The organism is Nocardioides sp. NPDC087217 (assembly GCF_044744805.1).
Taxonomy (GTDB): domain Bacteria; phylum Actinomycetota; class Actinomycetes; order Propionibacteriales; family Nocardioidaceae; genus Nocardioides.
This window is the reverse complement of sequence record NZ_JBIUZB010000013.1, coordinates 1-57671: the sequence shown is the minus strand read 5'-3', so window position 1 is coordinate 57671 and position 57671 is coordinate 1. Positions and strand designations below refer to the sequence as shown.

45 protein-coding genes and 1 tRNA gene (1 of these 46 running past the window's edge) are annotated in these 57671 nt (G+C 69.4%); 31 read left to right on the top strand and 15 right to left on the bottom strand.

The annotated features are described in order from the left end of the window. The 8 genes from ACIO3S_RS29110 to ACIO3S_RS29075 all read right to left on the bottom strand — a co-directional run. Positions 1 to 1103, bottom strand: partial view of a LamG-like jellyroll fold domain-containing protein gene (locus ACIO3S_RS29110; protein ID WP_400470304.1) — the beginning only. It extends 2533 nt beyond the left edge of the window; the window shows 1103 of its 3636 coding nt (coding positions 1–1103); it begins with the start codon at positions 1101 to 1103; its stop codon lies off the left edge, out of view. A 23-nt stretch (positions 1104 to 1126) separates the two neighbouring features. After that, positions 1127 to 2845 carry an amylo-alpha-1,6-glucosidase gene (locus ACIO3S_RS29105; protein ID WP_400470300.1) on the bottom strand — a complete coding sequence of 573 codons (1719 nt, stop codon included), beginning with the start codon at positions 2843 to 2845 and terminating at the stop codon, positions 1127 to 1129. Between the two features lie 14 nt (positions 2846 to 2859). Further along, positions 2860 to 3714, bottom strand: coding sequence for a carbohydrate ABC transporter permease (locus ACIO3S_RS29100; RefSeq protein ID WP_400470297.1), 855 nt, complete (start codon positions 3712 to 3714; stop codon positions 2860 to 2862). A 1-nt stretch (position 3715) separates the two neighbouring features. Then, complete coding sequence (locus ACIO3S_RS29095; protein ID WP_400470294.1) at positions 3716 to 4681, bottom strand: carbohydrate ABC transporter permease; 966 nt, start codon at positions 4679 to 4681, stop codon at positions 3716 to 3718. Between the two features lie 35 nt (positions 4682 to 4716). Next, positions 4717 to 5973, bottom strand: a complete 1257-nt coding sequence (locus ACIO3S_RS29090) for an ABC transporter substrate-binding protein (protein WP_400470291.1) — start codon at positions 5971 to 5973, stop codon at positions 4717 to 4719. Between the two features lie 89 nt (positions 5974 to 6062). Beyond that, positions 6063 to 7067: a LacI family DNA-binding transcriptional regulator gene (locus tag ACIO3S_RS29085; protein ID WP_400470288.1), complete on the bottom strand. Its 1005-nt coding sequence runs from the start codon at positions 7065 to 7067 to the stop codon at positions 6063 to 6065. A 101-nt stretch (positions 7068 to 7168) separates the two neighbouring features. After that, positions 7169 to 8362 carry a glycosyl hydrolase gene (locus tag ACIO3S_RS29080; RefSeq protein ID WP_400470285.1) on the bottom strand — a complete coding sequence of 398 codons (1194 nt, stop codon included), beginning with the start codon at positions 8360 to 8362 and terminating at the stop codon, positions 7169 to 7171. A 36-nt stretch (positions 8363 to 8398) separates the two neighbouring features. After that, positions 8399 to 9421 (bottom strand): LacI family DNA-binding transcriptional regulator, encoded by a 1023-nt coding sequence (locus ACIO3S_RS29075; RefSeq protein WP_400470282.1) that lies wholly within the window; start codon positions 9419 to 9421, stop codon positions 8399 to 8401. Between the two features lie 138 nt (positions 9422 to 9559). On the opposite strand from ACIO3S_RS29075, the gene ACIO3S_RS29070 reads away from it, so the two are divergent. The 14 genes from ACIO3S_RS29070 (at position 9560) to ACIO3S_RS29005 (ending at position 27977) form a co-directional block, all read left to right on the top strand. After that, positions 9560 to 10831 carry an ABC transporter substrate-binding protein gene (locus tag ACIO3S_RS29070; RefSeq protein WP_400470279.1) on the top strand — a complete coding sequence of 424 codons (1272 nt, stop codon included), beginning with the start codon at positions 9560 to 9562 and terminating at the stop codon, positions 10829 to 10831. Next, positions 10828 to 11745 (top strand): carbohydrate ABC transporter permease, encoded by a 918-nt coding sequence (locus ACIO3S_RS29065; RefSeq protein ID WP_400470276.1) that lies wholly within the window; start codon positions 10828 to 10830, stop codon positions 11743 to 11745. Before ACIO3S_RS29070 ends, ACIO3S_RS29065 begins: the two co-directional genes overlap by 4 nt. Positions 11746 to 11749: 4 nt before the next feature. Continuing rightward, on the top strand, positions 11750 to 12607 hold the full coding sequence (locus ACIO3S_RS29060; protein WP_400470273.1) for a carbohydrate ABC transporter permease: 858 nt from the start codon (positions 11750 to 11752) through the stop codon (positions 12605 to 12607). Continuing rightward, a complete protein-coding gene (locus tag ACIO3S_RS29055; protein WP_400470270.1) occupies positions 12604 to 13962 on the top strand; it encodes an AGE family epimerase/isomerase in 1359 nt (452 codons plus the stop codon). Before ACIO3S_RS29060 ends, ACIO3S_RS29055 begins: the two co-directional genes overlap by 4 nt. After that, the gene (locus ACIO3S_RS29050; protein WP_400470267.1) at positions 13959 to 17096 is read left to right on the top strand and encodes a GH92 family glycosyl hydrolase; all 3138 of its coding nucleotides are present in this window, start codon (positions 13959 to 13961) and stop codon (positions 17094 to 17096) included. Before ACIO3S_RS29055 ends, ACIO3S_RS29050 begins: the two co-directional genes overlap by 4 nt. Then, the gene (locus tag ACIO3S_RS29045; RefSeq protein ID WP_400470264.1) at positions 17096 to 20056 is read left to right on the top strand and encodes an alpha-mannosidase; all 2961 of its coding nucleotides are present in this window, start codon (positions 17096 to 17098) and stop codon (positions 20054 to 20056) included. Before ACIO3S_RS29050 ends, ACIO3S_RS29045 begins: the two co-directional genes overlap by 1 nt. Before the next feature lie 14 nt (positions 20057 to 20070). Then, on the top strand, positions 20071 to 20982 hold the full coding sequence (locus tag ACIO3S_RS29040) for an endo-beta-N-acetylglucosaminidase H (protein WP_400470261.1): 912 nt from the start codon (positions 20071 to 20073) through the stop codon (positions 20980 to 20982). Positions 20983 to 21998: 1016 nt separating this feature from the next. Beyond that, complete coding sequence (locus ACIO3S_RS29035; protein ID WP_400470258.1) at positions 21999 to 22718, top strand: HNH endonuclease signature motif containing protein; 720 nt, start codon at positions 21999 to 22001, stop codon at positions 22716 to 22718. A gap of 97 nt (positions 22719 to 22815) precedes the next feature. After that, the gene (locus ACIO3S_RS29030) at positions 22816 to 23286 is read left to right on the top strand and encodes a GNAT family N-acetyltransferase (RefSeq protein ID WP_400470255.1); all 471 of its coding nucleotides are present in this window, start codon (positions 22816 to 22818) and stop codon (positions 23284 to 23286) included. 101 nt (positions 23287 to 23387) lie between these two features. Continuing rightward, positions 23388 to 24947, top strand: coding sequence for a TIGR03767 family metallophosphoesterase (locus ACIO3S_RS29025; RefSeq protein WP_400470251.1), 1560 nt, complete (start codon positions 23388 to 23390; stop codon positions 24945 to 24947). 132 nt (positions 24948 to 25079) lie between these two features. Next, positions 25080 to 25493, top strand: coding sequence for a DUF3052 domain-containing protein (locus ACIO3S_RS29020; RefSeq protein WP_008358178.1), 414 nt, complete (start codon positions 25080 to 25082; stop codon positions 25491 to 25493). Between the two features lie 84 nt (positions 25494 to 25577). Further along, positions 25578 to 27242 carry an AMP-binding protein gene (locus tag ACIO3S_RS29015; RefSeq protein ID WP_400470247.1) on the top strand — a complete coding sequence of 555 codons (1665 nt, stop codon included), beginning with the start codon at positions 25578 to 25580 and terminating at the stop codon, positions 27240 to 27242. Continuing rightward, positions 27239 to 27703: a peroxiredoxin gene (locus ACIO3S_RS29010; protein ID WP_400470244.1), complete on the top strand. Its 465-nt coding sequence runs from the start codon at positions 27239 to 27241 to the stop codon at positions 27701 to 27703. The genes ACIO3S_RS29015 and ACIO3S_RS29010 overlap by 4 nt, the downstream gene beginning before the upstream one ends. Before the next feature lie 198 nt (positions 27704 to 27901). Continuing rightward, positions 27902 to 27977: transfer RNA gene (locus ACIO3S_RS29005), tRNA-Val, on the top strand. A gap of 15 nt (positions 27978 to 27992) precedes the next feature. Here ACIO3S_RS29005 and ACIO3S_RS29000 read toward each other — a convergent pair. Next, on the bottom strand, positions 27993 to 29135 hold the full coding sequence (locus ACIO3S_RS29000; RefSeq protein ID WP_400470241.1) for a tyrosine-type recombinase/integrase: 1143 nt from the start codon (positions 29133 to 29135) through the stop codon (positions 27993 to 27995). Between the two features lie 88 nt (positions 29136 to 29223). Here ACIO3S_RS29000 and ACIO3S_RS28995 point away from each other — a divergent pair, with 88 nt between their 5' ends. Continuing rightward, a complete protein-coding gene (locus tag ACIO3S_RS28995; protein ID WP_400470336.1) occupies positions 29224 to 29610 on the top strand; it encodes an NUDIX hydrolase in 387 nt (128 codons plus the stop codon). Here the strand turns inward: ACIO3S_RS28995 and ACIO3S_RS28990 are convergent, their stop codons facing one another. Next, the gene (locus ACIO3S_RS28990; RefSeq protein ID WP_400470238.1) at positions 29611 to 30165 is read right to left on the bottom strand and encodes an HD domain-containing protein; all 555 of its coding nucleotides are present in this window, start codon (positions 30163 to 30165) and stop codon (positions 29611 to 29613) included. 249 nt (positions 30166 to 30414) lie between these two features. Between ACIO3S_RS28990 and ACIO3S_RS28985 the strand changes: the two genes are divergently transcribed. Together ACIO3S_RS28985 and ACIO3S_RS28980 are read left to right on the top strand one after the other, a co-directional pair. Continuing rightward, a complete protein-coding gene (locus tag ACIO3S_RS28985; protein WP_400470235.1) occupies positions 30415 to 32559 on the top strand; it encodes a P-loop NTPase fold protein in 2145 nt (714 codons plus the stop codon). 212 nt (positions 32560 to 32771) lie between these two features. Next, positions 32772 to 33023 (top strand): hypothetical protein, encoded by a 252-nt coding sequence (locus tag ACIO3S_RS28980; protein ID WP_400470232.1) that lies wholly within the window; start codon positions 32772 to 32774, stop codon positions 33021 to 33023. A gap of 322 nt (positions 33024 to 33345) precedes the next feature. On the opposite strand, the gene ACIO3S_RS28975 is transcribed toward ACIO3S_RS28980, so the two are convergent. Continuing rightward, complete coding sequence (locus tag ACIO3S_RS28975) at positions 33346 to 34593, bottom strand: MFS transporter (RefSeq protein ID WP_400470229.1); 1248 nt, start codon at positions 34591 to 34593, stop codon at positions 33346 to 33348. 75 nt (positions 34594 to 34668) lie between these two features. On the opposite strand from ACIO3S_RS28975, the gene ACIO3S_RS28970 reads away from it, so the two are divergent. Continuing rightward, positions 34669 to 35601 (top strand): LysR family transcriptional regulator, encoded by a 933-nt coding sequence (locus tag ACIO3S_RS28970; RefSeq protein ID WP_400470226.1) that lies wholly within the window; start codon positions 34669 to 34671, stop codon positions 35599 to 35601. On the opposite strand, the gene ACIO3S_RS28965 is transcribed toward ACIO3S_RS28970, so the two are convergent. Next, positions 35602 to 36519: a LysR family transcriptional regulator gene (locus ACIO3S_RS28965; RefSeq protein ID WP_350842179.1), complete on the bottom strand. Its 918-nt coding sequence runs from the start codon at positions 36517 to 36519 to the stop codon at positions 35602 to 35604. A 207-nt stretch (positions 36520 to 36726) separates the two neighbouring features. Between ACIO3S_RS28965 and ACIO3S_RS28960 the strand changes: the two genes are divergently transcribed. The 7 genes from ACIO3S_RS28960 to ACIO3S_RS28930 all read left to right on the top strand — a co-directional run bounded on the left by ACIO3S_RS28960 (position 36727) and on the right by ACIO3S_RS28930 (position 45632). Then, the gene (locus ACIO3S_RS28960) at positions 36727 to 37836 is read left to right on the top strand and encodes a PrpF domain-containing protein (protein ID WP_400470223.1); all 1110 of its coding nucleotides are present in this window, start codon (positions 36727 to 36729) and stop codon (positions 37834 to 37836) included. 58 nt (positions 37837 to 37894) lie between these two features. Next, positions 37895 to 39094, top strand: coding sequence for a Bug family tripartite tricarboxylate transporter substrate binding protein (locus ACIO3S_RS28955; RefSeq protein WP_400470220.1), 1200 nt, complete (start codon positions 37895 to 37897; stop codon positions 39092 to 39094). Between the two features lie 10 nt (positions 39095 to 39104). After that, positions 39105 to 41168 carry a tripartite tricarboxylate transporter permease gene (locus ACIO3S_RS28950; RefSeq protein ID WP_400470217.1) on the top strand — a complete coding sequence of 688 codons (2064 nt, stop codon included), beginning with the start codon at positions 39105 to 39107 and terminating at the stop codon, positions 41166 to 41168. Between the two features lie 46 nt (positions 41169 to 41214). Continuing rightward, on the top strand, positions 41215 to 41589 hold the full coding sequence (locus tag ACIO3S_RS28945) for a universal stress protein (RefSeq protein WP_400470214.1): 375 nt from the start codon (positions 41215 to 41217) through the stop codon (positions 41587 to 41589). Positions 41590 to 41764: 175 nt separating this feature from the next. Further along, entirely contained in the window at positions 41765 to 43771 is a 2007-nt protein-coding gene (locus tag ACIO3S_RS28940; RefSeq protein WP_400470211.1) for an MMPL family transporter, read from the top strand. Then, positions 43768 to 45018, top strand: coding sequence for a sensor histidine kinase (locus ACIO3S_RS28935; RefSeq protein ID WP_400470208.1), 1251 nt, complete (start codon positions 43768 to 43770; stop codon positions 45016 to 45018). Before ACIO3S_RS28940 ends, ACIO3S_RS28935 begins: the two co-directional genes overlap by 4 nt. Next, a complete protein-coding gene (locus tag ACIO3S_RS28930; RefSeq protein ID WP_400470205.1) occupies positions 45015 to 45632 on the top strand; it encodes a response regulator in 618 nt (205 codons plus the stop codon). The genes ACIO3S_RS28935 and ACIO3S_RS28930 overlap by 4 nt, the downstream gene beginning before the upstream one ends. 1 nt (position 45633) lies before the next feature. Here the strand turns inward: ACIO3S_RS28930 and ACIO3S_RS28925 are convergent, their stop codons facing one another. After that, positions 45634 to 46293, bottom strand: coding sequence for a response regulator transcription factor (locus ACIO3S_RS28925; RefSeq protein ID WP_160021884.1), 660 nt, complete (start codon positions 46291 to 46293; stop codon positions 45634 to 45636). Next, positions 46290 to 47537, bottom strand: a complete 1248-nt coding sequence (locus ACIO3S_RS28920) for a sensor histidine kinase (protein ID WP_400470201.1) — start codon at positions 47535 to 47537, stop codon at positions 46290 to 46292. The genes ACIO3S_RS28925 and ACIO3S_RS28920 overlap by 4 nt, the downstream gene beginning before the upstream one ends. 145 nt (positions 47538 to 47682) lie before the next feature. Between ACIO3S_RS28920 and ACIO3S_RS28915 the strand changes: the two genes are divergently transcribed. Further along, on the top strand, positions 47683 to 48585 hold the full coding sequence (locus tag ACIO3S_RS28915; RefSeq protein ID WP_400470198.1) for a type II CAAX prenyl endopeptidase Rce1 family protein: 903 nt from the start codon (positions 47683 to 47685) through the stop codon (positions 48583 to 48585). Here the strand turns inward: ACIO3S_RS28915 and ACIO3S_RS28910 are convergent. Further along, complete coding sequence (locus ACIO3S_RS28910) at positions 48582 to 49841, bottom strand: MFS transporter (RefSeq protein ID WP_400470195.1); 1260 nt, start codon at positions 49839 to 49841, stop codon at positions 48582 to 48584. The genes ACIO3S_RS28915 and ACIO3S_RS28910 overlap by 4 nt on opposite strands. Before the next feature lie 104 nt (positions 49842 to 49945). Here ACIO3S_RS28910 and ACIO3S_RS28905 point away from each other — a divergent pair, with 104 nt between their 5' ends. From ACIO3S_RS28905 to ACIO3S_RS28885, 5 genes are all read left to right on the top strand, one after another. Further along, entirely contained in the window at positions 49946 to 51397 is a 1452-nt protein-coding gene (locus ACIO3S_RS28905) for a pyridoxal phosphate-dependent decarboxylase family protein (RefSeq protein ID WP_400470192.1), read from the top strand. Next, the gene (locus ACIO3S_RS28900; protein ID WP_400470189.1) at positions 51394 to 52755 is read left to right on the top strand and encodes a lysine N(6)-hydroxylase/L-ornithine N(5)-oxygenase family protein; all 1362 of its coding nucleotides are present in this window, start codon (positions 51394 to 51396) and stop codon (positions 52753 to 52755) included. The genes ACIO3S_RS28905 and ACIO3S_RS28900 overlap by 4 nt, the downstream gene beginning before the upstream one ends. Then, the gene (locus ACIO3S_RS28895) at positions 52752 to 55004 is read left to right on the top strand and encodes a GNAT family N-acetyltransferase (protein ID WP_400470186.1); all 2253 of its coding nucleotides are present in this window, start codon (positions 52752 to 52754) and stop codon (positions 55002 to 55004) included. The genes ACIO3S_RS28900 and ACIO3S_RS28895 overlap by 4 nt, the downstream gene beginning before the upstream one ends. A gap of 79 nt (positions 55005 to 55083) precedes the next feature. Continuing rightward, complete coding sequence (locus tag ACIO3S_RS28890; RefSeq protein WP_400470183.1) at positions 55084 to 57072, top strand: penicillin acylase family protein; 1989 nt, start codon at positions 55084 to 55086, stop codon at positions 57070 to 57072. After that, positions 57063 to 57560, top strand: a complete 498-nt coding sequence (locus ACIO3S_RS28885; RefSeq protein WP_400470180.1) for a GNAT family N-acetyltransferase — start codon at positions 57063 to 57065, stop codon at positions 57558 to 57560. Before ACIO3S_RS28890 ends, ACIO3S_RS28885 begins: the two co-directional genes overlap by 10 nt. Positions 57561 to 57671 lie beyond the last annotated feature (111 nt).

The window sequence follows — 57671 nt, the reverse complement described above, 5'->3', positions numbered from 1 at the left end:
CCGTAGACCCCGTAGAGCGTGCCGGACGCGCCACCCATGACATCGCCGGTGGGCTCGGCCAGGTCGATGTCGACCTGGTTCTCGTAGCGGACGGTCACCTCGGCCGAGACCGCCCGCCCGGCGGCGGTGCCGGCCAGCGTGAAGGTGCCGCGGTCCGCGTACTTCGCCGGATCCACCTCGTCCCAGGCGATCGGTACGTCGCGGTCGTAGCCGTCGCTGAACGTGGCCCGTACCGAGGCCGGCAGGTCCGGCTCCTTTCCGACGTCGGTGTAGACGTCGAAGGACGTCTCGGTCGGCTCGACGATCGTCGGAGGGGTGACTCCGGTGGCCTGGCCGAGCTGCTCCGGGGTGAGTGCCGCACCGTAGACCGTCACGTCGTCGATCGAGCCGCCGAACAGATTGTCGGCGGGGAACATCGACCTGCCGAGGAACCCGCTCGTCGACGCGCCGACGACGAGATCGGAGGCGGTGATCTTCGTGCTGGTGGCCGCGACGGCTGCGCCGTCGAGGTAGGTGGTGAGCCGGTCCGACTCGGTGTCCAGGGTGACGGCGACGGTATGCCAGGACTTCTCCGGGAGCGGGGCGTAACCCGAGTTGGTCGCCTCGGCGCCGGTTCCCGCCACGGCCGCTGTACGCAGCACCGACCCGTTCGAGGGAGTGAGGAACAGATAGCGACTGGTGTCCTTGCCCAGGTCGAGGATCCGCTGCCAGGAGCCGCCGCCTCCGTCCCAGCTCACCCGCGCGGTGACCGTGAGGTCGGTCCGTCCCTCGAGGACGCCCTTGGGGAGGGTGACGTAGGCGCCGTCCGACGAGGACGGCCCGCCAGGCAGGTGCAGCGCCTGGCCGCCGCCGTCTCCGGGGACGGTGTCGGCGGTGCCGCCGTTCACCAAGGTGCCGTCGAGCCCGTTGCCGGAGTCGTCGGCGACCGTCCCGCTGGCCGGGTCGTCGTCGAAGGCGTAGTGGACGACCGGGTCGGGCACGGTGACCTCGGCGGCACCGGCGCGTGGGACCACGCCGGGTGCGGCCAGCGCGACGGCGGCGACCGCGGCGGCCGCGGCCGCGGTGGCCGTCCTGGGTGGTGTGGACGTGAAGGGTGATCTCATCGGTAGCTCCTTCTGTTGTGGGGTCACGACCGCCGAACGTGATCGGCGGCGAAGAGGAGGTAGACCGCGGCGGTCCAGGTGTAGGCGCGGTCACGCAGCCCCGCGCCGGTGCGAGCGTCGAAGTTCTCGGCGAAGCCGGACTTCTCGCACAGTGCCCTGAACCGCTCGCTGACGACGTCGGCGACGGCCGGGAACCCGCTGCGACGCAGGCCGTCCTCGATGAGCGCGGTCGACGGCGCCCAGATCGGGCCTCGCCAGTAGCCGTCGTCCTGGTAGCTGGGCGAGGAGACCGGCTCGGTGGCAGGTCCGTAGTCGGTCAGGTGATCGCCGAGCCGGTCCGCCATCGTCGTACGGATGTCGGACGGGAGCCGGTCCCCGAGCACCAGCGGCAGCAGGTTCAGCAGGCTGGACCCTGTGCTCCGGCGGCCCGAGAGCGCGCCCACGGCGACGAACTCGGCGCCCGTCCAGAGCTGGTCGACCAGCGTACGGACGAGCTCGTCGCCGACCTTGCGCCAGCTGGCCGAGGGATGCCCGAGCTCGTCGGCGAGGTCGGCGAGGACCTCGAGCTGGACCGCGAGGAACGCGGCGAGGTCGGGTGACTCGACGACCCGGTCGAGGTCGAACGTCGTGGAGTTGTCCCACCCGCTGTCGTTGCCGTGCTGGTAGTAGGGCAGGTCGTGGCCGGGCCGTCGCCTGGAGTCGAGCCAGAACCTGCTCCAGCGGACCAGGCCGTCGTGGATGCGCTCGAGCTCGTCGGTGGCGAGGGCCCGTGCCGCGGTCGCGCGCAGCCGGCTCAGCGCCCAGCCGTGGATCGGGGGCTTCACGTAGTTGTAGAGGACCTCGGTGTGCGTCACCGAGTCGGGCAGCGCGCCGTGGTCGTCCTGGTGGTCGAACGGCGCGAGGAACTGGTCGAGAGCGGCGTCCGGACGGCCTGGAGCGAGCGCCATCGCGTTGAAGCAGTGGTCCCAGCTCCACAGCTTGTCCATCCAGTGCTTGGACATCAGCACCGACTCCCGACCCAGCAGACCGCTGGGGGCGACCGTCGCCGACCACAGGACGTACGCCGCCAGTGCGGCCGCCGGGGTGCGCGCGTCACGCCACGGGGCGAGGTCGTCGAGGTAGCCGGCGAAATCTGCTGTCGAGTCCGCGACGACCTCCTCGAAGGTCGCTGCCTCCGCGGGCGCTGTCTGCTGCGAGGTCGCCTCGCGTACCTCGGCCTCCCAGTCGCCGCCGTCGCTTCCGAGCAGGATCGACCTCGTCGCCTCGCCCAGTGCCTCGGAGCCCTCGACCGAGTGCTCCCCGCGCAGCACGGTGACGCGGTAGCGGTGGCCGGTCTCGTAGCTGGTGAAGACGACCGCGCCGTCGCTCGGGTCGGTGAACAGGTACGTTCCGGTGAACGGGGTGAGCCCGGCAGCGGCATCGCCGAGCCGCAGCGCGAGGCCGGAGCCGCGGAGGCGTACGGCGTCCGGGCCGGCGAAGGCCGCCTCGACTCGGCCGTCCTCCCGCGCCCAGGTCAGGACAGCGGGGCTCGCGGACCAGGTCGTCTCGACCGGCAGGCCGCTGCGCTCCGGCCGCAGCGCGAGCACGCCGTGGAACCCGTTGCGGTGGGAGACGAGGTGGATCGTGTCGGTGCGGGTGTGCAGGGCGACCACGGGGGAGAGGTCGAGCCAGGAGCCGCGCCGGGAGAACGGGATCTCCCGGACGTCGAAGGCGGCCTCGGTCGAGGTGTCGTGCAGCGGCATGCGTGGGGTGTCCTTCAGTCCTTGACGGCGCCCGCCGTCACGCCGGCGGCGACGTACCGCTGGGCGACGACGAGCAGGATGGCGGTGGGGATCGAGGCGACGACGGCGGTCGCCATCAGCGGGCCCCACTCCTGGTTCTGGGAGCCGATGTAGTCGTAGAGCCCCATCGTGATCGGGCGCAGCGAGCCGCCCTCGCGGTTGAGGGTGGAGGCGAAGATGAAGTCCGACCACGCCCACAGGAAGGCGAACAGCGAGACGGTCACCGCCGAGTTGCGCGAGATCGGCAGGACGACCTGGGTGAAGGTCTTCCAGGGGCTCGCGCCGTCGATGGCCGCGGCGTGGAGGAGGTCTCGCGGGATGCCGGCCATGAACGCGGAGAACAGCATGACGCCGAACGGGATCGCGATCGTGGAGTCGGCGACGATCAGGCCGGGGACGGTGTCGAGGATCCCGAGGTCGGTGTAGACGGTGTAGAAGCCCAGCGCCATCACGACGCCGGGGACCATCTGCGCCACGATGAGGCAGAAGTTGAGCACCCGCCGGCCCGGGACGAACAGCGACGACATCGCATAGCCGGCCGGAGCTGAGACGAGCAGCGTGAGCGCGACCGTCCCGATGCCGATGATCAGGCTCGTCCCGAGATACGGCAGCTGATCCTGAAGCACCACCCGGTAGTGGTCGAGGGTGAACGACGTCGGGAACAGGCCGCCGCTGCGGATGGCGTCGCGCTGGATCAGCGAGACGTTGACCATCCAGTAGAGCGGGAACAGCATCAGCGCGGTGAGGACGAGGCCGATGCCGGTCTTCACCCAGGCCGAGGCGGTCCGTGCTGTCGGTGTGATCGGTGTGGTCGGTGTCGAGGTGTGCATCTCAGGCCTCCTCCTTGCGCTGCACGGCGAGATAGACGAGACCCATGAGCAGAGCGACGAGCAGCAGGATCGTGCCGACGACGGACGCCTGGGAGTACTCGATGACTGCCGAGGTGCCCTTGCCGAACGCCATCCCGTACGCCCAGGTCGCCAGCGTCTGTGACGACCCGGCGCCGGCGGTCATGATCCAGATGATGTCGACGACCTTGAGCGTGTAGACGAAGCCGAGAAGCAACGTGATCGCGCTGACCGGCCGCAGCAGCGGGAACGTGATCGACCAGAACCGGCGCCACGGGCCGGCGCCGTCGAGAGCTGCCGCCTCGTAGAGCTCGGCTGAGATGTTCTGCAGCCCGGAGTAGAGGATGACCAGGTTGAACGGGATCCCGAGCCAGATGTTCGCGATCATCACGGCCCACAGCGAGTTGTCGGCGCTCAGCCACCAGACGGAGTCGATGCCGAAAGCACCGAGGAACCGGTTGACGATGCCCGAGTCCGCGTCCATCATCCACTGCCACGTCGTCGCCGAGACGATGATCGGGAGCAGCCACGGGACCAGGAAGAGCCCACGCAGGAGCACCGACAGCGGGAAGTGGCGGTGGAAGTACGTCGCGAGCGCGAGCCCGATGACGTACTGGAAGACCAGGGAGCCGACCACGAAGATCGCGGTCTGCTGCATGATCGGCCAGAACTGCGGCGCGGTGAGCACCTCGCGGTAGATGTCGGTCCCGGCGAAGGGCGCTTCGCCGGTGACGTACGTCGCCCGGGTGAAGCGGTGCAGGCTCATCGACACGTTCTCGACCAGCGGGTAGGCGTAGAAGACCACGAGGTACGTCACCAGCGGCGCGACGAACGCCACGCCGGCCCAGCGGCTGCGGTGATGTCGGCGTCGGGGAGGGGGCGCCGCGGCCGGCACCGTCTCCGGTGCCGCCCGGCGCTCCAACGTCGAGACTGCAGGAATCCTGGTCACTGTTCTCTGTCCGTTCTCCGGGATCCGGGCGCGGGTCAGTTGCCCTTGGCTTCCTGCGCCGCGGTCTCGAACGCGTCCTCGACCTCACCGGCGTCGCCGGCGGCGTTGAGCGCGGCCTGCTCGGCCTTCGACAACGCGGCCGAGGTCGCGAGATAGCCGGTGCCGAGCTCGGTGGTCCGGCCCTGGGCGCTGGAGATGGCATCCGCCCACGGCTGGTAGTGCTCCGTGGAGGCGATCTGCTGCTTGCGAGTGGTTTCGGCGGCGGTGAAGTAGCCGAGCATGTCGTCGGTCTCGACCTGCGTCTCCGAGCTGAGCAGGCAGTCGAGCACCTCCTTCGCGGCGGCGTAGTGGGCGTCGCTGTTCTCCTTGTGCAGCGGCACCACGCCGAACTCGCCGCCGGTCGGCACCGGCGCTGCGCCGCCGTCCTGGCTCGGGATGGGCATCATCTTGACGGGGAACTTCTGCTCGGTCGCTGCCTGGGCGAACCAGGAGCCGTTCTCGGCGAACGCGTAGTCGCCGGTGAGGAACAGGTCCCAGGACGCGGACTGGTTGTCGGTGATGGCCGACTTGGGGGCGTACCCCTGGCCGATCCAGTCCGAGACGAGCTGGCCCGCCTCGATGGCGTCGGCCGAGCCGAGGTCGGACAGGTCGGCGCCGGATCCCCAGAACCAGGGAAGGAACTGGAAGGTGCCCTCCTCTCCGGGGACGCCCGCGAACGTGATGCCCTGGTGACCGGCCCCGGTCACCTTCTTCAGTGCGGCGTTCAGGCTCGCCCAGTCGGTGATGCTCGCCGGGTCGACACCGGCGTCGGCGAGGACCTTCTCGTTGTAGTAGAGGCCGAGGGTGTTGGCGCCGACGGGGACGCCGTACGTCTCGCCGTCGACGGTCCCGGGGCCGGCGAGGTTGGCGTCGGCGTCGGTCGCCTCGAGGCCGACCTCGTCGATGGGGACCAGCAGACCGGAGGCCGAGGCCTCGGGCATCGCCGGGTTGTCGAGGAACACCACGTTGGGTGCGTTGTCCTCGCGGACGGCCGTCGTGAGGTTGTTGATCAGGTCGGTGTTCGGGGCGGCGGTGCGCTTGATGGTGGTGCCCTCCGGCGCGCACGACTGGACGTACTTGGCCCAGTCCGAGCTGTCGTCGTACTGCGGGTAGGGGTCCCAGAACCCGATCTCGGTGACCTCGCCCGACTCGTCCGAGGAGCCGCACGCCGCCAGAGACATGGTCAGGGCGGCCGCGGTGAGGAGGGCGGCCGTACGACCGTGGGGGCGGCCTTGGTTGGGGGTGCTGTTCATCTCGTGTCCTTTCGCATCATTGCGTGGAGTTGTTGAACCGGTTCGACAGTGGGCGTGACGAGGCGCTCCGTACGATCCCGGCGGTGGTGTCAGCTGGTGCTGCCGCGGTCACGGAGCACCGGGGTGACGAACCGGACGATCGGTGGTCCGGCCGTGGCCGGGTCGGTGACCCGGCCGATCAGCCGGGAGACCGCCTGGCGTCCGAGCTCGTCCGCGGCCGAGTCCACGGCTGTATAGGGGAGCGAGAACTCCTCGCCGAAGTCACGCGAGTAGAGGCTGACCACGCTGAGGTCCTCGGGGACCCGTACCCCGCGGTCGCTCAGGATCGAGGGCAGCGCGGCGACCGTCGCGTCGTTGTGGACGATCAGGCCGGTCGCGGTCGGGTGTGCGTCGAGGATGCGGTTGACCGATTCGCCGATCGCGGGCTGGCGCGACTCGCCGTGGTAGCAGTGGATCTGGATGCCGTGTCGCGCCGCGCGCTCGACGGCCGCGTCGCGGAACCGCCAGGCGTACGTCCCACCGCGTTCGACCACGTGGTGGGGCGGCGCGATCAGGATCAGCTCGCGGTGATCGCGCTCGTGCAGATGGTCGACGAGCATCCTGGCCGCCTCGCCGAAGTCGAGGTCGACGAAGTCCAGGCCGGCGGTGTCGTGGGCGAGGCCGAGCAGCACGCCGGGCTTGCGGACCGCTCTCAGCGCCTCGAGGCGGGGGTCCTCGGCGGTGACGTCGAGGAGCACGATGCCGTCGACCATGCGGGAGTCCGCGATCCGGTGGATCGCGGCGGGGCCGTCGGGGTCGGTCACCATCAGGATGTCGTAGCCGAGCTCGCGGGCTCGCATGGAGATCGGCAGGACGTACTGCAGCATGGCCGGCGCGAACTCGTCCTCATGGAACTGCAGCAGCAGCCCGAGCACCATCGTCTGCGAGGTGGCCAGTGCGCGTGCGCCGGCGTTCGGCGTGAAGCCGAGCTCGCGGATGGCTTGCTCGATCCGCTCTCGCGTCTCGGTCGAGATCGTGCGCTTGCCGGAGAGGGCGTAGGAGACGGTGCTCCGCGAGACGCCCGCGTGCCGCGCTACGTCTTGGATGGTGGCCAACTCGCTACCTGACTTTCGAACCGGTTCGACACTGGAGTGACTAGAGTGTGATCAAAGTCACGCGTCGTGTCAAGAGGCCGGACGAAGACCGCCGGCGGAGGTCAGAAGGAGGGGGCGGGCGGGACGATCTCGACCGGCCCGTCGACCCGGGCGGCGACCCAGGCGCGGTGGAAGTCGCTGCCGGGAGCGACCTCGGCGCGGCGCTCGGGTTCGCGGATCAGGTCGACAGGGCACTCGACCCGCTGACGGGTGACCAGCTCGGCGCGGGGGCCGCTGTGTGCCGCGATCGCCTCCGCGAGCGCCTCGGCGACGGGCTTGCGGCGGTGGTCGACGGTGAAGAGACCGAGGTCGTACTCGCGATCGGGGAAGTCGACCAGCGATCGGTCCAGGTCGTGGGAGCACCACCAGGTGATGCCGTACAGGGCCGGGTTCTGGACGACGTGGTCGACGGTGCCGGTGACGAACTCGCGCACGCTTTCAGGACCGATCTCCGGCAGGGGAGCGCCGATCTCTTGGAGCCAGACCGGGCGCCCGGGCTCGGCGGCGTATGCCGCGGCGAGCTCGACCAGGTAGTCGGCATGCGTGAGCGTGGCCGGACCCAGAGGCGCGTCGATCGCGCCGACGCCGTTGAAGACCCAGGAGTGCACGGTGCTGAGGTCGCCGAGCGTGGTGACGTCGGCGGGCCCGAAGGGGTGGTCGGGTGCGTAGAAGGCGTCGTCGAAGAGCGAGTGGAGGCAGAGCACGCCGGGGGCGGCCTTGCGTGCGGTCTCGAGGAGCTCCTGGGCCCAGGAGCGGGACTCGGCGATGGTGGTCGGGTTGGACGGCCACAGGTTGTTGACCTCGTTGCCGAGGGTCAGCGCGAAGACGTTGTCCCGGGTGGCGACCGCGCCGGCGAGGGCGTCGACGTAGGTGCGCAGGCCCGTGCGCACCTCAGGGTGGCTGAAGAGCGAGCGCTGGTGGTGGGTGAGCACCCACGAGGGCAGGAAGTCGAAGCTGGACAGATGGCCCTGGATCAGGTCGACACAGACGTCGAGCCCGCGGGCGGCGGCCAGGTCGATGGTGGTGAGCACGTCGTCGACCGCCGCGGACCGGATCAGCGAGCGGTTGGGCTGGATCCAGGGCCAGACCGGGAAGATGCGTACGTGGTCGAGGCCGAGACCTGCGAGGTCGTCGAAGTCGCGGGCGATCTGGGCGGCGTCGAAGTCGAGCCAGGAGTAGAACCAGCCGGATGAGGGCACGTGGTTGGCGCCGAAGCGCAACGGGGCAGGGGCTGAGGGCGTCGGGAGAGCTGGCACCCGCGCAATATAAACCGTTTAAGTAAACCGAGGCAATCAGTGTCCGGCGGGCGGAGCCGTGCTCTCCCGTGGGACGAGCACCGGGGTGCTCGACTGATGGCGGACGGCGAGAGTCGGGTCGGCGATCAGCCGGAGCAGCCCGCGGGCAGCCTCGGCGGCCCATCCCTGGGTGTCGCGCGTCAGCGCGGTCAGCGAGGGGTGGGTGAGCCGGGCCAGCAGCGAGTCGTCGAAGGAGAGGATGGAGAGGTCCTGCGGCACGCGTACGCCCATCTCCAGCGCGACGCCCAGGCCGGCCACGGCCATCACGTCGCTGTCGTAGACGATCGCGGTCGGCCGATCCCGCCGGGACAGCACCCGGCGGGTGATGACCGCCCCCTCGGAGTCGCTGTAGTCGGTCGGGACCGAGACCACCTCGGCCAGTTCGTGGCGCTCCTTGGCCTCGGTGAGCACGTCCATCCGGCGCTTGGTGTGCAGGAACTGCGGCATGCCGGCGACGTGGACGACATGGCGGTGGCCGAGCGCGGCGAGGTAGTCGACCGCCTCGTGCATGGCCTCGCTGTCGTCGGCCCACGTGAAGCTCAGCGACGTGTCTTCGAGCGGCCCACCGAGCACCATCACCGGGACCTCGAGCGCCTCCAGCGCCGCGAACCGGGGATCGTCGATGAGCGGGTCGAGGAGCACGAAGCCGTCGACCCGCCTCTCGGCGGTCCAGTTCCGGTAGGCGGCCATCTCGGCCTCCGGGTCCTCCACCACGAGCAGCTGCAGCGCGGTGCCGTCCTCGGCCAGGCCGGCCTGCAGGCCGGAGACGATCTGCCCGAAGAACGGCTCGAGGCCGAGCGTACGTGCGGGGCGGGACAGGATCAGGCCGACCGCTCCGGCGCGCGCGTTGCCGAGGGACCTGGCCGCGCGATGGGGGCGCCAGTTCATCTCGTCGGCGACGGCGAGGATGCGCCGCCGGGTCTCCTCGCTGACTCCCGGCCGTCCGTTGAGCGCGAACGAGACCGCGCCCTTGGAGACGCCGGCGCGCTCTGCGATGTCCGCGATCGTGGGTCGTGCCATCGACAAGTCCTTCCTGGGACGAGGCCGGAGGCGATTGTGGCGCCCCTCACACGGATGCCTTGACGGCACACCTCGTTCGGTGAATAGTACGGCCCGAACTTAACCGCTTTATCAAAAGCTTTCAGCAAGGAGCCAGAAATGAGCGTACGCCGGTTGGTGGGGGTCGCCGCTGGGTTGGCCATGGGCATCACTGCGACGACGGGTTGCGGGGCCGGTGACGAGCCGTCCGCCGGTGACCTCGAGGGCAAGATCGAGGGCAAGGTCTCGATCCAGACCTGGGCGCTGAAGCCCAAGTTCACCGACTACGTCGAAGGCGTGATCGCCGACTTCGAGAAGGAGAACCCCGGTGTCGAGGTCACCTGGCTCGATCAGCCCGGCGACGGCTACGACCAGAAGGTCCTGACCCAGGCGTCCTCCGGCGACCTCCCCGATGTCACCAACCTGCCGCCGGACTTCGCTCTTCCGCTCGCCCAGCAGGACCAGCTCCTCGACCTCGAGAAGACCGACGTCGACCTGGAGGAGACCTTCGTCGAAGGTGGCCTGCAGGGTTACCGGTACGACGGCCTCGACGGCACCTATGGCTACCCGTGGTACCTCGGCACCGACGTGAACTACTGGAACAAGGACATGCTGGCCGAGAACGGGCTCGACCCGGCCGACCTGCCCACCGACCTCGACTCGCTGATCGAGCAGGCCAGGACGCTCAAGGAGAAGTCCGGCGGCAAGGTCTACCTGATGACCCGCAAGCCCGGCCTCAACGACCTGCAGCAGGCCGACGTACCGATCTTCAACGAGGACGGCACAGAGCTCACCTTCAACACTCCCGAGGCCGTCGAGCTCGTCCAGAAGTACGCCGACGCCTATGCGGACGGGCTGCTGCCGAAGGACATCCTCACCGACACCTTCCAGGGCAACGCGGAGCTCTACAACCAGGAGAAGGCAGCCTGGACCACGGGCAGCTCCAACATCTCCGGCCTCGAGGAGGCCAACCCGACCCTCGCGAAGGGGACCGAGATCTCGCCGGCCTTCGGCGACGGCCCGCTCTACGTCCAAGGCCTCTCAGTGAACGCCAACAGCAAGAACCTCGCCGCCGCGAACGCGCTGGCCCAGTTCGTGACCAACCCCGACAACCAGCGCGAGTTCGCCAAGCTGGCCCCGGGCGTCTACCCGAGCACCGTCGCCTCGCAGGAGGACCCCTACTTCACCGAGGACGACGGCTCCGTCGCCGCCAAGGCGAAGGTCACCGGCCTGAAGACCCTGACCACCGCCATCCCGAACAACCCGAAGGTCTCGCCGGCGATGGCGACCATCATCGACCAGCAGATCGGCCTCGCCATCAGCGGTGACGCGACGCCACAGGAAGCCCTCGACAACGCCGTCGAGGAGTGCAACAAGCTGCTGGCGCAGTGACGGACTCCACCGTGCCCGACTCCACCGGGATGAGCCGCCGGGTGCGTGAACACAAGTGGTTCACGCCCTGGTTGCTCGTCGCGCCCGCGACCCTGTGGCTGTGCGTGTTCAACCTCTATCCGGCGCTGAACACGGTCTACATGGCCTTCACCAACAAGAAGCCGCTCGGCGGAGGAGACTTCGTCGGGCTCGCCAACTTCGAGCGGATGCTCGACGACGACCAGCTCGTCTACGCCCTGACCAACTCGGTCCTCTACATGCTGGTCTGCGTACCTCTGCTCACCATGCTGCCGCTGCTGCTCGCGGTGCTGGTGGAGAAGAAGCTGCCCGGCCTGACCTTCTTCCGGGTGGCGTTCTACACCCCCGTCGTCGCCTCGGCGGTGGTCGTCGCGCTGATCTGGAACTGGATGCTCGACGACCGCGGCGCCATCAACGCGATCCTGCAGGCGCTCAAGGTGGTCCAGGAGCCGCTGCCGTTCCTCACCGACCGCTGGCTGCTGCTGTTCAGCGCGATCAGCCTGACGGTCTGGAAGGGCCTGGGCTACTACATGATCATCTACCTTTCCGCGCTCGGGAACGTCGGCAAGGAGCTGCACGAGGCGGCCGCCGTCGACGGCGCCGGCCCGGTGCGCCGGTTCTGGAGCATCACCGTGCCCGGCGTACGCGGCACGATGCTGCTGATCACCATCCTGATCACGGTCTCCTCGCTGCGGGTCTTCTCCGAGCTCTACGTGATGACCGGCGGCACCGGCGGACCGGGAGGCCGGGTCAGCTCCGTGGTGATGCTGATCCAGATGTACTCCACCGGCTTCACCGGCCACCTCGGCTACGCCTCCGCGCTGAGCCTGCTGCTCTTCGTCCTCACCCTGGTACCGATGGTGCTGCTGGTCCGTCTCAACAGGAAGGACGGCTGAGTCGATGGCTGAGAAGCAGAAGGCGTACGCCTTCCACCGGATGTCCGTGGGCGAGGTCGTGCTGCGCTACGCGCTGCTGGCGCTGGTGCTCGTCATCACGATCCTGCCGTTCCTCTGGCAGCTGTCGACGTCGCTGAAGGGGATCGACGAGAACATCTACACCGCTACCCCGCGGTTCATCCCGGAGGACCCGACGTTCGCCAACTACACCAAGGTCGCCGAGGTCGTCCCGGTCGTCGACTACGCGATGAACTCGATCATCGTCGCGATCCTGGTCGTGGGTGGCAACGTCATCGGGGCCACGATGGCGGGCTACGCGCTGGCGAAGCTGCGCTTCCGCGGGAGCCGGCTGGTGCTCGGTGCGCTGCTGGCCACCCTGATCCTGCCGGGCGAGGCGACGATCATCGCCCAGTACGTCACCGTCCGCTCGCTCGGGCTCACCGACACCCTGCTGGGCGTCGCGCTGCCGGGCATGATCGGGATGATCAACGTCCTGCTGATGCGGGCTGCGTTCACCGCGATCCCCGACGAGCTCGAGATGGCCGCCAAGGTGGACGGCGCCAACGCCTGGCAGCGGCTGATCCACGTCAACCTCCCCGGCGTACGCGGCATGCTCAGCGTCATCTCGATCTTCGCGTTCATCGGGGCCTGGGACGACTTCCTGTGGCCGCTGATCGTGCTGACCGACCCGGAGAACCTCACGCTGACCGTCGGCCTGCAGTATCTGTCGGGCACATTCACCAACAACCCCCGCCTGATCGCGGCAGGCACGATGATCTCGTTCGTCCCGATCGTGATCGTCTTCGCGGTGCTGCAGCGCTACTTCTTCCGCGGGGTCGAGGAAGGGGCCATCAAGGGATGACCGACCTGCAACTGACCACCGCCGAGATCGCCCGCTTCGAGGAGGAGGCTTTGCGCCTGCTGGCCTTCGCGCGGGGGTCCCGTCACGAGGGCGGCGGCTTCGGCTGGCTCGACGAGCACGGCCGGCTCTCTCCCGACCGGCCCGTCGAGACCTGGATCACCTGCCGGATGACGCACGTCTTCGGGCTCGCGCAGCTGCGCGGTGAAGGGTGGGCCTCGGCGTACGTCGACCATGGGATCGCCGCCCTGACCGGGCTTCTCCACGACGACGACAACGGCGGCTGGCACTCCGCGGTCTCCCCGGAGACCGGCGAGGTGATGAGCACCGTGAAGGAGGGCTACGCCCACGCCTTCGTGGTGCTCGCCGCCACCACCGCGTACACCGCCGGCCACCCCGGCGCGGAGGCGCTGCTCGAGGACGCGCTGAGCGTGATGGAGGAGCGGTTCTGGCGCGAGGACGACGGCATGATCCTCGACGTGTGGAGCGCCGACTGGTCCACGTTGGACGGCTATCGCGGCGTGAACGCCAACATGCACGCGGTCGAGGCGTTCCTCGCGGTCGCCGAGGTCACCGGGCGCCGGGTCTGGCTCGAGCGTGCGCTGCGGATCCTGGAGCGGGTCGTGCACGGCTTCGCGCGCGAGCACGACTGGCGGCTCCCGGAGCACTTCTCCTCGGCATGGACCGTGGAGCTGGACTACAACATCGACGAGCCGGGGCATCCGTTCCGGCCGTACGGGGTCACCATCGGGCACCTCTTCGAGTGGGCTCGGCTGGCGCTGCACGCGCGGACGCTGCTCGGGGCGGAGGCTCCGTCGTGGCTGCTCGAGGACGCGCAGTCGCTGCTCGCCGCGGCGGCCTCGCGCGGGTGGTCGGTCGACGGCGCTCCCGGCTTCGTCTACACGACCGACTTCGCCGACCAGCCCGTGGTGCGTGAGCGGATGCACTGGGTCGCCGCCGAGGCGGTCGCGGCGGCCTGGACGCTCTTCCGTGACACCGGTTCTGCTGATGCCTTGGCGGACGTACGTCGATGGTGGGCCTACTGCGAGGAGCATCTGGTCGACCGGAAGGGTGGTTCGTGGCATCACGAGCTCGACGCCCGCAACCGGCCCTCGGACACCGTCTGGCCCGGCAAGCCGGACGTCTATCACGCCTACCAGACGGTGATCCTGCCCCTGCTCCCCGCGAGCGGCAGCTTCGCCGGCGCCGTCGCCTCGCTGGTCGAGCCCGGTGAGCGCCAGCGAGCCGGTGTCGAGACCAACACAGTCCCATCGAGCGCGGCCGGGGACCGTGTTGGTCTCGACACGGATTCGCTCGTCCCTCGCGAATCCGGCTCGACCAGCGGGAGGAGTGCATGAGCCTGACTCTCGGGAACGGGCCGGTCGACCCTGTCAACGCGCGAGCGGGCGTCGGTCACTCGTCGCCTGACGCCTGGTGTCTCGAGGTGTCGCCAGGCGGAGGCGAGGTAGAGGCCGAGCTTCCGCTGGAGGCGCCGATCGAGGTGGCCGACGGGGACGAGCTTCGGTTCGTCGTGTTTCCGGAGTCGGCGTCGACGGATGAGCGGCGATGGGACTCGACGTACGTCTGTGTGGACGGGCTGCTCGACGACGGGCGGCGGCTCAGCGAGGTCGGGCTGGTCGACCAGTACGGGCAGGCGCTGACGCCGGCTGCGCAGGGGGAGGGGAAGCGGGCGTGGGTCGACCAGTGGAACCTGCGGCGGGTGGCGCTGACCGGGCTGGCCGGGCGGCGGATCGAGCGACTCCTGGTCGTGGTCCGTGCCGCGGAGGTGCCGCTGCGGGTGTGGGTCGACGACGTCGGCGTACGTCCCGCCCGCCCCTTCCCGGCGGCGCCGCTCGACCAGGTCGACATCCGCCGGGGGACCCACTCCAGCGACCGGTTCTCGCGCGGCAACAACGCGCCACTGGTCGGGCTGCCGCACGGAGGCGTCTTCGGGCTGCCGATGACGAATGCCGACGTGGGCAACTGGCCCTACGCCTGGCACGCGCACAACCGCGACACCACCGGCGGACCGAACCGGCCCGCGATCGAGGCGTTCGCGACCTCGCACATCCCGAGCCCGTGGATGGGCGACCACGGGGTCTTCCAGCTGATGCCGAGCCCGCTCGCCGAGCCCGACGACGACCGGCGCGCACGCGCACTGGGATTCGACCACGCCGACGAGGAGGCAGGGCCACACCGCTACGCGGTCGCGCTCGACGGTGGGGTCACCGCCGAGCTCGTCCCCGGCGACTTCGCGCTCGGGATGCGGCTCACCGGAGCCCGCTCGCTGGTGCTCGACCACCACGGCGAGATCCGGTCGCTGACCTGCGAGAACAACCGGGGAGAGGCGATCGTGCGCGCCCTCCTCGCCGACCGCGAGGGCAAGCCTGCCCAGCACATCCACCTCCGCGTCGCCGGGACCTCCCAGCTGCGTCTGGGCGCCGGCCGGCTCCGTGGCCACATCGCGCTGAACGGTGCCGGGGCAGTCGACGTACGTCTCGGGATCTCGACCGTCAGCGACGAGCAGGCGGCAGCCAACCTCGAGGCTGCCGGGAGCTTCGACGAGATGGCGGCGCGGGCGCGCGCGGCCTGGGAGCGGGCGCTGGCGACCGTCGAGGTCGAGGGGGCAAGCGAGGATCAGCTGGTCTCGATCCGCTCCGGCCTCTACCGGCTCTTCCTCTACCCGAACCGCTACGGCGAGGGGCCCACGCACGCGCACACCTCGCCCTACGACCTGACCACGGTCAGGCACGCGCCGATGACGGTGACCCACGGATTCTGGGACACCTACCGCACCGCCTGGCCGCTGCTCGCGCTGCTCGACCCGGCCGGCGCCGGCTCGCTCGCCGAAGGTTTCGTCGAGCACTTCCGCGACCGTGGCTGGACTCCGCGCTGGAGCGCCCCGGCCGCCGAGGACTGCATGACCGGCACGACCTTCGACACGGTCCTCGCCGACTTGGCACTGCGGGGCGTCCCTGGGATCGACCTGGAGACCGCGTACGCCTCGGCGCTGAAGAACGCGACCGTGCCGGCCGATGACGTACGGGTCGGGCGTAAGGGGCTGCGGCGCGCGATCTTCCGTGGGTACGTGGATACCGCGACCCACGAGGGCATGTCCTGGACGCTCGACAACGCGATCAACGATTGGGCGATCTCGCGCCTAGCAGGTGTCCTGAACGCGGACCGGGCGGATGAGGACCTGGCCGCTGCGGAGATCTACTTCGCGCGCCGGGCGCTGGGCTACCGCCACGTCTTCGACACCTCTCGCGGATTCTTCATCGGGAGAACCCCGGCCGGCGGCTGGCGCGAGAGCTTCGATCCCGACGAGTGGGGTCACGACTACACCGAGACCAACGCCTGGGGGACCGCTTTCACCGCGCCCCACGACGGCGCCGGGCTGGCCGAGCTGCATGGCGGCGAGGCGGTTCTCGGGGCGAAGCTGGACGCCTTCTTCGCGCGTCCGGAGACCGGCGCGGCATCGCTCTCGGGTCACTACGGGTTCGCGATCCACGAGATGACGGAGGCCCGGGACGTACGGATGGGGATGCTCGGCCTCTCCAACCAGCCGGCCCACCACATCCCGTTCATGTATATGTTCGCCGGGCGCCACGACGACGCCCACCGGATCGTCCGCGAGTGCCTCGGCCGCCTCTTCGTCGGCTCCGACCTCGGCCAGGGCTATCCCGGTGACGAGGACAACGGCCAGATGTCGGCCTGGTACGTCTTCGCCACCATCGGCCTCTACCCGCTGGTGCCCGGCTCGGCCTCCTACGTGATCGTGCCGCCGTCGGTGCGGCGCACCGTGCTGCGGCCTGCCGGCGGCAAGGAGATCGTGATCGAGGCGGTCGGGACCGGTGGATACATCCGCTCGGTGATGCTCGACGGCGCGCCCTGGGACGAGATCTCGATCCCGCACGCCCGCCTGGTCGATGGGGCCCGCCTGGTCATCGAGCTCTCCGAGGTGCCATGTGGCTGGGCGAAGGACTCGCGCCCACCCTCAGCCTCGGTCATCTCCGGAACGTGTCAGCCGATCGTCGATCTCGCCGAATCTGCAGAACTGGTGGCCGAGTCCGCAGTTGTGGGGGACGAAGCTCTACTTTCGTCGCCCACAACTACCGATTCGGCCGCAACGAGTGCAGTTTCGGCGCTGGTGGACGACCTGGGCGAGACCGAGGTGGCCCTGTCGGCCGGGGAACAGGTGGAGGTGACGCTGGCCGGCGAGCGGAGGCTGTCGCTCTACACCGTCACCTCGGCCCTCATGGGCGAGATCGGGTGGGTGCTGGAGTACCTCGATGCCGGCGGCGTGACGGTCGCCCGCGAGGAGCGGGCTGGCGAGACGTACGTCTGGGCTGGTCAGACCAGGGTTTTCCGGATCAGGCGCGGCGACCCGGTCGTGGCGGGCGCCGTACGGTTCACCGCGTTGTCCGACTGCGTGCTCACGCAGCTGGAGCTCATCGAAGACGACCTCGAGAACAGACAGGACGAGCACTGATGCACGACGACGTACACCTCACCGAAGGCCGCGTGAGCCGGGTCCTCAAGGAGCGCCTGTGGCCGGCGGTCCACACCGCCGCGGCGCCCGTGAGCGTCGAGTGGCACGAGCTTCCGGGGGAGCCGATCGCTCCCGCGGACGGGTTGGCCCTGGCGTACGAGACGGTCGAGGTCGGCACCGACTGGGGCCCTGCCTGGGGGACGACCTGGTTCCGGATCACCGGAACGGTCCCGGCTGAGTGGGCCGGGCGCCGGGTCGAGCTGGTCTGCGATCTCGGCTTCGACGTCAACATGCCCGGCTTCCAGTGCGAGGGGCTGGTCTACACACCCGACGGCGAGCCGATCAAGAGCCTCAACCCGCGCAACCAGTGGGTGCTGGTGGCGTCGGAGGCCGTCGGCGGTGAGGAGGTCGAGCTCTTCCTGGAGGCCGCGGCCAACCCGGTGCTGCTCGACTACCACCCCTTCCTGCCCACCCAGGAAGGCGACATCCAGACGTCCTCGCCCAAGAAGCTCTACACGACCCGGCGGATCGAGCTGGCCGTCTTCGAGCAGGACGTCTTCGAGCTCTGCCTCGACCTGGAGACGCTCCACGAGCTGCAGGTCGAACTGCCCGAGGGGCCGCGCAAGTTCCGCATCCTGCAGGCCATCGACGACGCCCTCGACCGGGTCGACCTGCAGCGCATCGCGGAGACGGCGGCCTCGGCCCGCTCGGTGCTGACCGGGGTGCTCGAGGCGACCTCGCACGACTCCGCCCACCAGATCGCCGCGATCGGCCACGCCCACATCGACTCGGCCTGGCTGTGGCCGGTGCGCGAGACGATCCGCAAGGTCGCCCGCACCACCTCCTCGATGACCGAGCTGCTCGGCGAGGACCCCGACTTCCGCTACGGGATGTCGAGCGCCCAGCAGTACGCGTGGCTCAAGGAGCACCGTCCCGAGGTGTACGCCAAGGTGAAGGCCGCGGTCGCCGAGGGTCGCTTCATCCCGCTGGGTGGCATGTGGGTCGAGTCCGACACCACGATGCCGTCGGGGGAGTCGCTGGTGCGGCAGTTCCTCTACGGCCAGCGGTTCTTCGAGGCCGAGTTCGGGATCCGCTGCAAGGGCGTCTGGCTGCCGGACTCCTTCGGCTACTCACCGGCCCTGCCGCAGCTGATGAAGCGGGCCGGGTTCGAGTGGTTCTTCACCCAGAAGATCTCCTGGAACCAGGTCAACAAGTTCCCCCACCACACCTTCGAGTGGGAGGGCATCGACGGATCCCGCATCCTGAGCCACTTCCCGCCGATGGACACCTACAACTCCCGGCTCTCCGGCGAAGAGGTGGCCAAGGCGTCGCGCCAGTTCCGCGAGAACCGGCTCGCCACCGGGTCGATCGCGCCGGTCGGCTGGGGCGACGGCGGTGGCGGCACCACCCGCGAGATGGCCGGCAAGGCCCGCCGGCTCCGTGATCTGGAGGGCTCCGCCCAGGTGTCCTGGCGCCACCCCGACGACTTCTTCGCTTCGGCCCGGGAGGAGCTGACCGACCCGCCGGTGTGGGTCGGCGAGCTCTACCTCGAGCTTCACCGCGCCACCCTCACCTCCCAGCACCTCACCAAGCAGGGCAACCGGCGCTGCGAGCACCTGCTCGTCGAGGCCGAGCTGTGGTCGGCCACCGCCGCTCTGCGTGGCCTGGTCGACTACCCCTACGACGAGCTGGACGCGCTGTGGCAGCAGATCCTGCTGCAGCAGTTCCACGACATCCTCCCGGGCACCTCGATCGCCTGGGTCCACCGCGAGGCAGCCACCCACGATGCCCGGGTCGCCGAGGCCGCCACCGCCCTCATCGACCGGGCGCTCACCGCGCTCGCCGGCGAAGGCACGGTCTCGCTGCGTGCCGACGGGCGCTCGGGGGCGGTCACGGCGGCCGAGCCGGTGGCGGCGGTCTCCGTGGTCGAGCAGGGCGGGACGTACGTCTTGGACAACGGCATCGTCCGGGTCACCGTGTCCGCCGAGGGACTGATCACCTCGGCGCTCGATCTGGCGACCGGGCGCGACGCGATCCCGGCCGGGGCCGAGGCCAACCTGCTCCAGCTCCACCAGGACTTCCCGAACATGTGGGACGCCTGGGACGTGGACCGGTTCTACCGCAACCGGGTCACCGACCTGCGCGAGGTCACCTCGATCTCGGTGACGCCCGACGGACTGGTCATCGAGCGGCCCATCTCGGCCGACTCCTCGACCACGCAGGTGCTCTCGCTGGCGCCGGCGTCGCGCGTGCTGGAGATCTCGCAGAGCACCGAGTGGCACGAGACCGAGAAGTTCCTCAAGGTCGCCTTCCCGCTCGACGTCAAGGCCGAGCAGACGCTCGCCGAGACGCAGTTCGGCTACCACCGCCGCCCGACCCACACCAACACCTCCTGGGAGGCGGCGAAGTTCGAGACCTCGATGCACCGCTGGGTGCTGGCTTCAGAGCCGGGGTTCGGGGTGGCGCTGGTCAACGACTCGACGTACGGCTTCGACGTCACCCGTCCTTCGGCCCTGACCACGGAGGTGCGGCTCTCGCTGCTGCGGGCGCCCCGCTTCCCCGACCCGGAGACCGACCAGGGCGTGCAGACCCACCGGTACGGCCTGGTCATCGGCGCCTCGGTCGAGGCCGCGACCGAGGCGGGGGCCGCGCTCAACACGCCTGCCCGTCCGGTGTCGGGAGCCCGTGAGGTCGCGCCGCTGGTGACCGTCTCCGGCGAGGGCCTGGTGGTCTCGAGCGTGAAGCTCGCCGCCGACCGCTCCGGCGATCTGGTCGTGCGTGTCTACGAGTCCACCGGCGCGCGTACGCAGGGGGAGCTGCGCGTCGGAGAGAGCTTCGGGCGGGTCGAAGAGATCTCGCTCGTGGAGGACCCGATCGCGGAGGTGAGCGCTGACGGCGGTGTCGTCCCGCTCAGTCTCGGTGCCTTCGAGGTCCGCACCCTGAGGTTCCACCGCAACTAAAGGAGACGAGCACCATGTCAGTTCCCCACATCTCACGCAGACGCATGCTCCTCGGCGCCGGAGCGGCCGCCATCGGTGCCACCGGTGCGATCACCGGCCTGGCCACGTCGGCGAACGCGGCGCGCCCGCTCGCGTCGCCGACGCTGATGACCGGCTATGTCGAGGTCAACAACTACAGCGTCGGCAACGTCGCCAAGTACGAGCTCGCCGGAGGCGGCAACGTCTTCGACATCGGCCTGATCTTCGCCGCCAACATCAACTACGACGGCCAGCGGGCCTACCTCTACAACAACCCGCAGGTGCAGGCGCAGCTCGACGCCGCCGACGTACACATCCGCCCGGCCCAGGCCAAGGGCATCAAGATCCTGCTCTCGGTGCTCGGCAACCACCAGGGCGCCGGGTTCGCCAACTTCCCCGACCGCGCCGCCGCCGAGGCGTTCGCCGACCAGCTCGCCGCGGTGGTGACCCGGTACGGCCTGGACGGGATCGACTTCGACGACGAGTGGTCCAACTACGGTGCCAACGGGACCGGCCAGCCCAACGACTTCTCGTTCGTCTACCTCCTTGAGGCACTGCGTTCGCGGATTCCCGACAAGCTGATCACGCTCTACTTCATCGGGCCGTCCGCTTCGCGGCTCTCGTACGGCGGGGTCAACGCCGGTGACCTGCTCGACTACGCCTGGAACCCCTACTACGGGACCTGGGGTGTGCCTGACGTGCCTGGTCTCGGGAAGCCCTCGCTGGCGCCCGCGGCCATCAACATCCAGGGCACCTCGTCCTCGACCGCCGCTTCGCTCGCCTCTCGTACGGTCTCTCAGGGGTACGGGGTGTTCAACACCTACAACCTGGGCTCGTCCGACGCGAGTGCCTATCTCTCCACCGTCACCCGCAACCTGTACGGCAAGGCGACCGTCTACCTCGGGTGAGCCTCGTCGGGCCTCCTGAAGGGTCGGTGTTGCTTCGCTGCCGCGATCTTGGCCGCCGACCTTTCGGGAGGGTCTTCGAGGTGGCGGCCGGCGTCAAGGCGATGTATCGAGCTTGTCGAGATGACGCCCTTCGGGCGCCGGCTTCGCCGGCCGCCTTCGGCGGTCCTGGACTCCGGCCACCACCTCGAAAAAGATGGCTGGCTATCGGGTCGGCGGCCAGCCCTGTCAGGCTTCGGATTGGGTTGGGAGCCGGCCATTGACAGCGCGGGTCCAGGGGTCGCGGAAGGGGTGGCGCAACACGCCAAACACGGCTCTTGAGATGGCGTAAATATGCCACTTGACCTGCGGAAACAGCGTTCTCTTCTGGGCATGAACTTGGTAAAATTGGGGCATGGAAGCACTCCTCGACCCCGACGACACCACCAGCGGCCTGCTGGCTGCGGTGCGTACGTCGCGTGCGGTCGCGGAGCAGGCTGACCGGGACGTGCTGATCGCCGCCGCACGGTTCGCGGCGCTGCATTCGGTCCAGGACCGCGAAGAGTCGGCGCGGTTGGACGGGGACACCTTCGGGGACCGGATGTTGCCCCTGGCCGGGCCCGGGGCACCACTGGTGTCGGAGGCTGCGGCGGTGGAGTTCGCGGCCGTGCTGGGCCGCTCCACCCAGGCAGGCAAGAGGTTCCTCGGCGACGCGGTCGAGCTGCGCTACCGGCTCAAGCATGTCTGGGCGCGGATCCTGGACGGATCCCTCCTGGCCTGGCGGGCCCGCCGGATCGCGGACCTGACCCGAAACCTCGATGCCGATGCTGCTGCGTGGGTCGACCAGCAGATCGGGGCCCATGCCCACCAGGTCGGGACCCGGCAGCTAGAGCGGATGATCACCCAGGCCGCCGCCCTGTTCGAAACCCGATGTCGCTGCTGCGGTCGCGGAGTCGGATGCGGTCGAGCACCGTTCGGTCACCATCACCACCACCGAGACGACCCCGTTCGTTGCCACCGGTGCCGAACAAGGCCAAGCCGTGCTCGCGTTGGGGTATCTCGACGGTGTGCTCGACGCCGCCGACGCCCTGGATCTGGAGAAGGCTGTCGCAGCGATCGCGCACGGGCTCCTCGACCAGGACGACTACGCGACCGCGAGCCTGGACGTACGACGCGCGGCCGCACTAGGAGTCCTCGGGCGTGCCTACAACTCCGGCTCCCTCGACGGAGTGCCCGGTGTGGCTGGCGTTGCTCGGGTGGTGGAGCTGGTCATCCACACCGACACCCGCGAGCTCTCGGGCACCGGCTTGGCCCGCCTCGCCAACACCCGTGGCCTGGCCAGCATCGAGCGCCTCCAGCAGTGGGCCACCACCCCGGGCACCGTGATCAAGCCGATCATCGTGGTCGACCTCGCCGAGGACATCGAAGCCGCCGGCTACATCCCGACCGTCCGCCAGCGGCGCCAGGCCGAACTGCTTCACCACAAGTGCTCGTTCCCGTACTGCGAAGCCCGCGCCGAGCACTGCGACCTCGACCACCGCGTCGCCTACCGCGACGGCGGCCCGACCAGCAGCCGCAACCTCACCCCGCTGTGCCGACAACACCACCGGATGAAGACCCACCACGGCTGGCGCTATCACCGCCTCAGAGCGGGCGTCTACCGATGGCGCAGCCCCCACGGCTACGAGTACATCGTCACCCCGGTCGGCACCATCGACATCAGCAACGACCTCGACCCACCCCTCACCCTCGCTGCATAACGAACGTCTCGAGCACCGTGCTCGGCTGATCCTGTTCGGGCGTGCGGTTCCCTGCGATCATCGACTTGTGACGACCCCTCGAGAGACGCTGCGGGTCTTGACCTGCGACACCGCGGAGACCCTCGTGGCGGCCAGCATCCTGTTCAACCAGTACCGGCGCCATTACGGTCAGCCAGACGGGGACGATCGCACCCTCGGCTGGCTCACCGACATGGTTCGGTCGAACATCCTCACGCTCTACACGGCGGTGCCGGGGGACTCGCCGGCGGACGCACCTCCAATCGGCCTGGCGACCAGCCACGCGATCCCCGCATCGCTGGTCATGGGACAGTTCTGGCAACTGCGCGACCTATTCGTGCTCCCCGGTTCTCGTCGCCGAGGAGTGGCCGCCGCGCTGGTCGATGCAGTCCGCGGGGCGGCATTGACGGCGGGCGCTACACGACTGTCCCTCGTGACAGAGCCGGACAACCACGCTGCGCTCGGTCTCTACCGGAGGCTCGGATTCAAGCCTGTCGAAGGTCTGGCTTCGCTCAGCCTGGACCTTGCCGCGCAGACAATCGGGGAGTGAGGTCGGAGCGCGTCCACCGGAGCCGCGCCGATCAGGCCAGGGGGAGTATCGTTCGCGCACGAACCGCGGCGGCCGGTCGTGAGGGAGAAGAGGCGGCTTAGATGGGTGTCACGAGCGAGAGCGGGCGGATCGTCGCGGGTGGCCGGAAGGGCACCTACGTACGTCTTGCCGAAGGGCCGCAGGAGCGCCACATCTCGCGCACCGATCTGGCGCGGAGGCCCGAGGATCTGGGCGACCCGGTGCTGACGGTCGCGCACCTATCTGACATGCACATCTGCGACCACCAGTCGCCGGCTCGGGTCGAGGTCCTGGACCGGCTCATGGACCCCGACACCGCGACCCGTGAGCTGATCGACGAGATCGGGACCTACCGGGCCCAGGAGTTGCTGACCGCCCAGGTCGGCGCGGCGATGGTCGAGGCGGTCAACGAGATCACCGAGGGTCCCGTCGGCGGTGGCCCGCTCGATCTTGCGATCGCGACCGGTGACAACACCGACAACGGGCAGTACAACGAGCTCGACTGGTATCTGACCCTGCTCGATGGCGGCCGGCTGACCCCCGACTCCGGCGACATGCTGCACTACGAAGGTGTCGCCACGCTGCCGGACAAGCGCTTCTGGCACCCCCAGGGCGAGACGTACGACATGCGCCGGGGCGACCACGGCTTCCCGCTCGTCCCCGGGCTGCTGAAGGCCGTGCGCCGGGCGATCGACTCGCCCGGGCTGGAGGTACCGTGGCTGGCAGTCAACGGCAACCACGACGGGCTGCTGCAGGGCACCGTGCCGGGAAGCTCCGCCATCGGCGAGGTCGCGGTCGGCGATCTCAAGGCGATCGCCATGCCTGACCACTGGACTGACGAGGCCAAGGCGAAGCTCATCGCTGGGCTGATCTCCGGTGACCCGGTGGCGCTCGGGATGCTGGCCGAGCTCGAGCCGTACGAGGTGACCCCCGACCGGCGTCGCCGGCAGACGACGCTGCAGGAGTTCGTCGACTCCCACGTGCACGACGAGGCGAAGCCGCCGGGCCACGGCTTCAAGGCCGGCGGCAAGCCCTACTACCGCTACGACGTCAACGACGAGGTCACCTTCGTCGTCCTCGACACGGTCAACCCGGCCGGCGGGTTCCAGGGATCGATCGACGCCGAGCAGTTGGAGTGGCTCGACGCAGTGCTCGCTTCCACCGACTACGACGAGCGGCTCGCGGTGATCGCCAGCCACCACGACGTGGCCTCGCTGGTCAACGACATGAGCGGCGCCGGCGGCAGCCGCCGGGTGCTCAGCGACGAGATCGAGCAGACCGTCTCACGCCATGAGAGCGCTGTGCTCTGGCTCAACGGGCACACCCACCGTACGTCGGTGAAGCCCCGCGGCTCCTGGTGGGAGGTCACCGCTCCGTCCCTGATCGACTGGCCGCAGCAGGGCCGGATCGTCGAGCTGATCTCCGACGGAGACGTGCTCACCATCGCCACCACGATGCTCGACCACGCCGGTCCCGCGCGCTGGAGCGGCTCGATCGAGGAGGTGAGCCACCTCGCCTCGCTCTCCCGTGAGCTGTCCGCCAACGACTGGCAGGGACCGGAGGTGCGCCTCGCCGAGCACCCGTCGGCAGGGACGGCGCAGGATCGCAACGTACTGCTCCATCTGCTCGATCCGAGGGCCTGAAAGGCCTCCGACACGCCGTTATCTAGCGAATGACAGGCGGGTGGGGTTGCGTGGACCAGCGTTCTCCGCTGGACTACCACCAACCAAGTTCATGCAAGCGGCGTGGACATCAAGCTTTTGGAGGAACGACACGTGAGCTCGACCGCAGCCACAGGGCCTGCGGACCGGCTGGGCCTCAAGTCCGGCATGGTCATCCAGGAACTGGGCTGGGACAACGATACTGATGACGAGCTGCGGGTCGCCATCGAAGATTCCGTCGACGCGGACTTGGTCGACGGCGACTACGGCAACGTGGTCGACGCCGTGCTGCTGTGGTGGCGCGATGACGACGGCGACCTCGTCGACGGGCTCGTCGACGCGCTGACCGACCTCGTCGGTGGCGGAGTCATCTGGTTGCTGACGCCGAAGGTGGGCCGCCCTGGCGCGGTCGACCCGGCCGACATCGCCGAGGCCGCGCCGATCGCCGGACTGTCCCAGACCACCACCGCATCTGTGAGCAAGGACTGGGCCGCGACGCGTCTGCTGGCGCCGAAGACTCCTGTCTGATGGCGGCGATTCTCGGGCTCCGCTTCGACCGGGCAGATGGACACCCACAGGAGACCTAGCGTGAGCGTGGCTACACTCCCAACGGTGTTCTCGACTACGGCTGCCAAGGCGCGCACCGCCGGATCCGCGGCGAAGATCCTGGCCGGCTCCGGCATCGTCCGGCCGGTCAACCCCCTCGGGCTCGCACGGACCGGCCTGGCGCTGGCGCGCTGGGGCACCGGGCCGGCCGGAGGGTTCATCGGCCTCGCCCACCGCTATCCGCGACGCACCGCGCTCATCGACGAGCTCGGCTCGTTGACGTACGCCGAGCTCGACCGCCGCTCCAACGCGATCGCCCGGGCCCTGGCGGCCAGGGGGGTCCGTGAGGGCGACGGGGTCGCGATCATGTGCCGCAACCACCGCGGGTTCGTCGACGCAACCTTGGCGGTGGCGAAGCTGGGCGCCGACGCGCTCTACCTCAACACCGCCTTCGCCGGTCCGCAGCTCGTCGGGGTGCTGGAGCGGGACAAGCCCGCCCTGATCATCCACGACGAGGAGTTCACCGGGCTGCTGTCCTCGGCGACCTCGGCCACGAGGCTGGTCGCGTGGGTCGACTCCTCGGATCCTGGCGAGACTCTCGAGTCGCTGGTCTCCGGCGATGCGCGGCCGGTAGCGCCGCCGAAGCGGCACGGGCGGATCGTGATCCTCACCTCCGGAACGACGGGAGCGCCCAAGTCGGCGCCGCGTCAGGAGGCCGGCGTCGACGCGGCGATCGCGCTGATGTCGCGGATGCCGATGAAGGACGGCTGGCGCTGCTTCATCGCCGCGCCGCTCTTCCACACCTGGGGGATCGCCCACCTGCTCTTCGCCGAGCTGCTCGGCACCACCATGATCCTGCGCCGCCGGTTCGACCCGGAGGATGCGCTGGCGACCCTCGCGGAGACCCGGGCCGACTCGTTCGTGGTCATCCCGGTCATGATGCAGCGGATCCTGTCGCTGCCGGAGGAGACGCTGGCTGCGTACGACCTCGAGGGGATCGCCTCCCGGCTCAAGGCCGTCGCGTCCTCCGGCTCGGCGCTGCCCGGCGACCTCGCGCTGGAGTGGATGGACCGGTTCGGCGACAGCCTCTACAACGTCTACGGCTCGACCGAGGTCTCCTACGCCTCGATCGCCGACCCCGTCGACCTGCGCGAGGCCCCGACCTCGGCCGGCAAGGTGCCGTGGGGGACCCGAATGAAGATCCTCGACGGCGACGGCGTCCCGGTGCCCGACGGTGAGGCCGGCCGGATCTTCGTCGGCAACGGTCTCCTCTTCGAGGGCTACACCAGCGGCGGCGGCAAGGAGGTCGTCGACGGTCTGATGGCGACCGGGGACGTCGGGCGGTTCGGGCCCGACGGCCGGCTCTACGTCGAGGGCCGCGACGACGACATGATCGTCTCCGGTGGCGAGAACGTCTTCCCGCAGGAGGTCGAGGACTGCCTCATCCGCCATCCGCTCGTCGCCGACGCTGCCTGCGTCGGGGTCGACGACGCCGACTTCGGCAAGCGGCTGCGCGGGTTCGTGGTCCTGGCTCCCGGCGCCGAGGGCGACGTCGATGCGGTGTTGAAGGACTGGGTCAAGGAGAATCTGGCTCGGTTCAAGGTGCCGCGCGAGATCGTCGTGACCGACGCTCTGCCGCGCAACGCGACCGGCAAGGTGCTCCGTCGCGAGCTGGCCACCTGGGACATCGAGGCGGCAGAATCGAACGGCGAGAGGGCGGCAGGGCAGTGAGTGGACTTGAGATCGGTGGTCCGGCTCCGGACTTCACGCTCCGCGACCAGTTCGGCGCCGATGTCACCCTCTCGGACTACCAGGGCAAGAAGGCCGTGGCGATCTTCTTCTTCCCCTTCGCCTTCTCGGGCGTGTGCACGGGCGAGATGAGCGGACTGCGTGACCGGCTCGACGAGTTCGTCACCTTCGACACCGAGGTCCTGGCGATCTCGTGCGACCCGGTCTACGCCCTGCGGCAGTTCGCCGACACCGACCGACTCAACTTCTCGGTGCTCTCCGACTTCTGGCCGCACGGCGAGGTCGCCCAGGCCTACGACGTCTTCAACGACCGCACCGGTGCCCCGCGACGATCCTCCTACATCATCGACAAGTCGGGCGTCGTGCGGTGGGCCGTGCACAACGACAACGCCGACGGCCGCGACCTCGGCGAGCATCTCCGGCAGCTCCACGCGGCGGCGTGAGGAAGTAGTTTACGGGTCATCAAAGGTCCGTTAACAGGCTGGTTACATGGCTTTTCCTATGCCCTGGGTGGGATCTACTCTTGAGGTGTTGAGCCGCTGATGACCCGAGACGTCAGCGGCTCAACTTCCATTTCAGGGTTGGTACGCAGGCCCGGTTGGTCCGGCCCGCCCCTGATCGCGTACTCTTGGGGCCGCTTCGGACGCATAGCTCAGTTGGTAGAGCGCCTCCCTTACAAGGAGGATGTCGGGGGTTCGAGTCCCTCTGCGTCCACCACCTTGTTTCGCCAGGTCAGGACCCTGTTTCGTCATCGTCCTCATCCTCTCCCGGCTCCTCGTCGGCCTCAGATGCCGCCAGGATGCCCCCGAGCCGCTTGGCGGAGTCCCAGAGGTTGTCATCGATCAGGTGGCCGTAGAGGTCCATCGTCATGGCCGCTGAGGCGTGCCCCAGGTTGCGCTGCAACACCTTCGGGTCAGCGCCGGCACCCAGCCAGAGCGAGGCGCAGGTGTGGCGGAGATCGTGGACCCGAAGGGCCGGGCGTCCGATCTTCTTGATCGCTTCGGCCCAGTCGACAGACCGCTTCCAGTTCGCCTCGCTCAGCGGGCCACCCTTTGGCGCATCGAAGAGCCAGTCATCACCCTTCTTGCCCTCGGACCACTTGTCGATGATCGGCACGAGCTCGTCGACCAGGGGAACCGTGCGAGAGCGCTTGTTCTTGAGGGTGTCGACGAAGAGCACGCCCTTGTCGCTGCTGGCCATGACGGTGCGCTGAAGTCTCAGGCCCTGGCCAGGTACGCGCACCCGATCGCCCACGCGAAGGCCGGCGAGTTCGCTCCAGCGGAGGCCGGAGAGCGCCAGCACCCGGACGATCTCGGCGTAGCGTCCCGCGCAGGCAGCCTCGAGGTCGTGAATCTCCTTACGGCTGAGGAACTGGCCCTCGCGCTTGACGTGTCCCGCTGTTGGAGGCTTTACCGTGGCGGCAACGTTCACCGTCATTCGTCCGTCCTCCACCGCGAAGGCCAGGAGCCGGCGGAAGACACCGAGGTAACGCGCAGCCGACGAAGGCGAGCGACCATCAGCAACCAGCCGGCCATCCCACATCGCCACGTCGGACTTGGTGATCGCAGCGACCGGGACCTTGCCGAACTTCGGCTCGATGTGGCGCTTCCACACCATCAGCTCGAGCGCCTGAGACTTCCGCTTGAGCGTCTGACGAGCATCGAGCCAGTCAGCGGCGATCACGGAGAGAGCCACGCGGCCGCGCCGGGGATCGTGCCACTCACCGAGGCGAAGCTTCCTCTTCTGCTCCTCCTCCCAGGCTTCCGCATCACGCTTGCGGTCGAAGACACGGTTAGCGACCTCGCGGCCGTGGTGCTTCACCCGCGCCCGGTAACGGACCTTGCCGTCAGCGGTGGTGTATCGCTGAACACTCATGCTGCGACCTCCTGCTGATCGGCCACCCAGGCGATGACGGCCGAGCGCTGCCAGGCGAGACGACGTCCCACCTTCACGGCCCGGCCGAATCCTCCTCATTCGCCGCGACGACAACGGCAACTGGTCCATGCCCGGCGGAGCGATGGACCCCGGCGAATCGCTCACGGAGTGCGCAGCTCGGGAGACGCTCGAGGAGACCGGAATCTCTGTCGCGATCACGGATCTGGTCGGCATCTGGACCGACCCGCTCCACCGGATCGAGTACACCTCAGACGGCGAGGTCCGCCAGGAGTTCACCGTCATCTACGCAGGCCGCTACCTCTCCGGCGAGCCGACTCCTAGCAAGGAGAGCCTGAGTGTCGAGTGGGTCGACGCCGCGAAGGTACCCGACCTCCAGATGGACCGGAGCCAGCGAATCCGTATCAACTGGGCACTTAACGAGCGCTGGCCTCACATCGACCAGGCGTCAAGCTAGTCACGCCGACCAGACACCGCTCGTACGCCGGTCATCGACGCGCGAGACGGCGCTCAAAATCTCGGGTCGCGCCCTTCGAATGAACCGCGTCACCAGGTGATCCGGCCCGTAACGAACCTCGATCTCATCCAGGCGATCATGAGCGTCAACGGTCGCCCCGTCTGGCCCGGTCGTCATGTCGCAGAAGCACACTGCATCCTCATACTCGCCGGGCGGACGCGTGAACTCCTCGAGCTCCGCACCCAGACCGCGCTCTTCAGCCTCGAGGACAGCGCAGGAGTGGTGGGCCACCATCGACACGATGCGCTCATCCCAGCCGGTACGCCGCAGGTAGCGCGCGCCGTCAATCGCATGCATCCCGGTGTCCACCAACTCGGGCGCGTAGCCAATGTCATGCAGCCAACACGCAGCCGCCAGGAGGTCGGTGTCCAAGCTGCTGTCGGAGCCGAGACTTTCCGCCTTGCGCCCGACCGCCGCGAGGTGTTGCCACCGCCGGCCCAACGGCTCAATCAGTCGACGAGCCTCAGCGCGGGCAGCGTTCAATACTTCAGACACTCGACTAACGCTAGCGCTACACGAGCTTCTCAGTCGCGGCGGAGCCGACGACGCGCTGATCCGGGCCGCTCGTCATTCGAGGTTCACGCGTGGAAGACGCAAGATGTCCTATACGGCCATACCCATCATTGGGTATGGCCGCGTGTTCGATACGCAATCAGCCGGTACGAGGCGGCGGTATGAGCAACCATGTCGATGGCAGGCTAGCCGCTGTCTAGGGACGCTGTCCGGCGTCGGAGGAGATGGGTCTTGAGTCAGACACTCTTTGGTGACGACGAACTCGCCGATGAGTCGGAAGATGTCCTCGACCGCGCGGGATACGCGCGTCACGTCGTCGATGTAATTCAGACGATCCGAGGGCATGGAGCGAAGTCAAGCGTTCTGGCGGTCGTTGGCCCATGGGGCAGTGGCAAGTCCTCCGTGGTGAGCATGGCGAAGAACATGCTGAAGAAGTCGAACGACCAATGGATTATTGCGGAGTTTACGCCTTGGATTTACCCAGATGCCGACACAATGCAGGTTGCGTTCTTCCGTGAGCTTCGTTCTGTCCTGCCGAAGGACAGAAAATGGAAGAGGAAGCGAGAGACAATCGGGAGTCTCGGAGAAGCCATTAGCCCAATCGGGAAGGTCGGTGGAGTTGTCGGCGTCGATGCTAGCGGTGCAATCTCATCACTTTCGAAGGTAGTGGCCGGCGATACAAGCACCAACGCAACGAAGATCAAGGCCGAGTCTGCGCTTAGTCAATTGGATCATCCGGTCTTGATGATTCTCGATGATCTCGACAGGCTCTCTCCGGGCGAACTCCTCATGACTTTCAAATTGGTGCGATTCGTCGGCAGACTCCCGAACGTCTATTACCTTCTCTGCTATGACGAGCGGACTCTTCTTGATGTGCTGATGAAAACTGACCTTGTCGGCGATGAATCAAGGCGGGCGCAAGACTATCTCGAGAAGATGGTGCAGGTTAGATTGGACCTTCCTCCTCTGCGGGAGAATCAATCGCTTAAGTTGGTCAATGAGGCACTGGCAGTAGTTCTCAATGGGAACAATTTGGTGCTGGACGAGGAGGAAGCTAACCGTCTTGGTGTCACATACAGCGACGCTCTCCATGAGCGGCTGGATACGCCAAGGGCGATTCGCAGATTCTTTGCGCAAGTCGACGCCTTTTATCCGACGCTGGGTCAAGAGGTCGACTTCGTCGACTTCCTTTGTTTGACTTGGTTGCGCACGTTCGAGCCCCACGCATATCGATACGTCTACAGAAACAAGGCAGCACTCACCAGTTCATCCGTTACTTCCTCCGACTTGAAGGGAACAGCGGCGATTGCCTACTGGGCCGAGCAGTTGGAAGAATCGAAGGTCCCAGCGGGACGAAGTCAGGTGGTTATCGAAGTACTTAAGGCGTTGTTCGCCTGCGTCAGATCATCCATAAACCAGGTGGAAGAGCATGGGGCAGACCAGGAATTGCACGAGAAGCGCCGGGTGGCGCACGTCGACTATTTCGACCGCTATTTCGCGTTCTCCGTGCCGTCTGAGGACGTTCGAGACTCCACGGTAAGGTGCGCGTTCGATCCGGGCGATCCAAGTTTTTCCGATTCACACGCTCAGGTCGCCGAGCAGTTTCCGTCAGATACAGCCCGTATATCACGCAAGATACGCGCACTCTTGCGAAAGGGACTGGCAGATCCGCAACTTGTACTTTTGTTCGCTTGCTCCCAGTTGAGCCATGTTCAACCCGGGGGTGGTCTCCTTGACAACTCGCGACGGAGCTTAGAGTTCATGACTCGGGACGCAATACTTCAATTGACGCCCGAGGAGGGTCCTGGTGTTCTCGATAAACTAGCGATCGACCCCGAAACGACGTCGCTTCTGGCTTGGGAGATCGCACGCCTTACACGACCAGGTGCTACAAGTGGCGATCATTCAGGCGTAAGCTTTGCGTCCTGGAGTGACGCGGCGGTCGAAACCGCGGCGGCGAGTATCAAGAAGCGCTTCCATGAAGGCGACTGGGGTAGTGCCGACGACGTCCCGGACAACGTAATGAAACTGATTTGGCCGTGGCTTCATCTGGCAGAAACCGAATGCCAACACTTCATAAGGTCGCAAGTCAGTTCGTGGGGGATGCTTGCCACTCTTATGCGCATGGTCCCAGAGTCAACTCTTTACGGCGGAACCGAAGTGGTCCAGAAGCTAAATGAGTTCCCGATTGACGAGGTCCAACGCTTCGTCGACGTCAACGAGGCCTTGGCCGTACTCGCCGACGAGATCGCTAGCCTGGCAGACGGAAGCAACGTTGCGGGGCAATGGACCATCGAACCGACCCCGGAAAATCGCCGTGCGCTTGTACTGGAGACGCTGCGAGATGAGGCTAGACGACGAGCTGAAGAGGCCTAGCCGTGAGAACTTTCTCTACTGACTCAAGGCGGCCTTCGGCCGCGTGCGCGGCCTCCGGGGGCGTGCGGCCTGGCGGCCGGTCCCCCTACGTGCCGCGCAAATGAAGAAGAGCGCCCAGTCCGTAGACCAAGCGCTCACTCTCCAGCCACAGCAGCTCAACGGATCAGCCGAACCCGCCCCAGGCGCCACGTGCTCCCGATAGCGTCCCGCCGGTGATCCTCAGCCAAGCTGGCTCACTGAGCTCCAGCGTCATCTCCCACATCCTGTTCGCCGTCGCCGTCTGCGTGCTGATCGGCCTCGTCCTCGTCCTGCGATTGGGCATCCGTGGGCTCCGCAAGCTGCTCCTCGAGAGAACAGGGCCTTGGCGATGGGTCGGCATCATCCTGCTCGGAACCGTCGTACTCGTAATCGGGGCGTACGTCGGAATCGTGGTGATCGGCGTCCTTAGACTGTTGATCTCGTAGCCGACGCTACTCACCCTCCGGCCGGGGAAACTTGTTTGGCTGATGACGAGGGGGAGGGGGCGCTGCTGGCCGGCAGGGACATTCCCCGCGATGCTCCGGAGTTCGGATATGTTGGGCAGCGTGGGGGCAAGCCCCCAGACCCCCGCCAAGGGGGCCAGGTGCCGGAATGGTTGACGCCTCGCCCCCGCGATGCAGACTCCCAGCCGTGCCCCCGTGGTGTCCCCGGTGCTCTCGAAACGGTCCCGAAGAGCCATGAACAACCATGACGAAAACACGGTGAGCATCAGGGTGGGGGAGTAGGGGTAGCCTCGCCGCATCTGACTTACAAGGAGGATGTCGGGGGTTCGAGTCCCTCTGCGTCCACCACTTCTCGTCTCGGATCTGAATCCTGCTTCGCTGTCTCGGGCAGGAGCGTGCGGGCGGCGGCGAACGCGATCAGGGTGATCGCGATGACCATGCTCGCGGTGCCGGTCCAGCCGGCCGCGAAGGCGAGGCCGCCGAGCCAGCCGAAGAGGCTGGAGCCGGCGTAGTAGAAGAGCGTGTAGAGCGAGGTGGCCTGGGCGATCCCGCTGGTCGCCATCGGGCCCACCCAGCCCGATGCGATCGAGTGCGCCGAGAAGTACGCAGTGGTGAACAGCAGCAGTCCGATCAGGACTGAGGGCAGCCGGTCAGGGATCGTCAGTGTGGCTCCGGCGACCATGGTCAGCGACGAGGCCAGGAGTACGCCTCTGCGACCGAAGCGTCCCGCGAGCGTGGCTGCGAGCCGGGCCGAGACGGCACCCGAGAGGCCAGCCAGGAAGATCACCGCGGTCAGCGCCGGCGGCAGGGAGAACGGCTCCAGCTCGAGCCGGTAGCCGAGGTAGTTGAAGACGGCCACCTGTGCGCCCATCAGGAAGAACGCCTGTGCGTAGAGCGCCAGCTGGCCGGGGTTGGTGAGGTTGGCGACCATCCCGGGCCACACACCGGCCGGGCGTGAAGTCGTTGCTGGGCGGGGGCGCTCGGGCGGGAGTGCGGTGACTGCGACGGCGGCGCCGAGCGCGCTGACGCATCCTGCGACGAACGCTGCCACACGCCAGTCGCTCACGTCGGCGATCGGCGCGGCGATCAGCCGTCCGGCCACTCCGCCGACGACCGTGCCGGAGATGTACGTCGCGCCCGCGGCCATCGCGTCGCGTCGGCCGACCTGCTCGCTGAGGTAGGCGAGGGCGAGCGCCGGGGTGCCGCCCAGAGCGATGCCCTGGGTGACGCGGAGGACGACCAGGACGGGGAACGAGGTCACGAGCGGGAGCACCAGCCCGACGGCCGCCGCGGCGACGATGGCGATCGTCATCGCCCTGGCCCGGCCGATGCGGTCGGCGATCCACGACCAGCCGAGCGCGGCGACGGCGAGACCGATCGTCGCCCCAGAGACGGTCAGGGCGGCCTGGGAGGCATCGACCGCGAAGTCGCGGCTGATCGCCGGGATCAGCGCCTGGGGATAGTAGAGCTGCACGAACGTCGTCATCCCGATCGCGACCAGCGCGACCAGCACGCGTCGATGTCCCGGGTCGGTCGCAGCCTGATCGCTCATCCTCGTCACGCTAAAGAGCCCGAAACCGTGCGTCCAATGCATCAGTGACGCACTAATAATGCGGATTTGCATACAATGACGAGTGTGGATGCCACCGCGCGAAACGTCCTGCCGATGCTCCCGGCCCTCGCGGCCCTGGCCGAGACGGGGCAGACGCACGCCGCCGCCGACCTGCTGCAGATGCCGCAGCCCACGGTGAGCCGCATGCTCGCGCGCCTCGGTCGAGAGCTCGGCGTGGACGTGGTCGAGAGACACGGGCGGGGTCTGCGGCTCACCAGGGCGGGGGAGGCGCTGGCCCCGCACGCAGCCGCCGCGGTCGCCGCGGCCACGGCGGGCATCGAGGCGGTGCAGGCTCAGGAGTCGGGCGCGCGAGGACGGATCGCCCTCGCGTTCCAGAGCACGCTCGGCGAGCGGGTCGTACCGGCGCTGGTCAAGGCGTTCCTGCAGGAGCATCCGGGCACATCGGTCGACCTGATCCAGACTTCGCGACCGCGGTGCCTGGAGGCGGTCACCGACGGCACCGCCGAGGTCGCGCTGATCTCGCCGCTCGACGATCGCTCCGACATGCGCCAGTGGCGGTTGCACACCGAGCCCCTGGTCCTGGTCGTACCGCCCGGCCATCGCCTGGCGACACGTGCCCGGGTGGGCTTCGAGGAGGCCGGCGCGGAGACGTTCATCTGCATGAAGCGCGGCTATGGGATGCGTACGCTGCTCGAGGGTCTCGCTGAGGCCAGCGGCGTCACGCCCACGATCGGCTTCGAGGGCGACGACCTCGCCACGCTCCGAGGACTCGTCTCGGCCGGCCTCGGGGTGAGCCTGGCGCCCCGTGACCCGCACGGGGCCACGGGCTGCGTCGAGGTCCCGTTGACGAACCCGGAGGCCGTACGTCACATCGGTGCCTGCTGGCTCGACCGCCGTCCGTCGACGCTCGCCGCCGCCTTCCAGGACCTGCTCCGGCGGCGGGGTCGGCGGCTCACCGAGATCGGCCTGCGCCCTCTGGGTGGCTGATCAGGAGTAGGTCGACGAGGTCTCCACGAGCACGTCGTGCAGGGCGAGCTCGGCCGCGCTGCGGACCCGGCCCGTCCGGTGCGCGACGAGCACGCGCCGGGGCGGCGCGGAGTCGCCCAGGGAGATGACGCGTACGTCGGGATGCTGGTTGACGGTGGCCGTTCGGGGAGCGAGCGCGATGCCCAGTCCGACGCTGACCATGGCCTGGGCCTCCTGGTAGTCGTTGGCCTGGAACGCGATGGTCGGCGTGAAGCCCGCGGCGACGGCGCTCCGCTGCAGCACCTCGACGACAGGGTGTCCTCCCGCGCGGATGATCCAGGGCTCCTCGGCGAGATCGGCCATCCGGACCGTACGCCGCCGGGCCAGGCGGTGGGTGGCGCCGACGAGGAGCACGGTGGGGTCGGTGAAGAGCTCGGTCAGCACCAGCTCGTCGTTGTCGACCCGCTCCCAGGCGTAGTCCCACAGCAGGGACATGGCGACCTTGCCCTCCTCCAGCATGCGCACGAGATCGTCCTCGCGGCCGCTGTGGATGGTCAGCGCGATGTTGGGGTAGAGCTCCTTGTAGCGCCGGACCGCCAGGGGTAGGAACGAGCTGCCGATGGTGGGGAAGGTGCCCAGGGTGACGCTGCCGCGACGTACGCCAGCGATGTCGGCGAGGTCCGACTCGGCGGCCGCCAGCTGGCGCAGGACCTTGCGCGCGTGGGTGGCGAGGACCAGGCCGGCGTCCGTCGGGGTCATGCCTCGGGCGTGGCGGTCGAGGAGCGGCTGCCCGGCCTCGCGCTCGAGCCTGAGGAGCTGCTGCGAGATCGCCGAAGGCGTGTAGCCCAGCGCCGCGGCCGCGCTGGTCACGGACCCCTCCTCCACGATCGCCAACAGGATCTGCAGTCGTTTGATGTCGAGCACGGCCCCAGTCTGCATGAAGTCGTGCTACATGGCCATGTAGGGCCGTGCAGTGCTGCTTCAGCCGCGAAGACGCGCAGCGGGACGCGAAGGCGGCCCGGAGCCGTCCGATGAGCGTGCAGTTTTGCTTCATGCTCATGTTCGAACTCGTGATTGTGCTACAAGTCACCTCGCTCCAGTCTGTGTGGGTCCGGACAGCCCGGACGACTCGGCTGAGGAGGCAATATGCGCGAGATCGCCGCGACTTGGATGCGGGGTGGCACCAGCAAGTGCTGGGTCTTCCGTCGCGACGACCTGAACGTCCCGGACCTGTCCGTCGACGAGGTGCTGCTGAGGATCTACGGCAGCCCTGACCATCGCCAGGTCGATGGCGTCGGCGGCGGTACGTCCACCACGAGCAAGGCGGTCATCCTCGCGCCCTCGGCGACGCCCGGGGTGGATGTGGAGTACACGTTCGCCCAGGTCGGCATCGAGGAGGCCAAGGTCGACTGGGGGAGCAACTGCGGCAACTGCTCCGCGGTGGTCGCGTCGTTCGCGATCCGCGAAGGATGGGTGAGCACCGGCACGCCGGAGACGGCCGTCCGCGTCCTCAACACCAACACCGACCAGCTCATCGTGCAGCGCGTGCCGACCCCCGGAGGCGTACTCGACGAGGAGGCCTCCGAGGCGATCCCCGGCGTTCCCTTCCTCGGCGCGCCGGTGCGGATGGGCTTCGTCGATCCGGCGGGCCGGAGCACCGGACGGCTCTTCCCGACGGGTCATCTGCGCGATGTCCTGCCGGAGACCGTGGGCGGGGTGACCGTCACGCTGATCGACGCGGGCGCGCCGGTCGTCGCGGCCAACGCTGCCGACTTCGGTGTGCGCGGCGAGGAGGACATCGCCGACCTCGATCTGGTGCCCGGCCTCCTGGCCGGCCTCGATGCCGTACGCCGGGAAGCCGGTGTCCTGATGGGGCTCGCCCCGACGCCGGATGCCGTCGCCCGTGCCGTTCCCAAGCTCGCGCTCGTCGCCGCCCCCGACCCGGCGAGCGAGGAGCACACCGACCTGACCGTGCGCATGCTGTCGATGGGGCGCTTCCATCCGGCGGTTCCGGTGACCGGCTCGGTGGCGCTGACCTTGGCCGCCGACGCCCCCGGCACGGTCGTTCACGACCTCGTCCCCGCGGGGAGGCCCGCCACCGGCCTGCGGCTCGGAACTCCCGCGGGCAGCGTGAGCACCTTCGCCGAGGAGCACGACGGCGTCCCTGTCGTCGGCGTCGTACGCACCTACCGCCGTCTCGCCCACGGATCCGTCGTGCTGCCGGATCCACCGCTCCTGCCGTCCGCATCGGCTTGACCATCTGACCCCTTGACACGGGATGCCCGTGTGAGGCTCGCTACACCTGGAGGAACTCATGACCCAGCACGTCGAAGAAGAGGACGTCGCCACGACCGCAGACGAGGATGCCGGCCCGACGCAGGACCCGCCGGAGCGACCTGCGCCGACTCCACGACTCGCCGTAGCCGTCCTCGCCGGATTCACCGCGTTGGCGGTGGGCGTCTCCGTCCTGGGCGGGGACTTCCTGAACCCGGCCGCCTCCACGGCCGACGGCGACTACTCGGGTGAGACCGTCGAGATGATGATCCCGCTGGCCGAGGGTGGTGGCACAGACACCTGGGCCCGGTTCGTCGGAGCCGAGCTGACCGAGGCGGTGCCCGGCTCCCCGGGCCTGGCTCCGGTCAACGACGACGGCGGCGAGGGGATCCTGGGCACCAACCACTTCATGACCTCGGCGAAGACCGACGGCACCGAGGTGCTGGTCAGCACCGCCTCGACGGTGGTGCCCTACCTCCTCGACATGCCGGCGGTGCGCTACGACTTCAACAAGCTGCGGCCGGTCCTGGCCAACGGCACCGGCGCGGTGGTCTACGCCCGGACCGGCGCTGGGGTGGACGGCATCGAGGACCTCGTCGACCGGGACAAGCCGCTCATCTTTGGTGGCATCGCGGCGACCAGCCTTGACCTCACCACGATGCTGGCCTTCGACCTGCTCTCGGCCGACATCGACTCGACCTTCGGCTTCGAGGGCCGCGGACCGGTCAACCTCGCGCTCCAGCGCGGCGAGGTCGACATCGACTACCAGACGACCTCGTCGTACGGGCCCGCGGTCGAGCCGCTGGTCGAGGACGGCACCGCGGTGCCGCTCTTCTCGCTCGGGCAGGTGAACGAGGACGGTGAGATCGTGCGCGATCCCAACTTCCCGGACCTGCCGACCGTCGTCGAGGCGTACGAGAAGCTCCATGGCAAGCAGCCGGATCCCGAGGCGCTGGAGACCTACCGCGCCATCCTGGCGCTGACCTACACCTACCAGAAGGCGCTCTGGGTGCCTGAGGACACACCGGACGAGGCGGTCGAGCTGCTGCGCTCGACGGCCGACGAGATGGGTGCCGATCCCGCGTTCCAGAAGTCCGCCGCCGAGGTGCTCGGTGGCTATCCGCTCGATGCCTCACCCGACCTCCCCGAACGGATCGGCGAGGCGTACCAGGTGGACGAGAGCGTCCGCGAGGACGTCCTCGAGCTGCTCGAGACCGACTACGACATCACGATCGACTGAGGGCAGACACATGACTGACGCAGCCTTCTCGGCCCTGGCCTCCCTGGCCGATCCCTCGCTCCTCATGATGCTCGCCGTCGGCGTGGTGGCCGGTCTGGTCATCGGCCTGATCCCCGGTCTCGGTGGCACCGGCGCGGTGGCGATCCTCCTCCCGATTACGTTCGGAATGGAGCCCGAGCCCGCGCTCGCGATGCTCATCGGAGCACTGGCCGTGGTGCACACCTCCGACACGGTCGCCGCCGTCCTGCTCGGCGCGCCCGGCTCCGCCTCGGCCAGCGTGACGATGCTCGACGGCTACTCGATGGCGCGGCAAGGACAGGCCAAACGCGCCCTGTCGCTCGCCTTCCTCTCCTCGATGGCCGGCGGCCTGATCGGGGCGGTCGGGCTCACCCTCGCCATTCCGCTGGCCCGGCCCCTGGTGCTGTCCTTCGGCAGCCCGGAGCTGTTCATGCTGACCATCCTCGGGGTCTCGCTCGCCGCCGTGCTCTCGCGCGGCAACGTCGTCAAGGGCCTGACCGCCGGACTGCTCGGACTCCTGCTCGGTCTCGTCGGCACCTCGCCCACGACCGCCGAGGAGCGGTTCTCCTTCGGGTCGCTGTTCCTCAGCGACGGCATCTCCCTGGTCGCGGTCGCGCTGGGTGTGTTCGGGCTCGCCGAGATCGCCAGCCGGGTCGGGCAGCGACGGGTCACCGAGAAGCCGGTGGAGCTCACCGGCGGCTGGGGATCCGGCATCCGCGAGTGGCTGACCCACTGGACCCATGTCATCCGAGGCGCGCTGATCGGCATCTGGGCCGGCGTGCTGCCCGGCGTCGGCGCCACCGCCGGCACCTGGCTCGCCTACGGGCAGGCAGTGGCCACCGCGAAGGACAAGCGGAAGTTCGGCAAGGGCGACCCCCGCGGCATCGTCGGTCCGGAGAGCGCCAACAACTCCGTCGAGGCCGGCGACCTGATCCCGACCTTCCTCTTCGGCATCCCCGGCGGCGTGCCGTCGGCGATGCTGCTCGGGATGCTGCTGACGTACGGCATCCAGCCGGGGCCGGCGATCGTCACCGACCATCTCGACCTCATGTACCTGATCGTGTGGGCGTTCGCGATCGCCTCGGTCGCCGGAGCCTTCCTCTGCTTCCTGGCCACCGGCTCGCTCGCCAAGCTCACCAAGGTGCCCTTCGCCGTGCTCGGGCCCGGTCTTCTCGTGGTGATGCTCCTGGGCGCGTTCCAGGAGGGTGGCCAGATCGGCGACCTGTGGGTGATGGTCGCGCTCGGCGTGGTCGGCTTCTTCCTCAAGGCCACCGGGATGCCGCGGGCTCCGTTCCTGATCGGCTTCGTCCTGGCCATCCCGATGGAGCGCTACTACTACCTGACCGCCAGCCTGTACGACGGCGCCTCCTGGGTCGCGCGACCCGGCGTGCTCGTCTTCGCCGCGCTGCTGATCGTGCCGCTGGCGTGGTCCCTGATCAAGAGGGTTCGGCGAGCCTCGGGGGCTGCCGACGACGGTCATCGGGACGAGCACGAGAGCGATGACGAGCACGGCGACGAGCTCGAGGGCTCGCTGGCCCGTACGCCCTGGTCTCGCGCCGTCGCGATCGTCGCGGTGCTGGTCTTCGCCGGCGCGCTGTGGGTGAGTGGGTCGTTCTCCGCAGAGGCCGCGCTGATGCCGCGGCTCGTAGCGATCGGCGGTCTGGCCGCGGCACTCATCCTGACCTGGCAGGAGCTGCGCGCGAGGCGGCAGGACACCCGCCGTGACACGCTCGATGACAGCGTCGAACCCACGGGTGGGTCCGGTGCCACGATGGTCGCCACCCGAGTGGACCACGCGGTCGACGCCCGGGCCCTGGCTCGGCGTCACGACCTGGTGATCGCCATGCGCACCTTTGTCGCGATGGCCGCGTTCCTGGTCCTCGTCATGCTCGGCGGCTACCTCGCGGCGACCCTGGTGTTCACCCCGGTGTTCCTCCTGTACGCAGCCCGCACCCGGCCACGTACGGCGATCATCTACACCCTCGTCCTGGGCGCCGTGCTGCTGGCCCTGCCGTCGCTGCTGCCGGTCGACCTGCCGATGGGCCTGCTGCAGTGACCGCGCCGACCTCTCGCCCGTCCACGCATCATCGAAAGGAACGCCGATGACCATCGTCGTCGCCTACGCCGACACCCCGCCCGGACACGCCGCCGTCACGGCCGCGGTCGCCGAGTCCCGAGAGGGAGAGACCGTGGTCATCGTGCCCGCCGTGCGCGGAGAGCGGGTCCCCGACGCCGATGAGCTCGAAGGTCGGTGGCCGGAGCTCGCCGGCCGGGTCGAGGTCGAGCGCGGAGACCTGGGTGACCCCAGCGACACCGTCATCCAGGTCTCCCAGCGGCTCGACGCGCGGCTGATCGTCCTGGGCCTGCGTGCGCGGACACCGGTCGGAAAGCTGGTCTTCGGCAGCACCGCCCAGCGGATCCTGCTCGATGCCACCTCCCCGGTGCTCGCGGTCAAGCCTTCCGTGGCCGGTCCCTGACCGCTCCGGCCCGCCGGCATCAGCCAAATGGATGATTCCTGGTTCAGTCCTGCTCGCGATGATCTGGGACGACGCCGCTGGTGGAGTTGTCGGCATGGCAGATTCTCTGGTTCGTACGCGGTCGGGTGCTCGTCCGCATCTCGCAGACAGGTTGACCTCCCGCCGTGGGGCTTGGGTGACGCTCGGCCTCGCGGTGGTCGTGATGGGGGTGCTCTTCGGGGCCTTCGCCGGTGCGGAGGCCCCGGCGCGGACCGGGCAGGCGCCGGTGGGGTCGGAGTCGACGCGGGTGAGCGCGCTGCTGGAGGAGTTCCCCGGTGCGGATCGTGAGTCCGTGCTCGTCGTCGCCTCCCGCGAGGACGAGGGTGCTCTCTCCAGCGGTGATCTCGACGGCCTCGAGGGGCTCGGCGTCCAGGTCGGTGCGCAGGCCGCGCCCGACTCCGCCGGTCCGATGCTCAGCGAGGACGGGGAAGCCGCGGCTCTCGCCGTGCCGATCACGGTCGGCGCCGACAACGCCGAGACGGCGAGGGTGATCAAGGCGCTGCGAGCCGATGTCGCGGGGCAGGCTCCCGACGGGCTGGTGCTGCAGGTGACCGGCGGGCCGGCGTTCGGGGCTGATGCGGCCGCGGCCTTCGACGGCGCCGACCTCACGCTGCTGCTGGTGACGGTCCTGATCGTGGCGGTGCTGCTGATCATCACCTACCGCTCGCCGGTGCTGTGGCTGGTCCCGCTGGTCGTGGTCGCCCTCGCCGACGCGCTCGCCGGGCGGGTCACCGCCGCGGCGGGAGCGCTGTGGGACTTCGGGTTCGACGCCGGCGTCGTCAGCGTCCTCGTGTTCGGTGCGGGGACCAACTACGCGCTGCTGCTGATCTCGCGGTACCGGGAGGAGCTGCAGCGGACCGAGGACGACCGGCTGGCGCTGAGCACTGCCTGGCGGAAGACGGCGCTCGCGATCCTCGCCTCCAACCTGACGGTCGTGCTCGCCCTGCTGACCCTGGTCGTGGCCACGATCCCGATGACCCGCGGGCTGGGGGTGCCCGCGGCGATCGGTCTGCTGATCGCCCTGGTCGCGGTGCTGTTCGTGCTTCCGCCTGCCCTGGCGGTGTGTGGGCGACGACTGTTCTGGCCGTTCGTCCCTCGCCCGGGTGACTCGCGTGACCAGGGCCGGGTCTGGCGCGCGGTCGCGTCGCGGGTGGTGAAGCGCCCGGTCGCGAGCCTGCTGGGTGGGCTCGTGCTGCTCGCGGTGATGGCCTCCGGCCTCTCCGGTACGTCGGTCGGGCTCGATCAGAGCGAGAAGTTCCGGGTGCAGTCCGAGTCGGCCGCCGGTCTGGAGACGCTCTCGGCGCACTTCCCGCCCGGCGAGGCCCAGCCGATCTACATCCTCGCCGACAGTGCGGCCGCTGCTGAGGTGGCCTCGATCGCGGGTGGCGTGGAGGGCGTGGTGCGCGCCCAGCCGGCCGGAGTCACCGATGACGGGGCGTCGACGAAGATCATGGTGACCAGCGAGTTCTCGCCCGGAACCGAGCGGAGTCTCGACCAGATCACCGACCTGCGGGAGGCGGTCCACCCGATCGAGGGCGCGGAGGCACTCGTCGGCGGCGCGGTCGCGACCGAGCTCGACGCCGCCGAGGGGAGCGAGGACGACCTGCTGCTGATCGCGCCGCTGGTGCTCGTGGTGAGCTTCCTCGTGCTCCTGGTCCTGCTGCGTTCCCTGGTGGCGCCCGGACTGCTGCTCCTGGTGAACCTCGCCAGCGCGGTCGCCGCGATCGGCGCCGGGGCCTGGCTGAGCCGCGTCATCTTCGATCAGCAGGCGCTCGACCTGCAGGTGCCGATCCTGGCGTTCCTGTTCCTGGTCGCGCTGGGGATCGACTACACGATCTTCCTCGTCCACCGGGCGCGCGCGGACGCGGGGCGGCTCGGCACCCGAGTGGGGGTGGTCGAGGCCGTCGCCCACACCGGCGGTGTGATCACCAGCGCCGGCATCGTCCTCGCCGGGGTCTTCGCCGCTCTCGGTGTGCTGCCGCTGGTCACTCTCGGACAGCTGGGCCTGATCGTCGGTGTGGGCGTGCTCGTGGACACCCTGGTGGTGCGTACGGTGATCGTGCCGGCGATCTTCGCCCTGGTGGGCGACCGCATCTGGTGGCCGGGACGACTGCAGAGGACCGGGGGAGAATCGAGCACATGAGTGTCGTACACGCGCCGCTGAGGCGGCCCGGGGCCTCGCACCCGACCCCTGCCGCCTCGACGGTGCGGGCGATGGAGATCGGGCAGCACGTGATCGTGGTCGTGCTGACGGCGATCGGCGTCAGCAGGGCGATCGGCGAGGGGGTGGCGCTTCCCGCCGCGGTCGTCTCGGGGCTCGCGATCCTCGGGTGGCACACCGCCGGCACGATCCTGCCTGCCAGGACGGGCTCGCCGCGGCTCCCGGTGTGGTGGCTGCTCGGCTTCGCGGTGATCTGGGTCGCCGCGGTCGCGGTCTCGGACGAGTTCGTCTGGCTCGCGTTCCTGCTCTGGCTGCTCGCCGGGCATCTGCTGCCGCTGCGCTGGGGCCTGGTCTTCTCGGCGGCGATCCTCGTGGTGGTGGTCGTGGCCCCGATCCTGCACCGTGGCACGACCAGCTACGCGGACGTCTTCGGCCCGCTCATCGGCGGCATCTTCGCGTTCGGCATCTCCCGCGGATACCTGCAGCTCCTCCGCGACGCCGCCGAGCGAGAACGGCTCGTGACGTCCCTGCGGAGCGCGCAGCAGGAGATGGCCGAGCTGCAGGACGAGCTGCTGCTGGCCCAGCGACACTCCGGAGCGATCGCCGAACGCACCCGGATCTCGCGAGACATCCACGACACCATCGCGCAGGCGCTCTCCTCGATCCGGCTCCTCACCCACGCCGGAGGCAACCGCACCACGGACCCGGAGTCCTCGCGTACCTTTGCGCAGGTCGAGGCGCTGGCGGGCGACAGCCTCGCGGACGTACGTCGGATCGTCGAGGCCCTGGCACCGGCCGAGCTCGAGGACGCCGCCCTCGCCTCGGCGCTCCGGCGGATGCTCGACCGCACGAGGGACGAGGCCAGGCTGCACGCCGAGCTCCACGTCGACGACACGCTCCCGCTGCTGCGGACCGAGGTCGAGGTCGCGCTGCTCCGCACCGCCCAGTCGGCCCTCGCCAACGTACGTCTCCACGCCGCGGCGACGCGGGTCGTGGTCACGCTGGTCGACGACGGTGACTCGGTGCGTATGGACATCAGCGACGATGGCGACGGGTTCGATGTCGCTGCCTGGGAGCAGGACGCCGATGCCGGCTCGTCCAGCTATGGGCTGCGTTTCATGCGGGCCCGTCTTCGCGAGCTCGGCGGTGGCCTCGACGTGGAGAGCACGCCCGGTGAGGGCACCGCGGTCTCCGCGCATCTCCCGATCCACATCGAGGGGTCGCGATGACCACGGTGCTCCTCGTCGACGATCACCCGGTCGTACGCAGCGGCCTGCGCGCCGTGATCGAGGCGGGCGACGCCCTGACGGTCGTCGGGGAGGCCGCCACCGGCGAGGCGGCGATCACCCTGGCCGGTCACCTCCATCCCGACGTCGTGCTGTGCGACCTTCGCCTGGGAAGCGGGATCGACGGCATCCGGACCACGATCGCGCTCCGCGCCCTCGACCCGGCGCCGGCCGTGCTGATCCTGACCACCTTCGACCGCGACGCCGAGGTGCTCGGTGCGATCGAGGCCGGGGCCGCCGGCTACCTGCTCAAGGACGTCGACCCCGAGGTCATCGTCCAGGGCATCCACCGCGCCGCCGCCGGCGACATGGTCCTCGCTCCGGACCTGGCCACCCGGGTGCTCAAGGGCATGCGCAGCCCGCTGCCGCGGCTCACCGATCGCGAGATCGAGGTGCTGCGGCACCTGGCCAGGGGCGCGACCAACAAGGAGATCGCGCGCACGCTCTTCGTCACCGAGGCCACCGTGAAGAGCCACCTCGCGCACATCTTCACCAAGCTCGATGTCGACAGCCGCTCCCGCGCCATCCATGTCGCGCAGGAGACCGGCTTGATCTGAGTCAGTGCTCGACGAGCCCCGACTGGTAGGCCCACACCGCGGCCTGAAGGCGCGACTTGACGCCGAGCTTGGGCATCATCCGGGCCAGGTGGGACTTGACCGTGGAGACCTCGAGGACGAGCGCCTGGGCGATCTCCTCGTTGGACATGCCCTCAGCCAGGTGGAGAAGGATGTCGAGCTCGCGGGTCGTGAGGACCTCGCTGGCGCGCGCTGCGGTCACGGGCTGCGTACGCCTGCGGGTGACGACCTCGCGGAGGACTCGCCGGGTCAGCGAGGTGTCGAGGGTGCCGTGGCCGGCGGCGACGGAGCGTACGGCGGCGACGATGGCATCGGGGTCGGCGTCCTTGAGGAGGAAGCCGGAGGCGCCGGCCTCGAGGGCACCGAAGACGTAGTCGTCGATGTCGAAGGTGGTCAGGACGAGCACCGGGATCGGATCGGCGACGTCGGGACCGCACAGCTCGCGGGTGGCGCTGATGCCGTCGCGGCCGGGCATGCGGATGTCCATGCAGACCACGTCGGGCCGCAGCGCCAGCGCCCGCTCGACCGCGGCGGCACCGTCCTCGGCCACGGCGACGACCTCGATGTCGGGCTCGGTCTCCAGCAGCGTACGCAGCCCGGCACGCACCAACGGCTGGTCGTCGGCGACCACGACCCGGATCATCCGGCCACCTCCGCGGTGGCGGTGGCGGGGATCCGCAGCCGCGTCTGCCAGCCGCCCTCGGCGGTCGGTCCGGCCTCGAGCGTCGAGTCGGTCAGGTCGGCGCGCTCCTGCATGCCGACCAGGCCCAGGCCACGCCGACGCGGCGGTTCGGCGGGGATCGGTGGCGGCCCGTTACGCACCGTCACCACCACCTCGGCCGGATCCCGGGCGTCCAGGACCACCTCGCACCGGGCGCCCGGCGCGTGCCGGGCTGCGTTGGCGAGGCACTCCTGCACGGTGCGATAGGCGGAGAGCTGGGCGAGCGGCCCGACGCTCTCGGTGACGGAACCGGTCCCCAGGAGGGAGAACGACACCTCGAGCCCGGCGCGACGGGCGTCGTCGACGAGCGAGCCCAGCTGGGACAGGCGCTCGTGCCCGCTCGCCTCCCCGGCCTGCCCCGGGCTCCGCAACAGCGTGACCAGGCCACGCAGCTCGCGCAGCATCGCGGTGCTCTGGGTGCGGACCTGGCGTACGGACTCCTTCGCGCCGGCCGGGTCGGTGTCGATCTGCCGCTCGACCGCGCCCGTCATCACCGCGATGCCGGTCAGGTGGTGGGCGGCGATGTCGTGGAGCTCGCGGGCCATCGCCGTACGCTCCTCCGCGATCGCCGCGGCGATCTGGGCGGACTGCTCCCGGTCGACGGCGTCCGCGAGATCGGTCCGGGCCGACCGCGCGTCGCGGCGTGCGCGTACGGTGACGGCGAGCAGCGCCGGAGCGGCGATCACGCCCGCACCCTGGACCAGACCGGCCAGGACCGCGGTGCCGGCCGGAAGGCCGATGCTCGTCTGGCTCAGGCAGGTGCCGAGCGCGACCAGCAGCCCGGCCCCGGTCAGTGCCCCGGCCAGGGCCCGGATCCGGCGGGGGAGCGGAGTCGAGGTCACCGCCGACCACACCGCGACCAGCACGGCCGCCGAGGCGAGGCTGGTGGCGTCGCCCGCGCCGCTGACCGCGAGCACGACCGAGGCGGCGGCCACGACCAGCAGCACCGCCAGTGGCCGGGAGCGCCGCTCGACGAGCACGACCGCCTGTGCGGTGAGCACCACCAGCGCGACCCACCAACCCGCGCTGCCGAGCGCGGGGCTCCCGCCGATCTCGGCGTCGGCGGAGTCGAGGCCGGGCGCGGCCACCAGCAGTGCCGTGGTGACCAGCCAGACCACCACGGGTGGGATCAGTCGCGGCACCATCCGCGTCGTCTCGTCGCTCACGCCATCATCCTTTCCGCAACCGGTCCCGGTCGCCAGCATCTTTCGATGCAAGTGCGAAGGTTCGCTCTTTTGCCCGGCGCGACCGGACCGGCCCCGTTCCTAGGTTTCAGGTCAGGAAAGCGACCAACGCCGAAAGGGAACGACCATGACCACAACCCAGCCCGTGACCGGGCCCGTCACCGAACCGGATCAGGGCCTACGAGCATTTGTCACCCGCCACCAGCTCTCCACCTTCTTCGTGCTGGCCCTCGCGGCGAGCTGGCTGGCCTGGACACCGTACGTCCTGTCCAACAGCGGCCTCGGCGTCTGGGACCTCACCTTCCCCGGCGGCATGATTGGCGGCCAGCTCCTCGGGATGCTCCCGGGCGCGTACCTGGGCCCGATCGGCAGCGCGGCGCTGGTCACCGGGCTCGTCGGCGGCCGGGCCGGCCTGCGGGCCTGGGTCGTCGGGATGTGGCGCTGGCGGGCCAGCTGGCGCTGGTACGCCGGGATCCTGATCGGCGTGCCGGCCACGATCATCGTCGCGACCCAGGCCGTCGGCGGGCAGATGGCGGCGCCGTCGCAGGCGTGGCTGATCGTGCTGGTGGCGTACGTCCCCGGGCTCATCCTGCAGATGATCACCACCGGCCTCGCCGAGGAGCCGGGCTGGCGCGACTTCGCCCTGCCCCGGCTGCAGCGGAAGGTCGGACCGCTCGGGTCCGCGTTCGTGCTCGGCCCGATCTGGGCGCTGTGGCACATGCCGCTCTTCCTGACCGACTGGGCCGGCTGGCCGGACGTGCGCTGGTACGCCCCGCTCGTCTTCACGGCCTTCTGCGTCACCTTCGGGATCGTGATGACCTGGGTCTTCAACCGCACCGGTCAGAGCCTGCCGCTGGCGATGCTGCTGCACACCAGCGTCAACAACTACGCCTCGGTCGCCTCCACCGAGCTCTTCCCGGGCGTCGACGCCGACCGGTTCCAGCTCGCGGTGCTGCTCGCCGCGGGGATCGGCGCGGCGATCGTCATCGTCGCCACCCGCGGCCGGCTGGGATACCGCTCCGCAGGCTAGTCGGCGGCCACCTGGACGGGCTCCCGGAGGGTCTCGGCCTCCGGGGCGCCGTCCTCGGCCGCGGTGAGCAGGAACCGGAGCCGGGTCAGGACCAGGCCCGCGGTGAGGGTGCCGCCGATCACGACGACCGCCCACAGGTGGCCGAGGCCGCTGCCGATGAGCGAGCCGGCCAGCGCCGGTCCGAGGATCTGGCCGAGGGTCAGGGTGAGACCGAGGGAGGCGTTGTAGCGGCCGCGCAGGTGGTCGGGGGCGATGGTGTTCGCCAGCCCGGTCACGATCGGCGCCCACAGCGTCTCGCCCAGGCCGAAGATGGCCAGGCCGATCACGACGGCGGCCACCGCGCCGGCGACGGGCATCAGGTCGGCGGCCGCCAGCACGCTCCAGGCCAGCGACCAGGTCAGCACGGCGCACGCCAGTGCGGTCGTACGCCGCCACCCGGAGGTGAGCCGCAGCAGGATCACCTGCCCGCACACGATCACGGCGGCGTTGGCCGCGAAGGCCCAGCCGAGCGCGGTCGCCGGCACCCCGGCCACATCGACGGCGTACGCGGTCGCGCCGGCCTCGAGCTGTCCGTAGCCGAAGGTCACCGCGAGCACCCCACAGGCGACCAGGGCCACCGCACGCCGATCGCGCAGCACCTCGCCCCAGGATCCGGCGGTCGCGTCGTCCGCGTCGTTCTCCGCGGGACGGGCGGGGGAGCGGACCAGGAAGGCCAGCACCGCGGCGTAGACGAGATAGGCGACGGCGTCGCACAGATAGAGCACCTGGAACGTCTCCGGACGCGCGACGTCGATGAGGAACGCGCTGACCAGACCACCCACGCCGATGCCCGCGTTCAGCCCCAGGAAGGCGAACCCGTAGGCCCGCTCGCGGTCCTCGGCCGGGACCATCCCGGCCAGCAGCGTCGTCGTGCCCGGCCACAGGGGAGAGGCGCCCACGACCACGCCGGCCAGCACCGCCATCGTCGGCACGGTCCCGTCTATGAAGCCGAGCGATCCGATCGAGACGGACTCCACGATCAGCGCGGCGATCAGGACCGCGCGAGGCCCGAAGTGGTCGAGGAGCGCGCCGACGCCGGGGGCGGCCGCCAGGCCGACCAGGCCCATCCACGCGAACATCCAGCCGGCGGTCGACGAGCCGAGGTCCTGGACCTGGGCCATGTAGACGTACAGGAACGGAAGGGTCAGGCCGTTGCCGAGGGAGGCGAAGGCGAAACCTGCGAGCACGCGAGTGGCCCGGGTGGGGGAGTGCGGCACGGGTGTGATCGTCCTCTCTCTGGCCCACCTGTCTGGCGGGGACGCGTTTAGGGTAGCCTCACTTAGGTTCGCCTAACCTAATCCCCCCGTGTCGAAGGAGACCAGTGAGCGCACCGCACTTGGAGCATCTGTTCCACCCCGACAATGCTCGTGAGTACACCAGCGGCATCACCGAAGCAATCCGGCTGCTCGTCGACCAGCTCGCCACTCTCGAGGGTCCCACCACCGGAATCTCGCCCGAGGAGGCAGCGGTACCGGTCGCCGAGGTCGACCTGGACAACCCCCTCGTCGACGGCGCCGCAGCGCTGGCCGAGGTCAGCAAGCTGTGGCTCCAGGATGCGGTCTGGTTCCACGACCCCTCCTATGCCGCCCACCTCAACTGCCCGGTCGTGATCCCCTCCCTCGTCGGGGAGCTGCTGATCGCGGCCGTCAACACCTCGATGGACACCTTCGACCAGTCCGTGGGCGGTACGTTCATGGAACGTCGTCTCATCGACTGGACCGCCGCTCGCGCGGGCTACCCGGAGGCGACCCGCGACGGCATCTTCACCAGCGGCGGCAGCCAGTCCAACCTGCAGGCGCTGCTCCTGGCCCGTGGTGAGGCGGAGCGCCGCGGCGTACCTCTGGACCGGCTGCGCTTCCTGACCTCCGCGGACAGCCACTTCTCCATCGCCAAGTCGGCTCGCCTGCTCGGCATGGGCGACGCCGCCGCGATCGCGATCCCGACCGACGCCGAGCACCGGATGGACGTCGCCGCTCTGCGCGAGGCGCTCGACGAGTGCGTCGTCGACGGCCTCGTCCCGGCCGCGGTCGTGGCCACCGCGGGCACCACCGACTTCGGCGTCATCGACCCCCTCCACGCCATCGCCGACGCCTGCCAGGACTTCAACGTCTGGTTCCATGTCGACGCGGCGTACGGCGGTGGGCTGCTCGCCTCGCCGAAGTATCGCCACCTGCTCGACGGCATCGAGCGGTCGAACTCGGTCACGATCGACTACCACAAGACCTGGTTCCAGCCGGTCTCCTCCAGCGCGCTCCTGGTCCGCGACCTGGCGACCATGCAGCACGCCTCCTGGTACGCCGACTACCTCAACCCACGCGAGTCGGAGAACCCCAACCAGGTCGACAAGTCCCTGCAGACCACCCGCCGCTTCGACGCGCTCAAGCTGTGGCTGACGCTGCGCACGATGGGCCCGGATCAGATCGGCGCCTACCTGGAGACCGTGATCGACCTGGCCCGCGAGGTCTACGACATCCTCAGCGCGCAGCCCGACATCGAGGTCGTCACGCCCTCGCAGCTCTCCACGGTCGTCTTCCGCTACGTCGACCCGCACCTGGACGAGGAGGCTCTGGGAGATCTCAACCGCCGCATCCGCGCCGAGATGTGGAGCGGCGGCCGCGGCGTCGTCGCCGCGACCAAGGTCGACGGCCGGCAGTTCCTCAAGCTGACGCTGCTCAACCCCAAGGCCTCCGTGCAGGACGTACTCGAGATCATCGAGCAGGTCCGTACGCTGGGCCTTTCTCTGGGCCGCGCCGTTCCGGAGGTCGCCCGATGACCACGCCCACCACTGTGTTCACCGATTCCCGCATCCACGACCTGATCGGCATCGGGCTCGGCCCGTTCAACCTCGGCCTGGCCGCCCTCGCCGACCCGATCGACGAGCTCGACTGCCTGTTCCTGGAGGGCCGCGACCGGTTCGACTGGCATCCCGGGATGATGCTCGACGAGGCCACCCTGCAGGTGCCGTTCCTCGCCGACCTGGTGACGATGGCCGACCCGACCTCGCGGTTCAGCTTCCTCAACTTCCTCAAGCAGACCGGCCGGATCTACCCGTTCTACATCCGCGAGAACTTCCTGCCCCACCGGCGCGAGTACAACCAGTACTGCCAGTGGGTCGCCGAGCGGCTCGACTCGGTGCGCTTCGGCCAGCAGGTCACCTCGGTGGAGCACGACGGGGAGACGTACGTCGTGACCACCGCCTCCGGTGAGACCCATCGGACCAGGCGGCTGGTGCTCGGGACCGGGACGACCCCACGCGTCCCGGAGTGTGCGGCCGAGGTCGTGGCCGCGGAGGGGCCGGCGCTGCACAGCGCCGAGTACCTCGCCCGCAAGGACGAGCTCGTCACCCGGCGCAGCATCACCGTCGTCGGCAGCGGCCAGTCGGCCGCGGAGGTCTACCTCGACCTGCTGACCGCCCAGCCCGACCACGACTACCAGCTGGCCTGGCTGACCCGCAGCCCGCGGTTCTTCTCGATGGAGTACACCAAGCTCACCCTCGAGCTGACCTCCCCGGAGTACTCCGCCTACTTCCAGGCGCTTCCGAGCGAGAAGCGTGAGCGGCTGCTGAAGGCGCAGCAGAGCCTCTACAAGGGCATCTCGGGCGACACCATCGACGCGATCCACGAGGCGCTCTACACCCGGTCGGTCACCGAGGCGGCCGAGACCACGCTGCTCACCAACACCGAGGTGCGCGGCGTGACCCGGACCGAGAGCGGCTACCACCTCGCGCTGCACCACGTGGAGCAGGAGGAGGACTACGAGATGGCGACCGAGGCGCTCGTCCTCGCCACCGGCTACCGCGCCGGCATCCCGGCGTTCCTGGAGCCCGTCCGCGACCGGCTCCGCCTCGACGAGCAGGGGCGCTACGCCGCCAGCTCGACCTTCTCGGTCGACACCGCCGACCGCGAGATCTGGGTGCAGAACGGCGAGGAGCACACCCACGGCTTCGTCGCCCCCGACCTCGGCATGGGCGCGTACCGCAGCTCGGTCATCCTCGCCGCCATCCTCGGCCGGGAGCCGTACCCCGTCGAGAAGCGGGTCGCCTTCCAGGAGTTCGGCGTCCCGGACCGGTTCAAAATTCAGCCCAGCCGGATCTTGAGAGAGCACAGCCAGCCCACGGAGGAGAACCGATGAGGATCACGATCGAGCCGCTCGAGATCGAGGCCCACCTCGCCACCGTCCACTCCTGGGTGACCCACCCGCGCTCGGCGTACTGGATGATGCTGGACGCCACGCTGGAGGACGTCGCCGCGGAGTACGCGCGGATCGCCGGCCACCCGCACCACGACGCCTGGCTCGGCCGGGTCGACGGTGTGCCGGCGTTCCTGGTCGAGACCTACGACCCCGCCCGCAGCGAGCTCGCCGGGATCACCCAGGTGCCCGACCTCGCCGCCGGCGACCTGGGCATGCATGTCCTGGTCGCGCCTACCTCAGGTGAGCCCGTGACCGGCTACACCACCCGGGTCTTCCGGGCGGTCATGCGGCACTGCTTCGCGGACCCCGGCGTGCGTCGCGTGGTGGTCGAGCCGGACGTACGCAACGAGGCGATCCGGCGCAAGAACACCGAGGCCGGCTTCGTCGAGCTGCGCGAGATCAGCATCGGGGAGAAGACCGCGATGCTCTCGGTCTGCACCAGGGAGATGTACGCAGCCGCCCACCTGCGCCCGGAGAACCTGCGCGTCGCGCACCGCCACCTGGTCGCCAAGGCGATCGCGGAGTTCAGCCACGAGCGGATGATCGCGCCCGTGGCCACCGACACGGGCTGGGAGCTGCAGGGGCCGACCTCGACGTACGCGTTCACCGGGCGCCGCTTCCAGCTCGAGCACTGGGTGGTGGACCCGGCCTCGATCGTCCGGACGAGCGGAGGTGAGGAGGCCGAGGTCGACGCGCAGGCGTTCGTCGCCGAGTTCGCGCCCGATCTCGGGATCCCGGACAAGCTGCTGCCGACCTACCTGGAGGAGCTGGCGGCCACCATCGCCTCGGCCTGCTGGAAGCTCGAGCACCAGACGCTGACCGCCGCCGACCTGGTCGACGCCGACCACCAGAGCGTCGAAGGTGCGATGAGCGAGGGCCACCCGGCCTTCGTCGCCAACAACGGCCGGATCGGCTTCGACATCGACGACCACGCGCGCTGGGCGCCGGAGACGAGCAACGACCTGAGCCTGCTGTGGGTCGCCGTCTCCCGGGACCAGTCCCACCTGGCCCTGGGCCGCGGCGAGGACGAGCAGGCGCTCTACGAGGCCGAGCTCGGCGAGGCGACGCTGGCCCGGTTCGCGGCGAAGCTGCGCGGGCTCGGGCTGGACCCGGATGGGTTCCGCTACCTGCCGGTCCATCCGTGGCAGTGGCGCCACAAGCTCGCGGTCACCTTCGCGACCGACGTCGCCGCGCGACGGATCGTGCTGGTCGGCGAGGGTGAGGACGTCCACCGCCCGCAGCAGTCGATCCGGACGTACTTCAACACCAGTCGTCCGGAGCGGCACTACGTCAAGACCGCGCTGTCGATTCAGAACATGGGCTTCATGCGGGGGCTATCGCCGGCGTACATGGCCGCGACGCCGGTCATCAACGACTGGGTCGCCGACCTGGTGGAGGGCGACGCGGAGCTGAAGGAGCGCGGATTCGGGGTGCTGCGCGAGCTCGCCTCGATCGGCTGGACCGGCGACGTGTTCCACTCCCTGCCGAACCCGTCGCCCTACCGGAAGATGATCGCCGCTCTGTGGCGGGAGTCGCCGGTGCCGCGCCTCTCCGAGGGGGAGCGGTGCGCGACGATGGCGGCGCTGCTCCACCGCGACGCCGCCGGTGCCTCGTACGCGGCCGAGCTGGTCCGTGCCTCCGGGCTGCCCGCCCGCGAATGGGTGCGCAGCTACCTCGACGCCTACCTGCGCCCGCTGGTGCACTGCCTGCTGGCGTACGACCTGGCGTTCATGCCGCACGGCGAGAACCTGGTGATGGTGCTGCGCGACCACGTCCCGGTGCGGATGTTCATGAAGGACATCGGCGAGGAGGTGGCGGTGATGGGTGACCTGCCGCTGCCCGAGGAGGTCTCCCGGATCCGCGGATCCTTCCCTGACGACGTCAAGGCGCTGGCCGTCCACACCGACATCTTCGACGGGGTGCTGCGCTACGTCGCCGCGATCCTCGATGATGAGGGGGTGCTGCCGGAGACCGAGTTCTGGGCCGAGGCCCGGGCCTGCATCGTCGACCATGCCGCCGACCACCCCGAGCTGGCCGACGCGGTCGCGCGCTACGACTTCCTCCGCCCGCGCTTCCGGCACTCCTGCCTCAACCGGCTCCAGCTGCGCAACACCCTGCAGATGGTCGACATCACCGACCAGGCCGAGTCGCTCATGTTCGCCGGCACGCTGGCCAACCCGATCGCATGAGCGAGCGCGAGCGAGCGAGTCATGGGGTCAACATGCCGCCGCGTCCGTACTCTGGCGCTTGCGCTACGGATGTGGCGGCATGAGCGTTCTCCTTCGGGACGAGTGGGGCATTCCGCATGTGCGGGGTGCCTCGCTCGCCGAGGTGGCCCGGCTGCAGGGCTGGGCCACCGCGCGGGACCGCGGGTGGCAGCTCGAGATCGAGCGGCTGCGAGGCGAGGGCCGCACCGCCGAGCTGCTCGGACCGGCCGGGCTCGAGTGGGACGCCTTCGCCCGCCGCGCTCGGCTGGAGGCGGTGGCGCAGGCGGCCTACGAGCGGCTCGACTCGGAGACGCAGGCGTTCCTGACGGCGTACGTCGAGGGCGTCCGCTCCGGCCTGGAGGGGGCGCCCTGCCCGGAGCTCGACGGGCCCGATGGGCTCGGGCCCGCGCCAGGGACCTGGCAGCCGTGGACGCCGCTGGCGGTCTTCTGGGTGCAGCAGATCCTCTTCGGGTCGTTCCCCTCGAAGCTCTTCGGCGCCCGAGCGGCGCGGGTGCTCGGCGCCGACGCCGAGCTGTTCCGCACCGAGGGCCTGTCCGGCGGCTCCAACGCGTACGCCGTCGGCGGCGGCCGCACCCGGTCCGGTCTGCCGCTCGTGGCCGGTGACCCGCATCGCGTCTTCGAGGCGCCCAACGTCTATCTCCAGGTGCGGCTGGCCTGCACCGACCCCGACGACCCCTTCGATGTCGTCGGGATGACCTTCCCCGGCGTACCCGGCGTGCAGCACTTCGCGCACGCCGGTCAGGTCGCGTGGGGGATCACCAACGCGATGGCCGACTATCAGGATCTCCACCGCGTCGACCTGCGCTCAGGCGGCGAGGTGGTGCGGCGCAGCGTGGAGACGGTGCTCGTCCGCGACCAGGAGCCGGTCGAGGTCGAGATCCTGGAGACCGACCGTGGACCGGTCGTGCTCGGCGGTTACGACGAGGGCTGGGGAGAGGTGCTGCGCTCACCCGGTCACGAGCTCGCCGACCTCGGCTTCGGTGCGCTGCTGCCGCTGCTGCGAGCCCGTTCGGTCGCCGATGTCGAGGCCGCGGTGGAGCACTGGGTCGAGCCGGTCAACAACTGGGTGATCGCCGACGTGGCCGGCGACGTCGTCCACACTGTCGGCGGCCGGGTCCCGCGGCGGGATGAGGCGGGGGAGTGGACCGGCTGGGTCGACCCGCTTCCGCGGCGTACGGCCTCGGCGGATGGTTCCGTCGTGACCGCCAACGACCGGTGCATGCCGGAGTTCGACGTGCTCGCGGCCGGCTTCGCGCCGCCGTTCCGGGCGCACCGGATCGCGCAGCTCCTCGACGAAGCGGGACCCCTCGACGCTGAGCAGGCGGTGGCGGTCCTCGCCGACACGACGCAGACCGCCGGCGCGCCGCTGCTCGGGCTGGTCCCGGCCGATCTGCGACCCGAGGCGCTGGCCGGGTGGGACGGCGCGATGGACGGCTCTCCGGGCGCCGCCTGGTACGCCGCGCTGCGTGCCGAGGTCGTCGACCGCATCTGCGCGGCACCGGTGCTCGCGCCGCTGCGGGAGCCGTCGGAGCACGGGCCCCTCTATGAGCCGTGGTTCAGCCTGTCCGCGCGGGTGGCCGGCGCCCTGCACATCATCCTGGCCGCGGAGAAGCCCTTCGGTCTGGACCCGCGAGCGCTCGTCGGGGAGGCCGCGAAGGCCGTACGCGGCGCCGACAGCGACCCGGCGCCCTGGCCCGAGGAACACCGCTTCTGGCCGCTGCACGCGCTGGAGCAGTTCGACCTCCCGCACACGCGGACCGCTCCCGCCACCCCTCTGTCCGGCGACACCGACACGGTGCGCTGCAACGCCTGGATCCCGGGCACCACCGTGACCGTCCGGGGCTCGGTGGCGCGCTACGCCTGGGATCTGGCTGACCGCGACAACAGCCGTTGGGTCGTACCCCTCGGCGTCAGCGGATCCCCGGACAGCCCCCACCACATCGATCAGCACGACGCTTGGGCCAGGGGAGGCGCGGTCCGCGTCGTCACCAACTGGTCCCTGCTCACCGAGGAGAAGACATGCCCCTGACCATTCGTGACCTGGAGCCGTCGGCCGACATCGACCTGTTGTGCGGCTGGCTGCACGACGATCGGGCCCGGTTCTGGGGCATGGTCGAGAAGCCGCGCGAGGAGATCGAGGAGATCTACACCTGGCTGCAGGAGCAGCCCCATCTGGCTGCGTACATCGTCGAGCTCGACGGCGATCCGGTCGCGCTCTTCCAGACCTGGGACCCCGAGGTCGACGAGCTCGGCACCTTCTACGATCGCCGCCCCGGCGACATCGGCGTCCACCTCTTCCTCGCCGACACCCCGACCCGCAAGGGCCGGACGGAGGAGGTCCTCGAGTTCTTCATCGAGGAGGTCATCTCCAAGTCCGGCGCCCGTCGTGCCGTCGTCGAGCCCGACGCCTCCAACGAGGCCTCCCTCGCCAGGCTCGACGACTTCGGTTTCAAACGCGGCCCTGTCGTTCAGCTTCCGCACAAGGTCGCCCAGTACGCCTTCCTCGACCTTCCCTGACTCATGCCAGCTTCGAGGCGACCTGGTTGAGGTTGGCGCGGAGCTTGGCGCGGTAGGCGTCGTGCTGCTCGGGCAGCCGGGCGTCGCAGAAGGCGGCCAGGTCGGTCCCGG

Coding starts and splice junctions, on each gene's coding strand:
- ACIO3S_RS29040 (WP_400470261.1), top strand. CDS start 20,071: ATGTCAGTTCCCCACATCTCACGCAGACGCATGCTCCTCGGCGCCGGA.
- ACIO3S_RS29070 (WP_400470279.1), top strand. CDS start 9,560: ATGAGCGTACGCCGGTTGGTGGGGGTCGCCGCTGGGTTGGCCATGGGC.
- ACIO3S_RS28970 (WP_400470226.1), top strand. CDS start 34,669: ATGACGAGTGTGGATGCCACCGCGCGAAACGTCCTGCCGATGCTCCCG.
- ACIO3S_RS28950 (WP_400470217.1), top strand. CDS start 39,105: ATGACTGACGCAGCCTTCTCGGCCCTGGCCTCCCTGGCCGATCCCTCG.
- ACIO3S_RS28895 (WP_400470186.1), top strand. CDS start 52,752: ATGAGGATCACGATCGAGCCGCTCGAGATCGAGGCCCACCTCGCCACC.
- ACIO3S_RS28930 (WP_400470205.1), top strand. CDS start 45,015: ATGACCACGGTGCTCCTCGTCGACGATCACCCGGTCGTACGCAGCGGC.
- ACIO3S_RS28900 (WP_400470189.1), top strand. CDS start 51,394: ATGACCACGCCCACCACTGTGTTCACCGATTCCCGCATCCACGACCTG.
- ACIO3S_RS29060 (WP_400470273.1), top strand. CDS start 11,750: ATGGCTGAGAAGCAGAAGGCGTACGCCTTCCACCGGATGTCCGTGGGC.
- ACIO3S_RS29025 (WP_400470251.1), top strand. CDS start 23,388: ATGGGTGTCACGAGCGAGAGCGGGCGGATCGTCGCGGGTGGCCGGAAG.
- ACIO3S_RS28965 (WP_350842179.1), bottom strand. CDS start 36,519: ATGCAGACTGGGGCCGTGCTCGACATCAAACGACTGCAGATCCTGTTG.
- ACIO3S_RS28890 (WP_400470183.1), top strand. CDS start 55,084: ATGAGCGTTCTCCTTCGGGACGAGTGGGGCATTCCGCATGTGCGGGGT.
- ACIO3S_RS28960 (WP_400470223.1), top strand. CDS start 36,727: ATGCGCGAGATCGCCGCGACTTGGATGCGGGGTGGCACCAGCAAGTGC.
- ACIO3S_RS28915 (WP_400470198.1), top strand. CDS start 47,683: ATGACCACAACCCAGCCCGTGACCGGGCCCGTCACCGAACCGGATCAG.
- ACIO3S_RS29075 (WP_400470282.1), bottom strand. CDS start 9,421: ATGGCACGACCCACGATCGCGGACATCGCAGAGCGCGCCGGCGTCTCC.
- ACIO3S_RS29050 (WP_400470267.1), top strand. CDS start 13,959: ATGAGCCTGACTCTCGGGAACGGGCCGGTCGACCCTGTCAACGCGCGA.
- ACIO3S_RS28945 (WP_400470214.1), top strand. CDS start 41,215: ATGACCATCGTCGTCGCCTACGCCGACACCCCGCCCGGACACGCCGCC.
- ACIO3S_RS29090 (WP_400470291.1), bottom strand. CDS start 5,973: ATGAACAGCACCCCCAACCAAGGCCGCCCCCACGGTCGTACGGCCGCC.
- ACIO3S_RS28975 (WP_400470229.1), bottom strand. CDS start 34,593: ATGAGCGATCAGGCTGCGACCGACCCGGGACATCGACGCGTGCTGGTC.
- ACIO3S_RS28885 (WP_400470180.1), top strand. CDS start 57,063: ATGCCCCTGACCATTCGTGACCTGGAGCCGTCGGCCGACATCGACCTG.
- ACIO3S_RS28925 (WP_160021884.1), bottom strand. CDS start 46,293: ATGATCCGGGTCGTGGTCGCCGACGACCAGCCGTTGGTGCGTGCCGGG.
- ACIO3S_RS29100 (WP_400470297.1), bottom strand. CDS start 3,714: ATGCACACCTCGACACCGACCACACCGATCACACCGACAGCACGGACC.
- ACIO3S_RS28935 (WP_400470208.1), top strand. CDS start 43,768: ATGAGTGTCGTACACGCGCCGCTGAGGCGGCCCGGGGCCTCGCACCCG.
- ACIO3S_RS29055 (WP_400470270.1), top strand. CDS start 12,604: ATGACCGACCTGCAACTGACCACCGCCGAGATCGCCCGCTTCGAGGAG.
- ACIO3S_RS29105 (WP_400470300.1), bottom strand. CDS start 2,845: ATGCCGCTGCACGACACCTCGACCGAGGCCGCCTTCGACGTCCGGGAG.
- ACIO3S_RS28955 (WP_400470220.1), top strand. CDS start 37,895: ATGACCCAGCACGTCGAAGAAGAGGACGTCGCCACGACCGCAGACGAG.
- ACIO3S_RS29045 (WP_400470264.1), top strand. CDS start 17,096: ATGCACGACGACGTACACCTCACCGAAGGCCGCGTGAGCCGGGTCCTC.
- ACIO3S_RS29000 (WP_400470241.1), bottom strand. CDS start 29,135: ATGAGTGTTCAGCGATACACCACCGCTGACGGCAAGGTCCGTTACCGG.